This window comes from Bartonella sp. TT119HLJHH, from assembly GCF_042193385.1.
Classification (GTDB): domain Bacteria; phylum Pseudomonadota; class Alphaproteobacteria; order Rhizobiales; family Rhizobiaceae; genus Bartonella.
The window spans coordinates 1-57671 of sequence record NZ_JBHILS010000001.1 but is presented as its reverse complement, the minus strand read 5'-3'; the positions used below and the strand labels follow the sequence as shown (position 1 = coordinate 57671).

Annotated in this window: 24 protein-coding genes, 3 tRNA genes and 1 pseudogene; 13 read left to right on the top strand and 15 right to left on the bottom strand. The window is 36.8% G+C overall.

The genetic code is table 11. The annotated features are described in order from the left end of the window. Positions 1-19: 19 nt before the first annotated feature. Positions 20-1027, top strand: coding sequence for an NAD(P)H-dependent glycerol-3-phosphate dehydrogenase (gene gpsA, locus ACFIJL_RS00140; RefSeq protein WP_375621955.1), 1008 nt, complete (start codon positions 20-22; stop codon positions 1025-1027). A gap of 1763 nt (positions 1028-2790) precedes the next feature. Here gpsA and fabI read toward each other — a convergent pair. Genes fabI through fabA form a run of 3 tightly spaced genes read right to left on the bottom strand, consistent with a single transcriptional unit; the run spans position 2791 to position 5445 of the window. Further along, positions 2791-3609, bottom strand: a complete 819-nt coding sequence (gene fabI / locus ACFIJL_RS00135) for an enoyl-ACP reductase FabI (RefSeq protein ID WP_375621954.1) — start codon at positions 3607-3609, stop codon at positions 2791-2793. A gap of 48 nt (positions 3610-3657) precedes the next feature. Further along, positions 3658-4878 (bottom strand): beta-ketoacyl-ACP synthase I, encoded by a 1221-nt coding sequence (fabB, locus tag ACFIJL_RS00130; protein ID WP_375612835.1) that lies wholly within the window; start codon positions 4876-4878, stop codon positions 3658-3660. A 57-nt stretch (positions 4879-4935) separates the two neighbouring features. Next, entirely contained in the window at positions 4936-5445 is a 510-nt protein-coding gene (fabA, locus tag ACFIJL_RS00125) for a 3-hydroxyacyl-[acyl-carrier-protein] dehydratase FabA (RefSeq protein WP_273722474.1), read from the bottom strand. A gap of 231 nt (positions 5446-5676) precedes the next feature. On the opposite strand from fabA, the gene irrA reads away from it, so the two are divergent. Then, the gene (gene irrA, locus ACFIJL_RS00120; protein ID WP_375621953.1) at positions 5677-6189 is read left to right on the top strand and encodes an iron response transcriptional regulator IrrA; all 513 of its coding nucleotides are present in this window, start codon (positions 5677-5679) and stop codon (positions 6187-6189) included. A 46-nt stretch (positions 6190-6235) separates the two neighbouring features. On the opposite strand, the gene ACFIJL_RS00115 is transcribed toward irrA, so the two are convergent. From ACFIJL_RS00115 to ACFIJL_RS00100, 4 genes are all read right to left on the bottom strand, one after another. Then, on the bottom strand, positions 6236-6802 hold the full coding sequence (locus ACFIJL_RS00115) for an SH3 domain-containing protein (protein WP_375621952.1): 567 nt from the start codon (positions 6800-6802) through the stop codon (positions 6236-6238). 1611 nt (positions 6803-8413) lie between these two features. Then, on the bottom strand, positions 8414-8647 hold the full coding sequence (gene rpsU, locus ACFIJL_RS00110) for a 30S ribosomal protein S21 (protein WP_100128225.1): 234 nt from the start codon (positions 8645-8647) through the stop codon (positions 8414-8416). A gap of 186 nt (positions 8648-8833) precedes the next feature. Then, a complete protein-coding gene (locus ACFIJL_RS00105; RefSeq protein ID WP_375621951.1) occupies positions 8834-10507 on the bottom strand; it encodes a formate--tetrahydrofolate ligase in 1674 nt (557 codons plus the stop codon). A gap of 718 nt (positions 10508-11225) precedes the next feature. Continuing rightward, positions 11226-11302, bottom strand: a tRNA-Arg gene (locus ACFIJL_RS00100). Between the two features lie 367 nt (positions 11303-11669). Here ACFIJL_RS00100 and ACFIJL_RS00095 point away from each other — a divergent pair. From ACFIJL_RS00095 to pgi, 3 genes are all read left to right on the top strand, one after another. Continuing rightward, a complete protein-coding gene (locus ACFIJL_RS00095) occupies positions 11670-12809 on the top strand; it encodes an efflux RND transporter periplasmic adaptor subunit (RefSeq protein ID WP_375621950.1) in 1140 nt (379 codons plus the stop codon). Next, entirely contained in the window at positions 12806-15940 is a 3135-nt protein-coding gene (locus ACFIJL_RS00090) for an efflux RND transporter permease subunit (protein WP_375621949.1), read from the top strand. Before ACFIJL_RS00095 ends, ACFIJL_RS00090 begins: the two co-directional genes overlap by 4 nt. A gap of 190 nt (positions 15941-16130) precedes the next feature. Continuing rightward, positions 16131-17795 (top strand): glucose-6-phosphate isomerase, encoded by a 1665-nt coding sequence (gene pgi, locus ACFIJL_RS00085; protein WP_375621948.1) that lies wholly within the window; start codon positions 16131-16133, stop codon positions 17793-17795. 341 nt (positions 17796-18136) lie between these two features. Here pgi and ACFIJL_RS00080 read toward each other — a convergent pair. From ACFIJL_RS00080 to rplU, 4 genes are all read right to left on the bottom strand, one after another. Beyond that, positions 18137-18226 (bottom strand) — tRNA-Ser (locus ACFIJL_RS00080). A gap of 1621 nt (positions 18227-19847) precedes the next feature. After that, entirely contained in the window at positions 19848-22379 is a 2532-nt protein-coding gene (gene ptsP / locus ACFIJL_RS00075; RefSeq protein ID WP_375621947.1) for a phosphoenolpyruvate--protein phosphotransferase, read from the bottom strand. A gap of 1435 nt (positions 22380-23814) precedes the next feature. Beyond that, a complete protein-coding gene (rpmA, locus tag ACFIJL_RS00070; protein WP_375621946.1) occupies positions 23815-24084 on the bottom strand; it encodes a 50S ribosomal protein L27 in 270 nt (89 codons plus the stop codon). 12 nt (positions 24085-24096) lie between these two features. Beyond that, on the bottom strand, positions 24097-24573 hold the full coding sequence (gene rplU, locus ACFIJL_RS00065) for a 50S ribosomal protein L21 (protein ID WP_375621945.1): 477 nt from the start codon (positions 24571-24573) through the stop codon (positions 24097-24099). 285 nt (positions 24574-24858) lie between these two features. Between rplU and ACFIJL_RS00060 the strand changes: the two genes are divergently transcribed. Next, positions 24859-24948, top strand: a tRNA-Ser gene (locus tag ACFIJL_RS00060). A gap of 474 nt (positions 24949-25422) precedes the next feature. Here ACFIJL_RS00060 and ACFIJL_RS00055 read toward each other — a convergent pair. From ACFIJL_RS00055 to ACFIJL_RS00045, 3 genes are all read right to left on the bottom strand, one after another. Then, complete coding sequence (locus ACFIJL_RS00055) at positions 25423-26643, bottom strand: MFS transporter (RefSeq protein WP_375621944.1); 1221 nt, start codon at positions 26641-26643, stop codon at positions 25423-25425. A gap of 926 nt (positions 26644-27569) precedes the next feature. Continuing rightward, the gene (locus ACFIJL_RS00050; RefSeq protein WP_375621943.1) at positions 27570-28775 is read right to left on the bottom strand and encodes an ATP-grasp domain-containing protein; all 1206 of its coding nucleotides are present in this window, start codon (positions 28773-28775) and stop codon (positions 27570-27572) included. After that, entirely contained in the window at positions 28772-29962 is a 1191-nt protein-coding gene (locus tag ACFIJL_RS00045) for a hypothetical protein (RefSeq protein WP_375622133.1), read from the bottom strand. The genes ACFIJL_RS00050 and ACFIJL_RS00045 overlap by 4 nt, the downstream gene beginning before the upstream one ends. Positions 29963-31847: 1885 nt before the next feature. Between ACFIJL_RS00045 and ACFIJL_RS00040 the strand changes: the two genes are divergently transcribed. Then, complete coding sequence (locus ACFIJL_RS00040) at positions 31848-33059, top strand: MFS transporter (RefSeq protein WP_375621942.1); 1212 nt, start codon at positions 31848-31850, stop codon at positions 33057-33059. A gap of 320 nt (positions 33060-33379) precedes the next feature. On the opposite strand, the gene ACFIJL_RS00035 is transcribed toward ACFIJL_RS00040, so the two are convergent. Then, positions 33380-33649: a hypothetical protein gene (locus ACFIJL_RS00035; RefSeq protein ID WP_375621941.1), complete on the bottom strand. Its 270-nt coding sequence runs from the start codon at positions 33647-33649 to the stop codon at positions 33380-33382. 1285 nt (positions 33650-34934) lie between these two features. Here ACFIJL_RS00035 and ACFIJL_RS00030 point away from each other — a divergent pair. The 6 genes and pseudogenes from ACFIJL_RS00030 to ACFIJL_RS00005 all read left to right on the top strand — a co-directional run. Beyond that, positions 34935-40814 (top strand): Vomp family autotransporter, encoded by a 5880-nt coding sequence (locus ACFIJL_RS00030; RefSeq protein WP_375621940.1) that lies wholly within the window; start codon positions 34935-34937, stop codon positions 40812-40814. A gap of 630 nt (positions 40815-41444) precedes the next feature. Continuing rightward, positions 41445-47210, top strand: a complete 5766-nt coding sequence (locus tag ACFIJL_RS00025; RefSeq protein WP_375621939.1) for a YadA-like family protein — start codon at positions 41445-41447, stop codon at positions 47208-47210. Between the two features lie 415 nt (positions 47211-47625). After that, positions 47626-47868, top strand: a complete 243-nt coding sequence (locus ACFIJL_RS00020) for a hypothetical protein (RefSeq protein ID WP_375621938.1) — start codon at positions 47626-47628, stop codon at positions 47866-47868. A gap of 318 nt (positions 47869-48186) precedes the next feature. Further along, positions 48187-48558, top strand: coding sequence for a hypothetical protein (locus ACFIJL_RS00015; protein ID WP_375621937.1), 372 nt, complete (start codon positions 48187-48189; stop codon positions 48556-48558). 383 nt (positions 48559-48941) lie between these two features. Further along, entirely contained in the window at positions 48942-54050 is a 5109-nt protein-coding gene (locus ACFIJL_RS00010) for a Vomp family autotransporter (protein ID WP_375621936.1), read from the top strand. A gap of 823 nt (positions 54051-54873) precedes the next feature. Beyond that, a pseudogene (locus ACFIJL_RS00005) lies at positions 54874-57671 on the top strand (hypothetical protein); the annotation flags it as partial.

Sequence of the window (57671 nt, the reverse complement as noted above, 5' to 3'; positions counted from 1 at the left end):
AGAATAATCAGAAAATTTAATGAAAACCGTTGCAATGACAGTTATTGGTGCTGGTTCTTTTGGTACTGCATTAGCGATTGCTGTTGCCCGTAATGGTCATAGTGTTTTACTTTGGGGGTATGATCCTCAACATATCAAAGAATTACAGGAACAACGTTGTAATCAAGTATATTTACCCGATATTCGATTTCCTGAAAATTTATTACTTGAAGCTTCGCTTGAAACTGCAATAACAGCAAGTCACAATATATTAATTGCTGTTCCAAGTCATGTATTTCATCAAGTTTTGTATAATGTTCAACCTTATTTGGATCAGCATTCACGTGTTATTTGGGCAACGAAGGGTTTAGAACATGGTACAGGACGTTTCTTACAAGAAGTTGCTCGTGAGATTTTAGGTGAAAAAATTCCTTTAGCTGTTTTTTCTGGACCCACTTTTGCTAAAGAACTGGCTATAGGTTGGCCTACTGCAATGACGATAGCAGCGTCTGATGATGTATTTGGTAAAGAATTGCAGCAACTTTTTCATTGTGACAAAAGTTTTAGAGTTTATAAAAGCTCAGACATGATTGGTGTTCAATTAGGGGGAGCAGTCAAAAATATTATTGCTATTGGTGCAGGAATATCAGATGGCATGGGATTTGGGGCAAATGCCCGAATAGCTCTCATCACACGAGGATTAGCTGAAATCAGTCGTTTAGGGGGGGCTATGGGTGCTGAACTTTCTACATTTATGGGAATGACAGGCTTAGGTGATCTGGTTTTGACGTGTACTGATAATCAGTCGCGTAATCGCCGTTTTGGAATACTGCTTGGTAAAGGAATAGATATAAAAGAAGCGGAAAAACAAATTGGTCAGGTTGTGGAAGGATATTTAAATACCAAGGAAGTACATATGTTGGCGCAGCGTATTGGGGTAGAAATGCCCATTGTAGAACAAATTTATCAAATTCTCTATTGTGGTAAAAACATAACTGAAGCGGCAAACACATTATTAAACCGCACCCTCAAGGACGAAATACAATGATGTTCTGTTTTTTTAATAATTCCAATCGTAAAAAATAGAAACATGCTATGATAGACATATAAAATAGATTGTATTGATGGTTGTATAAGACAGTCATATTCCAGCAAGTTATAGATTCATATCATTCGATTCTTTATGAAACATGGCTGAAATATAAAAGTTTTGGTTTTTGTCTAAGAGCTATCTCTTTGAAGATAAATTATCGTTTCCACTTACACATGTTTATGTAATGTAATGAACAAGATATTTTTATTGTCTCTTAAATTCATCTCACAATGATATTTGCAAACAGAATAATACAAGACTCATTAGATAGAAGCATCTTATTTATGTAACGTATAAGCTAAGAATATCGGGGCAGGGATATTGTGTATCTCTGTTTTTGTAATTCTTTAAAACAAGAAGACAATCTATTTTGAGAAGAAGATGAAATTTTAAAGATGAAAACCAGTTCCCATTTCTACAATCATTTTTAAATTCAGTTTTACGCTATCTAAAGCAATATCTTTTAAATAATAGAGATTATCTCACACCTTTATTTTCTCATTTTCTAATGAAAGCATTTCTCTGATGTGTCAGGTAAAATAGAACGTCCAAAAAAACACGATTGCTGTTGTATATTCATGTTCTTGTTTTAAAGAGACCTCTCTCTTAAAACTCCCAAGTCCACTTCGCAACGGTGACCGTGAATAGTATAACGATAAAGCCATTGTGCACATCCCCATCTTTACGTTTATGAAGGAGGAAGACGAGCACCATTACCCCCAATGTTGTGAAACAGCTCTTGGCACTTGAAGCTGTTCAGTAGAGATATTTAAGCCTTTTATTTTTGTATTGAGTTAATTAAAAAATATGTGTTTTCTTGTCACAAGCGGGTTAGTATATGGATAAAAATTATTAAAAATACTTCTAATGAATCATCTCAAGTGTCAAGTGTTGTTTCAACACATGGCAAGTAAAATGACGGTGTCAGTTTGTCATCTGTATAAACATTAAAATGGTGATAAAAAAAGGATTTTATATACTTCACAGGGATTTTTTATACGTTTTACAGGTACCATTGTGAAATGGAATGGCGTGCATTGAGAGATATCTTTTAAAAAAATGCATGAAGGAGCAACAGCTATAGTGTTTTTGGGTGTTCTATTTTACCTGACATATCAGAGAAACGCTTTCATTAAAGAACGAGCAAAATAAAGGTGTGAGGTAAAGAGTAATCTCCATTATTAAAAAAACATTGATGTAGATGCTTTTAAAATCGTAAAATCTCATTAAAGAATAATAGTAAAATTAACGATTGATTTCTTTACGCCTTCATATTCTTCCTAAATTAGATTGTATTTGCGTTTCAAGAATAAATCAAACGGTAGAAATATTTTTTTCAATTTGCTACACAACAGCTGAAACTAAGGATTTTAATAATTCTCTAATCTCTGTTTCAAACTGCGGTGACATGAGGGTTGGATATTGATTTATAAGCAATGGCAAAAGCGTATACTTTAGTAAGGTAAATGACGTCATAAAACACAAACTTTATCAACCATGAATTGAAGAAATATTCCGGCTTTTTATAAAATATTTTGCGAAACAAGGCATCGTACATCTGGTTTTGTATTCACTTATTCTTACAAACACTTGTACACATGCCTTACGTCATATTATTATAAGTCAATACACTGTTATATAGCTGAGAAAGTACTCAATACCCGATTAAAGCACTATGCACATGATTGATTTTATTTTTTAGTGCAATGAAATAAAATTTATCCTTCTTGAGAATCGTCACTTTTTTTTAGTTCTTCAAGTATTGGCATAGACATGATGTTATAGCCTGAATCAACATAATGGATTTCACCTGTAACACCTGATGATAAGTCAGAGAGTAGATAAAGAGCAGATTTTCCAATTTCATGAATATTTACGGTACGACGTAATGGGGCATTACGGCGTTGATGTGAAAATATTGCACGTGCAGCTGCAATACCATTACCTGCTAAGGTTCTAACAGGACCAGCTGAAATTGCATTGACGCGGATATTTTGAGGACCAAAGTCCGCTGCTAAATAACGTACCATAGCTTCTAAAGCGGCCTTAGCAACGCCCATGATGTTATAATTAGGGACGACTTGCTGTGAAGCACCATAGGTAAGAGTTAGAAGTGTTCCTCCATTGGGCATAAGCTTACCGGCGCGCTGGGCAATTTCAGTAAAGGAATAAGCTGAAATCACCATCGTGCGTTTAAAGTTTTCACGTGTTGTAACATCAACGTAACGCCCTTTTAGCTGATTTTTATCTGAAAAACCAATGGCATGGACAATAAAATCAATTGTTTTCCATTCTTTTTCAAGTTGCTCAAAGACGTAGTCAACGTCTTCAATTTTTTCAACATCGCACTCTAACACTAATTTGCAGCCCAGTTTATCTGCTAGGGGATGAACACGTTTTCCAAAAGCATTTCCTTGATAAGTCAACGCTAATTCAGCTCCTGCTTGTGCGAGCTGACAGGCAACGCCCCAAGCAATTGAATGGTCATTCGCAATTCCCATAATAAGGCCGCGTTTGCCCTCCATCAAACCTTTCATATTATTCTCCGTAAGACCGTATTTTTTTCAATTACTAAGAACTTTTGTTTATACATAACGTTGGAAAACAAGCGTTGCATTGGTACCGCCAAAGCCAAAAGTATTTGACAATACGGTATTCAGTTGTTGATGATCACGTCGTTCACGAACGATAGGCATATCAGCAAAAGCTGGATCAAGTTCTTCAATATGGGCACTTTCACAAATAAAATTATGATTCATCATTAACAATGTATAGATTGCTTCGTGAACACCTGCTGCTCCCAAGGAATGTCCTGTTAGAGATTTGGTAGCTGAAATAGGGGGGCATTGATCACCTGCTCCAAAGACACGACGGATAGCTTCTATCTCAGGAGGATCACCAACAGGAGTTGCTGTCGCATGGGGATTGATATAATCAATTTTATTATTGACTGTTGCAAGGGCCATGCGCATGCACCGCTCCGCTCCCTCTCCTGATGGGGCAACCATATCATGTCCATCGGATGTTGCACCGTATCCAACGATTTCTCCGTAGATTTTTGCACCACGTGCTTTAGCAAGTTCTAAATCTTCAAGGACTAAAACGCCAGCCCCTCCAGCAATGACAAAACCATCACGATTAACATCATAAGCGCGTGAAGCTTTGTGAGGGGTGTCATTATATCTGCTGGACATAGCGCCCATGGCATCGAATAAAACAGAGAGTGTCCAATCCAAATCTTCGCAGCCACCGGCAAAGATGCGCTTCTGTTTACCATATTGAATCATTTCGTAAGCATTACCAATACAATGATTGGAGGTAGCACAAGCTGAAGAGATTGAATAATTGATCCCCTTTATTTTAAAGAAAGTTGCTAATGTTGCAGATGCTGTAGAACTCATCGCTTTAGGGACAACAAAAGGTCCAACACGTTTTGGACCTTTTTGGCGTGTAATGTCAGCAGCTTCTACGATTGAATGTGTTGAAGCACCTCCAGAACCCATAATAATACCCGTGTGTTCGTTCGATACTTCATGCGGTTCTAGACCCGCATCAGCAATTGCTTGATCCATAGCGATGTGATTCCATGCTGTTCCACGCCCATGAAAACGTAGAGCACGTCGATCTACGAGTTCTTCTATATTAATATCAGGTTTGCCATAAACTCTACTACGAAAGCCTAATTCGGCATATTGAGGTGCGTAAGAAATTCCGGATTTTGCTTCGCGTAAACTGGTTAAAACAGCTCCAGGGTTATTTCCAATCGCGGAGACAATTCCCATTCCGGTTACAACAACTCGACGCATTCATACCTCCTCGTTCCATATAGAATAGTGAAAAGTTCTTTCTGACGGAAATAACGTTCAATCTTCTTTGAATAAAGCAACGCGTAAATCATTCGCCTTATAAATAGTCTCTCCATCTGCTTTTAGCCACCCATCAGCTATTCCTAAGACTAAATTTCCACGTCGAATACGCTTAAAATCTATTTCATATTCAAGAATTTTAGTTTGTGGAGTTACCATCCCTGATAACTTTACTTCACCTGTTGATATCGCTCTTCCTTTTCCTGGTTCGCCTAGCCAACCAAGAAAAAAACCTGTTAATTGCCACATACCATCCAGTCCGAGACATCCTGGCATGACGGGATCGCCTATAAAGTGACAATTAAAGAACCACATGTCTGGTGTAATGTCAAATTCGGCGCGAACCATTCCTTTATCGTATTTACCATCAGTTTCACTAATTTGAGTGATTCGATGAATCATCAACATTGGCGGTGCTGGCAATTGCGCATTACCTCTACCAAACATTTCGCCGCGAGCGCAGCTTAGAAGCTCTTCATAAGTGTAGCGAGACTTTTGTTCAGCCATTGTTACTCCATTTATTTCCATATATCTTTATTTCTGCGCTTTTCCCAACCTACTTTTAGAGCAAATTTTAAAGAGAGGGAAATGATTTTATATCATTTTTAATGACAAAAGCCTTTTTTTATGTATTCTACATAGGTAATTATTTAAAAATGGAATACAAGATTACACCATACTATTCCCATTTTTTTGTATTTTGATCTTATTTAGCAGGAATATATTTGGGTTTGTAATATGTCAGTGAGTGCAGACAATTTAGATATGAATGAAGAGCAACAGTGCACAAAAGAGTGTGGAAAAATTGTGCAATATTATTCCATTTCTATGTTAGAAAAACGTTTGCGTCAAAATGGTCTGCGTCCAACACGTCAGCGGTTGGAACTTGCACATATGATTTTTTCTCAAGGAAATCGTCATATTACTGCTGAAGAGCTCTATGAGGAAGCGGTGAGGGCAGGTGTACCTGTATCTTTAGCAACGGTTTATAATACGCTTCATCAATTTACGGAAGCGGGATTATTACGGATTATTGCCGTAGAAGGCTCAAAAACTTGGTTTGATACCAATACCTCTGATCACTACCATTTTTATATAGAAGGTGAAAATCGTATTCTTGATATTCCTTACAATTTGGAAGAATCTCCCATTATTAGAAATTTGCCTAAGCCACCAGAAGGTATGGAAATTTCACATGTTGATTTAATCGTGCGATTGAAACCAAAAAATCGATCTTGTGATAGGCAGTGAGGATATTCAATGAGGAATAAAAATTAAACTTGTTGAGTTTGAGTATTCACCAGCCTTTTACTTTTACTTTTTCATCAGGATAGATTCCCCATAACTGTGGTTGTTGAAGCCATCCGCGCGTATTATTAATATTTAATTCGCACCATTGTCCATCACATTGGCGGATATTACCAATGACATTAGGTTCTACTTCTGCCACAAGTTCTGCGTTGTCGGTGGGATTTTTTCGTAGCATTAGTCTTTTAGTTTTATCTTTTTGCCATGGAATAGTTATAGCAGTTCGCTTTCCCGATAAAAGCGATTGATACACCCACCCCTCATCGCCTTCTGCATCACGAATTTTGCGCCATTGATCATATTCTTGAATGATTTCAATAGGTAAGCCCTTCTTTTTGTAGGTAAAAATGATAGAATAGTTGCTTCCTGGTCCGACGCGTACATTAACGCTGGTGGGTTTAATCGAAGCAAATCGCGGAAGTGGTAAACCACTGGGCCCTAAATTTTGATTAAATGTTTGTGCATGCAACAAATGAGGTGAAACGAATACAATGACTGTTGCTATTAAGATACATGATGCGAGTATTGAAACGCGAAACCAACGAGAATTTTGCACACCGAACTCCTTTATTTCATCATATATTGGAAATTTAAAATCTGAAAGATAAGACTGGAAACTGATAAAAAGTATGACACACTGCTCGTTAAAGAGATCTAAACGATTAGAAAATTGCTACAAAAATATCAAAATAAGGAAAACAAAAGCTTGTATTTCTTAGTGCATATCTTGTTTATGAGAAAATGACTGTAAATAAAATTGGATTTTTATGGAGCTATATGCATACGTGATAAAATAGTAAAGTATATTTGGGTCGTAGCAATTTTTGTGCAGTAGATTAGGGTTGAAGTGTTGTATCTCTTTTCTGGGTTTATTTTTCGAAATAAAAATATAGGTATACATATTATGAACAAAAAACTGTTCAGTGAAGGGGTTATTGTATAGCTTGAAAAGAAATTTTAAATGAACCAAATAATACGATGAATGAAACATTTAAGCGTAAAAATATGCGCAACATTATAGAGTAGATTGATATATGAAGGGCTAACAGGACACTTTTTCGTGATAATCCATTTTATAAAATTTGCTATAATCTTATGCCATGATAATGCTTATCCGTATTAGTAGATAAGCGGGCTTCATCGTTCTATTTACCAGCTTTCAATATTATGCAGTTCCTATTATTTATAGTGTTCATAAGAAGCATTTTTGTTTTTTCTTAAATAGCTTTTATTCTATTTGCATACGGATCCCGCTTATGATGTACCAGAAGATAATCTTGATTGATTCAATATGAGAAGGTGTTGAGAAATTTTATGTTATTAAGAATTATTACTTAATATGAAAAATGATTACTTATAATAACAAATCTCCGCATTAAAAACTTTAACTCGTTATTTAAATTTTAAAAATATTTCCATCAAAAATGGTAATAAAAGGCACATTCATCCATATTAAAAAACAGAGTTTTCTCTGTTTATTATCAATTTTCTTTTTCTCTAACTCAGTATAGAAGAAAGTTGAATGAAATAGAAAGGCTTATTCGATACATTTATGAGGGGAATTACATAAGTGATAGATAAAAGAAATTTATCAAGAAAAAATCTGTAGTGCAGTGGTTGAAATTCGTCATCCTTTAGAAGAGACAGAGTCAAGAGATATAAAAGTTATGGAATTATATCGTTTTGTTACATAACTGAAGGGAAAGAGGATTATGAATTTGATATCATATATCTTACACACAATTGCATATTGCGATAGTTATTTTTGTTTTGTAATCAGACCTAGGATGATCGAAAGATGTAGAATATTTAATGACAAAATTCATCATGAAACTTGTACATAAGAAGCAAGCTATTTAAGAGATATCCAGAAGGAAAAAAGTTATAGCAAAAAATGATAATAAAACACCTCATACTCAATTCACATAGAAAAAAGTCGCTTAAAGATCTAAAGTGTAGTTTGCTATCTATTTTTTAAAATATATAGAGTGAAATAAAAAACATCTCTATGATAGAAACTTTATTATTATTCAAATAACTAACATATTAGATAATATTGTACACAAAGCCCACACATAAGCACTTTATTACAATCGCCTATAAAGATAAAATTTTCTAGTAGCTTATTATCTATTGCTGATACAGTTACATAATATCATAAAGTGTATTACTTTACCGCAACAGCTCGTCCGTTACTAACAAAACCTTCTCTTTGCGCACGCTTACGAGCAAGCTTACGTGTACGACGAATAGCTTCAGCTTTTTCACGAGCACGCTTCTCAGACGGCTTCTCATAATAACTACGCATTTTCATTTCACGGAAGATACCTTCACGCTGCATCTTTTTTTTCAACGCACGGAGCGCTTGGTCAACATTATTATCACGAACGAGTACTTGCACTATCTATCCTGCTTTTTTCAGAGTCATAAATGATAGGAAAAACCTACGTCCTTTTAAAGGCATATCCAAAAGGACAACTACTTATATCATATAAATAAGACATTTGTCTATATCGCTTTTTAAAATTCTATTCTTTTTGCAATAAAATGCTTTTTATAATGAATGATAGAGTTTACGGTTATAAATTTATGAAAGCCCTTGTATTTGATCATTTTCGTCAAGATGAATTTTTTCAGCCGTGGGATAATGGGGTAGTCCCGGCATGGTCATAACATCTCCACAAATGACCACAATAAAGCCGGCTCCCGCACAGAGACGAACTTCTCGTATAGGAATTTCAAAATCAACAGGAGCACCATATTGCTTGGGATCAGAAGAAAAAGAATAAGGTGTTTTTGCCATACAAATAGGGTAGGCGCCAAAACCTTCTTTTTCCCAAGTTTCAAGTTGTTTGAGAATAGGGGCAGAGATGATGGCGCCACGTCCACCGTATAGCTTTGTTATAATACAATTAATTTTTTGAACGAGGGGAATATCATCTTGATAGAGAACTTTAAAATCAGAATCGTGCTTTTCAATCAAGGTAACGAGTTCTTGTGCAAGTTCTATAGCGCCTTTCCCACCTTGTTCCCAATGCTTACAGATAATAGCTTTGTGTCCAGTTGTTGCAACTATTTTTTGTAATGTTTTTATTTCAGCATCGCTATCGCTGTCAAAATGATTGATAGCTACAACACAAGGAATACCGTAGTGCTTCATATTTTTTATGTGTCGTAAAAGATTGGCTGCTCCTTTTTCTAAAGCGGTAATATTTTCTTCTGTCAGGTTATTTTTATCCAGACCACCATTCATTTTTAATGCACGAATAGTTGCGACGATCACTGTAGCATTTGGTACAATACCTGCTTGCCTACATTTAATATTGAAGAACTTTTCTGCTCCCAGATCTGCTCCAAACCCTGCTTCGGTGACAACATAATCAGCAAGTTTTAAAGCAGTTTTTGTTGCTATAACTGAATTGCAACCATGAGCAATGTTGGCAAAAGGTCCTCCATGAACGAGAACAGGATTATTTTCAATTGTCTGTACGAGATTGGGCTGTATAGCATCTTTAAGAAGAACGGCCATTGCACCTTCCGCATTGAGATCAGCAACGGTGATGGGCGTTTTATCATAACGATAAGCAACAATAATTTTTTTGAGTCTTTGTGTAAGGTTTTCTAAATTTTCAGAGAGACAAAGAAGCGCCATAATTTCTGATGCAACAGTAATATCAAAACCTGTTTGGCGTGGAAAACCATTTGTTATGCCCCCCAATGAAATAACAATATCGCGCAATGCACGGTCATTCATATCCAGCACGCGTTTCCAAACAATGCGACGTGGATCAATGTTTAGAGTATTTCCCCAATAAAGATGATTATCTATCATTGCGGCAAGAAGATTATGAGCAGCTGTAATAGCATGAAAATCACCGGTAAAATGTAAATTAAGGTCATCCATTGGAATGACTTGCGCATAACCACCACCAGCAGCACCACCTTTTACACCAAAACAGGGACCTAAAGACGGTTCTCTCAAGGTAGCTATTGTTTTTTTACCAATAAGATTAAGAGCATCACTGAGTCCAACTGTTGTTGTTGTTTTGCCTTCTCCAGCAGGTGTGGGATTGATAGCTGTGACAAGGATAAGTTTACCATCTGGATTTTTATTAAGCGATTTTATGTATTCAGAAGAAATTTTAGCTTTATCATGGCCATAGGGAATGAGATTTTCATGTGAGATACCAATTTTTTGTGCAATTTCAACAATATGTTGCTTTTTAGCAGTGCGAGCAATTTCAATATCTGTTTTAGGCATGGAAAAATTCTTTAACTTAGCTTTTATTAATGTTCGAGATCTGTACCTCATGGATTAATTAGAAAAATTCATAGAGAACAGAAAACATTAAGATATCATAGAAGTTGATGATATGCCATGCAAGAGATAATGCTAAAGAATCAACTTTGCTTTTAAGCAGTAAAAATACGTTTAATTCAATTAAAAATATTGCGAAAAGAAGCTGTGGTTTACAACAAAATGCTGATGATATTAATGGATACCATAAGTGTTTTATAGTGGTACGTTTGAGAAGTAGTTTATTTATTCTTTCCAATAACACATTAAAAAAGTTTTACATGGTGGTACACCGGAATTTATGGCGGCACATCTGAAGTCCCTTTTAAGATGGAACTGCTAGGAATAAAAATATTCAGAAATATCTAGTTATGGAACAATTAGAATAAGCACGTAAAAAATTACCTAACTGATTAGAGAGTATAATCCGGAAGAGATCAAAAATAAGCGCATAGATTGAAAAAAGAAAATAACAACACACGCTACTTATGCAATCGCTACGATTATTAGCTAATAAAAACGCCTTAAAGCTGAATTGAAGGACTCATAATATTTTATTCTAGCAAAAAAGACTCACAACAGAATGAAATAACAAAATACAAAAAAACAAATCACAAAATAAAGAATTTAAAAAGTTTGCTTTATAAGAAGATATTGTTGATTAAGAAGATATTGTTGATAATGGCGCACCCGAAGAGATTCGAACTCCTGACCCCCAGATTCGTAGTCTGGTGCTCTATCCAGCTGAGCTACGGGTGCATACATTTCAATTTTTTACATTGTCTAAGACAAAGGGTTCCTAATCGTTTCATTAAAGAAATGCAAGTGAAACTTGAGTCGTCATAAAAAAAATCTCTCTTTTTTATGATATATTTTAAAAAAGGATATAAGATATTATGGCTTCAGTTGGTTTTGATATGAACATTTTTTTGTCATGACCATACAAAGCAATATGAACGATAGTTAACTTGACGTTTTAATCTATGAAAGATAGTCAAGCAGAGATGAGATGTGTTTTTTGCGGTGGGGGTAAGATATACACACCCGCTGTTGGGTTTTTGTGTAAAACGCCGATATTACTGTTGAAAACTATTTCAGATGAACATGACACAGCAAGGGCGGATGTATGGCGTTATTAAAAAAGAGCTTTCCATTAGTGTTTTTAATCGTTGTTTTAACGGTTACTTATTGGGCTGGAAAAAAGAGTGCAGACCAACCCATTTCTATGGTGGATAAAACAAGAGTATCGGATAAAGATTCAAATGAAAAAATGGGAAGGCCACCGGTAAATGTGGTCGTTGATCTTGTAAAAGTTCAAGATCTTTATGAACAACTTAACGTTCTTGGGAGTGGAAAAGCTCTTGCAGAAGTCGAGCTTACCCCTTTATCCTCAGGTGTTATTGATAAGCTTTTTGTATCAGCGGGTACAAAAGTACAAGCCGATGATGTGATTGCAAAGCTTGATTCTAAAAAAGAAGAAATAGCGGCTGCAAAAGCAAAAGTGCAACGTGATAACAATGCGTTAACGCTTTCGCGCATTCTTAAATTACGCGCCAGCAATACAGCAACGGAAGTTCAAGAAATTATGGCGCGCTTAGAGTTGGATAACGCAAATTTAGTTTTGCGTAATGCTGAATTAGATCTCGATCGGCGAACAATTCGAGCACCGATTCCTGGAGTTGTTGGTATTTTGCCCGTTGATGCGGGGAATAACGTGACCCTTAATACTGTAATAGGCCGTATTGAGAATAGAGAACGTATTTTGGTCGATATATGGGCCCCTGAACGATATGTGTCGCGCATCCATAAAGGAGATGAGGTAACGGCAACGTTAATCGCGCAGCCAGATAGATCTTTTGTTGGTCATATTTATGCGATTGATAATATCGTTGATCCAGAAAGTCGCACACTTCATGCTCAGGTTGAAATCAATAATGAAAAAGATACGCTCATGTCTGGTATGTCTTTTTCTGTTGCCTTGCAATTTCATGGTGGTTCTTTTCCTGTCGTTAATCCTCTTGCAGTTCAATGGAATAGTAAAGGGTCATTCGTTTGGCGTGTGAGAGAAGGGAAAGTAGAGGCTATACCCGTATCAATTATTCAGCATAAAGCAGATCAAGTTTTCGTAAAAGCACCTCTAGAAAATGGTGATCAAGTTGTCATTCAAGGAGTACAAATGCTTTATCCAGGAAGTAAAGTAACGATTGATGATCCAAAGTCTCATCAACAGCAATTACCAGCAGTTTACGGAACGGATATACAATGAGCCAAGAATTGAGCACAAAACAGCCGATGTCACAGGCCGAGCAAGGTGGTCTCATTACCTTATTTATTCGCAGACCGGTTTTTACTTTTGTTTTAAATGCTATGATCATCATTGCAGGATTTGCAGCATGGTTAAATGTTGATGTAAGAGAATTACCCGATGTTGATACTCCCGTAACGACGGTTGTGACGGTGTTTTCTGGTGCGTCGGCAGAAACAATTGATCGTGAAGTTACAAAAGTTATAGAAGATGCCGTTTCTCGTGTTTCAGGTGTTAAGACGATTTCTTCAACGTCTTCTTTTGGGCGCTCCCGTGTACAGATTAATTTTAATGTTGGTGTTGATTTGAATGTTGCAGCATCTGATATTCGTGATGCTCTCTCCCGTATTACCTATTCTTTACCGAAAGATGCGGATTCGCCTTTGATTATTAAAGCAGATTCGAATGCTGCTGCCATGATGTATTTGGTTGTGACGTCACCAACAATGAGTGTTGATGATTTAACCACGATTGTAAACGATCAGATTGTTGATGCAATTTCTGCTGTTGATGGTGTTGGTGATGTACAGGTCGATAGTGCTCGCACAAAGATTTTTCAGATTGATATAGATCAAGCAAAACTTGCAAGTTATGGATTAACTGTAGCAGATATTTCACGTGTTCTTGCTGATATGACAACGGATGTGCCAGTAGGATCATTACGCAATTCTAAACAAACTTTAGTTGTGCGTGCTACTGCACGTTTAACAACACCAGAATCTTTTGAACAAGTTGTTTTAAAGCCTCATGTGCATCTTGGTGATGTAGCGCATGTTACTTTATCGCCGGATATAGAAACGGTTATTCTTCGTATTAATGGAAAGACAGGTATTGGATTAGGTATCGTGCGTAAAGCACAATCCAACACTCTTAATATTTCTGAAGGTGTGAGAGCCGTTGTTGATAATCTCAAAAGTATTGTTCCTTCTTCTGTACATATAGACGTTATTAATGACGATGCAGTTTTTATTAAAAGCGCTCTTCATGAGGTTGAAGTTGCGTTGGTCATTGCTATTTTGAGCGTTATCTTGGTCATTTTTCTTTTTCTCAGAGACATTCGTATAACGCTGATACCTGCTGTATCTCTTCCTGTTGCTTTGATTGGTACCATTGCAGCTATTTATCTTGTAGGATTTTCATTGAATATTCTCACATTTTTAGGACTTGTTTTAGCAACAGGGCTTGTTGTGGATGATGCCATTGTTGTTCTTGAGAATATTGTTCGGTGGCGCAACATGGGATTAGGTTCCAGAGCAGCAGCGGTGATAGGAACACGTGAAGTATTTTTTGCTGTTTTAGCAACAACACTGACATTAGTGGCTGTGTTTGTTCCTATTTCCTTTCTTCCTGGGCAAGTTGGAGGTCTTTTTAGAGAATTTGGTTTTGTTTTGGCAATTTCTATTTTGCTTTCTTCAGTTGTTGCCTTAACGCTTTGTCCCATGTTGGCTTCGCGTTTTCTCAAAGAACATATTGAGGAGAAAGAGGAAGAGTCCCATCATTTTGCTTTTTTATATAAATTAGGTACTTTTTTTCATAAGGCATATACTTACAGTTTGCATAAGTGTTTAGAAAAGCCTTGGGCTGTTGTTTTTGCTTCACTTATTTTTGCGGGTCTTTGTGTTGGAGGCTATACGAAGCTACAACAGGAATTAACGCCAGCAGAAGACAGAGCTGTGATCTTTTTGGTTATTAATGGACCACAAGGTATTTCAACACAATATTTGAACGAGCAAATAGAGCAAATTGAAGCAAGTCTACAGCCATTACGTGATGCAGGGGAGATTGCTAACAGTTACTCTATCGCGGGTGCTGGTGGTTCACCCAATACTGCTTTTTTGATTTTATTGCTTTCATCTTGGGATAAACGGTTACGTAGTCAGCAAGAAATCGTGAAAGATGTTAATGCAAAGGTTAAACAGTTTCCCGCAGTTTTTGTATTTGCTGCGCAGGGAAATTCTTTGGGTGTGAGAGGAACTGGGCAAGGATTACAATTTGCAATTCTTGGCAATGATTATGCAACATTACAACCTATTGCTGATAAGCTGGTGAGTACTTTACAAGATGATCCGCGTTTTATTCGCCCACGTCTTACTGTTGATGCAACACAACCGCAATTTTTTATTGAAATCAATCGAAAAAAAGCCTCCGATTTAGGGATTGATATCACCAATTTGGGCGATACATTACAAACAATGTTGGATGGTAAAAAGATTGGTTCCATTAACGTGGATGATCATTCTTACGATGTTAAATTGATATCGCGTACAAATTCTATGAAGAGTCCTAGCGATTTAGAAAATATTTTTTTAAAAACCAAAGACAATCGATATGTTCCTTTATCGGTTATTGCGCGTTTACATGAAAAAGCTATTGCTCCTCAATTAAAACGGGAAAAACGCATGAGTGCTGTTATTTTAAGCGCAAATCTTGCTCCAGATATCGCTTTAGGGGAAGCTTACCAAACTGTACAGAAAATTGCTTCTCCTTTGTTATCAAAAGGGACCTACTTGGTTCCCTTAGGGGAAGCCGAAACGCTTAATGAAACATCTTCCAATTTTATGATTGTTTTTGGCATTGCTTTTTTGATTATTTTATTGATTTTGGCTGCTCAGTTTGAAAGCTTTATTTCAGGATTCATTATCATGGCCACTGTCCCATTAGGGATTGGTTGTGCTGTAATTGCTATGCTATTAAGTGGTGTAAGTCTTAATATTTACAGCCAAATTGGATTAATTTTGTTAATTGGTGTTATGGCAAAAAATGGTATTCTCATTGTTGAATTTGCAGATCAATTACGCGATCAGGGAAGAAGTGTGCGTGAAGCCGTAGAAGAAGCAGCAAACATTCGCCTTCGTCCAGTTTGTATGACAATGATTTGTGCCATTTTAGGAGGTATTCCTTTGGTTTTGGCCAAAGGTGCTGGCGCAGAAGCTCGTATAGCTTTAGGTTGGGTTATTGTTGGTGGCTTAGGTTTAGCAACTATTTTTACGCTTTATGTTACACCGGTTGTTTATCTTTTTTTAGGGCGTTTTATAAGACCAAAAGCAGAAGAAGATTTACGTTTAACAAAAGAACTCAATCAAGTTAAATGATGTGTATGATAGAAAAGATTTGAAAGTTTATTCTTGTAAAAATATCATTTTCGGATCTTATCCTTTATATTTTGTATATTCCTTCATTTTTATGTGAGCAGTGAAAATAGCGAGCAATAAAGGAGATGCTTTCTGCTTTGTTATTGTTTGGGCATAGATTTCATTATCAATAACTGTATAGGATAACCTTATGGGAGATAGCTTTTCGATTCGAAATGAAAAGGCTTTTGAAGCCACATTAAAAGCTTTAAGAAACCATGCCGCAAAGGATGGGGTTTATGATATTCGTCGGCATTTTGTAGAAGATGAACAGCGTTTTTCCCATTTTTCCCTCAGACTTGATGATCTTCTTTTCGATTTTTCAAAATGTGGGGTGACATTTAAAACATTGCAACTTTTAGATGATTTAGCGGTCGCAGCAGATGTGTTAGGCCGGCGTGATGCAATGTTTTCTGGTAAGGCGATTAATACAACGGAAAAACGCTCAGTTCTTCATATTGCATTACGTTTACCTGCTGCTGAAATTTTCATGTTGGATGGTCATAATCTTATTCGTGATATTCAAGACGTCCTTGAAGATATGGAAAGATTTTCTGAAAAGGTGCGTGATGGCAGCTATAAGGGAAGCAGTGGCGAGAGAATAAGTGATATTGTCAATATTGGTATTGGTGGTTCTGATCTTGGTCCTGTAATGGTCACATACGCCTTAAAACCTTATCATGATGGTCCACAGTGTCATTTTGTTTCTAATGCTGACAGTGCGCATATTTCTGATATTCTCTCTGTTTTAAATCCAGCAACAACGCTGTTTATCATTTCTTCTAAAACTTTTACAACGGCTGAAACAATGGTAAATGCTCAAGTTGCACGTCAGTGGATTTGTTCACATTTAGGAGAAGAAGCCGTTTGTACGCATTTTGTTGCTGTTTCAAGTGCTCTTGATAAAGTGGCAGAATTCGGCATAGAATCCACAAGAGTTTTTAAATTTTGGGATTGGGTTGGAGGGCGTTATTCAATTTGGTCAGCTATCGGTCTTATTGTTATGTTAGCAATAGGAGGGCAGAATTTTCGCCAATTTCTGAAAGGCGCCTTGCAGATGGACCAACATTTTAAAATAGCGCCTTTGCATAAAAATATTCCTATTCGATTTGCTCTTTTAGGGTTTTGGCACCGTGTTATTTGTGGTTATTCATCACGTTCGATTATTCCTTATGCACAGCGTTTAATACATTTTCCAGCTTATTTACAACAGCTTGATATGGAATCAAATGGTAAGCAAGTCTCGCTGGATGGAAAACCATTAAGTTTTTCAAGTGGTCCAATTGTTTGGGGGGCTTCAGGAACAAATAGTCAACATGCTTTTTTTCAGCTTCTGCATCAAGGAACAGATATTATTCCTGTAGAATTTATTTTATTTATAAAAGGGCATGAGAAAAATTTACATTCTATGTATGAGATGTTGCTAGCAAACGGTTTGGCACAATCAAAAGCATTGATGAAGGGGCGTAGTATTGAAGATGCTCGGCATATCTTGATAAAAAATGGAGTTGATGAGGGTGAGGCAGATCATTTAGCACTTCATAGAAGTTTTAAAGGAAACCGTCCCAGTATTACGCTGGTTCAAGATTTATTAACACCTTTTGCACTCGGTCGTCTTATTGCGCTTTATGAACATCGTACTTTTGTTGAAGGGATTTTAATGAATATTAATTCATTTGATCAATGGGGTGTTGAACTTGGTAAAGAATTAGCAAACGAGTTACTACCAATTCTTCGTGGAGAAAGTAAAGCGGATAATCGTGATAGTTCAACATTAGGGTTGCTGGCACATATTCAGGCAAGACGTGCAAAATAAATATAATTTTACAGTAGTTTTTGTACTAACTAAGCAAAAGTAGAATGAGAAAGAAATATGAGATAATTCTTTAATTTTACTATGCGTTCTCTTATTATCTGGATTAGATTTATATAACAGAAAATCAAAAAAGTGTAAAAATTGTAAAAATGAGAATTTATTCGCAAAACGATAAAGACCTTTGAGTGGTCTTTGAAGACCCTTTGAGAACACCTTTAAAACTCTTTGAAAAAAAATAAATTGGTACAAAAACTAGTGTCAAATTATACAAAACCCGCTGGCAATCTACAACCGGCAAGCTACGATTAAAGACAGTTTTAATAATATCGCTTTATAAACTGTGGCGGAGAGAGAGGGATTCGAACCCTCGATATGGTTTCCCATATACACGCGTTCCAGGCGTGCGCCTTCAACCACTCGGCCACCTCTCCAGAAGTTTGCACTATACCCAGAAAGAAATAACGTGCAAGTCTAAACTACACATTCAAAACCCAAAAAACAAATTCATTTATTAAAGTAATAGCTTATATCTGTTGAATAACAAGCACATCCCTTCTTTTTAAGAAAAAACTTTTTTCGTGGATAGGTTTGTAGAATACAATAATGGGAATAAAAAAATTGTCACCAGTTATAAACTTTCATGCTCATTTACGCACTTTCTGCTTCACAAAAAAATACTTCTCTTAAAATTGGCATACAATCCATGGTTTTACATAACCAAATCATTAAATACCTCTCGCTTCACACCATTGATTACCCTAATAATAAATAGAATAATAACGATATAAACTTCTTATATCCCTAATATTAAAATTGTTTATTCAGATAATAAATTTCATTTCAATAAAATCATTTTCAACCTCCTTCTTGCCTCCAAGGATGAAAGTCTTTAATCACTATAATTTTGATTACAAACAACTCTTTCTTGAAATGAGATCTACCTGCTAATCACTTTTATGTTTAAGACAATATATAATATATTGACTTATAATGATAAATTATCGTTTACACATCATAAAAACCTCGAATATCGTAAATTTTTCTCATCAGACCCCCTTTCATATTGAATGAATTAAAATCACTTGCTTATGCGTCATAGGAAGGGATGGTATGTGGGGGAAGAACATTTTAAGAGAGGATAAGTGCCTCTTATGCATTTTTTTAAATAGCACGAATTTTTGCAACATTGAGAGTTGTAAAATAGTGTGATGGTGTCAGTCTTCTCTTTCATAGGATTACATAATAAGCTCTACTCTAAATCCTCTATTCAATGTCACACTTCTATATTTAGTTGATACTAAAGAAAATAAAATTCAGACAAAAAAACTTTGCATTTTTAATTTAATATGTATGAATATATCTTATTTTCTGAAATGAAAAAATAGTCTCATTTTGGTCAAATACAAAATCATAAAAATGCAAACCTGTTTTCATTTTTACCATATATTTTTAAATTCAGCTTTACAGTTTTCAAAATATCTAAAGTAGTCTCCATTATTTAAAAGAGAGTACGTATTACTTCATACTTTTGATTATCGCATTCTTTAAGTGGGATATGGTCTCATAACAAAACAGAATACTCTAAAAATATATTTTTTTCTCATCCACACGTTTGTTAAAAAACATCTCTTAAAGCTTGTCACATCTACCTCATACGGTGTCTATGAGTGGTATAAAATTTATTGGATAGCATCATCTTTTCTTAAATAAAAAGGAAAAGCCAAGTACGATCACGCTATTTATCCCCTAATGTTACAACATCCCCTGCTATTTAAGAGAATGCATAAAAGGCATTTATTCTTTCCTAAAGTGTTTTTATCCATACATTACTCCTCCTTGTAATGTATAAAAGAATAATTTTTATTAATTGAATATAGAGAAATTTAAAACGAACAAACCTTACGATATTTAGAGCTCTCATTATGTAAAACGATAAACTACCATTATAAATTAATATGTTGTTAATAATCGTCTTAAAGGATAATGTTTTACAGCACTAAAGATCTGATTACTGTGCAAAATGAGCTCGTTCTTTTCCCTTAATGTTCTTTATCACCTTATATCCTTGCTTAGAGCACGTACAGCTCGTGCAGTTTCACATTGTAATGCTTTTTGTGCTAAAATTTTCATATCTTCAAAACTATGAGTCTGTAAACACGCCTTTACTGGAGAAATATCGCAAGATATCATAGAAAGCTCATGAATTCCCAATCCAGTCAAAATCATTGCACCAAAAGGATCTCCAGCCATACCACCACATACACTAACCCAACACTTATGTTGTGCAGCTCCCTGAATAGTCTGATAAATCATACGCAAAACTGCTGGATCAAGGCTATCAGCTTCAGACACAAGGTACGGATTTTGCCGATCAACAGCCATTGTATACTGTGTTAGGTCATTGGTTCCAATTGAAAAAAAATCAACATAGGCGCTTAATACATCTGCCATAATAGCCGCTGCTGGAACTTCGATCATAATACCAAGTTTTAATTTTGGTGCATCAATATCGTTGCGGATTTCCTCTGCAATCTTTTTTATAGCGACAATCTCTGAAACAGACATGACCATCGGAAACACAATCCATAGATCTCCGCCCTCTTTTGCTGCTCGATATAAAGCACGTAATTGAGGAACCAAAAGATCACGTCGACGTAACAAAAGCCGCGTTCCTCGAACACCTAAAAAAGGATTGTCCTCTTTAGATAAATGTAAATGCGTAACCTGTTTATCTCCACCAATATCAAGCGCACGAATAATTAATGGCTTATCTCCTACAGCTGTAATCATCGCCCGATATATATTAAATTGTAGCTCTTCATCCGGAATATATGGATTCTCTAAAAACAAAAATTCCGTGCGCATGAGTCCAACACCTTCAGCCCCCAAATCAAGCGCAACAGGAACCTGATTTGCGTAGTTGACATTAGCCATGATACGAATTCTTTGACCATCTATCGTTTGCGCTGGTAATCTACACGCACTTATTTCACTGACACGTTTTTGCGCAACAGTATCAATATGCCTTTGAGCATCTTCAACGTCTTCAAGCGTAGGATCAAGGTAAATAAATCCGTTATCGCCATCAATAATAGCCTGAATATCAGACTGAATCGCTAAAATATCATCACCTGCAGCAACCACCATTGGAATACCAAGAGTACGCGCCAAAATAGCTGTATGAGATAATGGACCTCCCCATGCTGTTGCTAATCCTTTTACCCTTGTACAATCAAGTTGTGCTACATCAGAAGGAGAAAGGTCATTTGTAACCAGAATTACACCATGTGGAATATCATTTAAAAAGAACGATTTATAGGATGGATTGATTTCACCTAAAACACGTCGACCAACATCAACTAAATTAACAGCACGTGCTGCTAACAAAGGATTATCTACCTTAAAAAACATATCTGAAAATTGACGAACCGCTCTATCCCAAGACCAAGCGACACCATGACCTTCCGCTATAAAACGACAAGCTTGAGCTATTAAATTTTCATCTTCAAGCAAAACCATTTGCGCAGAAAAAATCGCAGCAGAATCTGCTCCCATACGCACTGTAATATCAGAAATCACAGATGCCATTTTATGTTTTGTTTTTGTAAGAGCATTTTCAAGACATGCTGCACCAGCTGCAAAATCAATTGGCTGATCTATTATGGAAATATCATTTTGCCTTAAAACAAAAATCTTACCAAATGCTAATCCTGAACTCGCTCCAACACCAGAAATGCCTTTTTGCATAGAGCGTGGATACCAACCATGAAAAGCCTTTGTTTGAGATTCCATTGCTCTCATCAGACATTTTTCACTAATACTCACTTTTTTCGCAATAGCAATGGCATCATTGAGAAGTTGTGTTCCTTCTGCAGCATCTGTAGAAAAAATCAGAACATCACCGTTTTTTGCTCCTAATTGCAATAAACCAACCAAATTTTTCATTTCAACGGTATATTGACCATGGCGAACTCTGATAGAATTTTGAGCCTTTTTTGCAAAATCAACCCAAAGAGAAGCTGGTCGTGCATGAAGACCACTTGGATAATCTAAAGTCCATTCCTGACACACCGAAAGGTCACCAATAAAAGTTTTTTCTATCTTCATATCTTGGTCAAACAAAGTTGTAACAATTTGCTGTTTGTCCATAGTTGTTGCAAGTACTTCAAGCTGTTTTTTATCAAATAAAAGAGACGTCAATTTCTTACAAATTTCTCTATAGCGATCTGGACACGCTGCAATGGCAATAACCAAATGTGCTTTTTTTCCATCATGCCACTCAACACCAGCAGGAACCTGTATAACAGCAACAGCATCCTTGATAATTAAATCACGATTTTCAGCCATACCATGAGGAATGGCTATACCATTTCCAAGCCAAGTATTGGTTGTTTCTTCACGTGCAAGCATGCTTGCCAGATAACACTTATCAACTGCACCAACCTGCACAAGCAATTCAGCAGCAGCATAAATTGCATCATTTTTATGATCAAAAGCAGCTGCAAGTTGTACAGATCTTATAGACAAGATTTCACCATCAGCAAAATCTACATTCATTGCTTCTGCTTTCTCATATCTCATCATGAATTCAAATTGCCTCACATTTGAGCACCAATATCTCTGACACATTCCTTTTCAAAGCTGCATTTCCCAAAATACAATCTATAAATACCACCACAGCTTTATTTATATTTTACGGAATATAGCTAAGTGAGGTGCTTAGATACCTCAATATAACCGATAAAACAATTGGATATTATTATCTAGCGAAGTGCTTAAAACCATTATAAGCAAATCTGCCTCTTACTCTTTTACTTTACAAAGACAAAACCCCATTTCCTACAGAACCAATCACCTGAAAAACTATGTTTTCAAAACACTCTCATTATCCTAAGTTATCCAACATAACTTTTCATTATTTTTCCTACAAGAAAGCATCCTTCCCAATCATCCGTAACTTCAGCTAATATTTTGATTGATTCCTCAAAGTTTATTTAACCTATTATCCCTCTTTATAAATTCATGACATAATTACAAATTGCTCCATGCAACTTATCATATTTAAAATTCCGTGCTGCCCATCTTATGATATCAAACCCTCGATATATAATATTTATATATTTTAAGCTACACCTTTACTTCAATCAACATCACAAATACACAATACCCTCTGTCGCACATTTGCAAAGTACGAACATCCCCCAAGCACCATCACCAACTACTAAAATCAAGAAAAACTCTACAAATCATCTTATTTTCTAGACATTTCGATAACTGAGATAAATAAAGTACAAAAATGAAAAGTAATTATTGCCTTAACCCTAGCTCTTATGCTTATTTATTTTCAACAATACACAATAATAGTGAAATCAGAAAAAATATTCTTGAAGGGCGCTGATTGCACGTTGGTTATTTTTATATCTTTAAACACCGTCATCCTTAAAAATATAATTTCACTCTCGATTTACCGAAAGCCCCTTAATGCACGTCACTTTCAAAGTAGTTTTGGCTGCCTTCTTATGGATTTTTTATCCCTATGTCTTTTTAAATGAATAGTCCCACCTATCCACACTACCACCTAAAAACAGTATGACAACTCATCAATACCACAATGCCGATAAAAAGCCCCATCTTTATCAAAATGATTACATAAAGAATGCTCTCATTAAATTTCTCATAATTTTCTGAAAACAAACTGCTTCTCTTATAAGAAATCACTAGACACTTCTTCATACATAAAAAGAAAGTCTCTCTCACTATTATTATACAGAAATTTATCAACAAATTCTATCATAATATCAATATGTTTAGTACTAAATACTAACATAACATCGCACAAACTTTTTCCTTCATTGAGAAAAGCCATTTCCTCAATTCTACCTTTTTCGTATATCTTCTACATTTATTATAGTACCAACGCAAAAAGGGAAAGATGAGACTCTATCTTTCCCTTTTAATACTTATAAAACCACAACTATAATTCAATGAAATCCTGTTGATTGCTAGAGAGTGTTACAGATTACTCTACTGCCTCCACCATAGGAATGACTGAAACGTAGGAACGATTACCCGCTTTGCGTTGAAAAGAAACCTTGCCATTTGATAATGCAAAAAGCGTATGATCTTTTCCAATGCCGACATTGTTGCCAGGATGCCAACGTGTACCACGCTGGCGAATAATAATATTTCCGGCAATAACGGTTTCACCACCAAATTTTTTAACGCCTAGACGTTTCGATTCTGAATCGCGACCATTACGCGAGGAACCACCAGCTTTTTTATGTGCCATAGACGCTCTCCTTTAATCTTTCTTACTCTTTGACGCTACAGACGCTTTCTTCTGCGACGTAGTCTTTTTTTCAGCCGTTTTTTTAACCGTCTTCTCAACAGCAGCTGCTCTTGTTTCTTTTAGGGCAGTTGCTTCTTCTTTTATCGGTTTCGCAGCTGCTTTTTTAGGTTTTGAACCACCCATTAAAATTTCTAAAACACGAAGCCTCGTAAATTCTTGACGATGGCCACGCGTGCGTTTAGAATTTTGACGACGGCGCTTCTTAAATGCGATAACCTTGCGCCCACGTGCCTGTTCTAAAATCTCAGCTGTCACCAATGCATCAGCAACGACAGGGGTACCAATAACTGCATTACCTTCTTGCCCAATCATTAATATGTCATTGAATTCAACAACATCACCCGCATTTCCACTAACTTTTTCAACTTTTACCACTTGATTAGCAACAATGCGGTATTGCTTACCACCAGTTTTAATGACTGCGAACATTTTTTATCCTTCCGTTCACTCCAGCTCTTATTTAATTTCTGCCTTAAAATAAGGGAAAATAGGCTGCTTTTTATCAGTCGTAATAGATCTTGAAGAAGGTTAAAACCTTCTTCAACACAAATATGCGCAGATTTCCCCACGCTTATATTTTGTATATATGAAGGAATTTCTATTCTCTGTCAATAAAGTCCCATAAAAAAGAAAAAAAGGTTGTACCAAAAACAATTGAAGGTTATCTACCCCTTATATACTCAAATAGTGCCGATTTTTGTTTCACTTTATTATGGAGAGATGGCTGAGTGGTTGAAAGCACCGCACTCGAAATGCGGCATAGGGGCAACTCTATCGGGGGTTCAAATCCCTCTCTCTCCGCCATTAATTTAAAACGAACTTTCATATGCTTGATATGACATAGTTTAAAAAGCTCAGCATTTGCAGGATTTTTTATTGTTTGAAATTGACTAGTTCGCGCCGAGCTATGCCTGTCATTATGTACACTTAGAAATTACTATTGAATTTCCATAAATTTTATAATTTCTAAGCTCCTCTTCTCTCGATCTTTAGATAACCTGATCTAGCATAAACGATCTCTTCAAATATCATTAAAGGATTTTTGCCATTATCACTAACTTCTGGTAGAGCTTTGAGAATTAATGGTGATCATAGTGCTATTTGCAATTTCGTTGCTTAACGGGCTAAATGCGTTTTATCCACATGAGAGGTAACGAACACCTCAGCTTTTCTCACGCAATGTGCTTATTGAAAATTAATGTCATGAATATTTGTACAAAATTTTTATCTATACGATAATCAAAAAAAGGCTGACGTAATATAATAATTGAATATCATTCATGCGGCGCTTTCTTTTATCTTTAAGCTTTGTATGTAAATAGATAGTCCGTGCAAAATAAATAAAGGGGCGCAAAAGCCTATAAATACACATAGGACGTATAATATAGAAAATGAAAAAAATTTTCCTGCATATAAAAGCACAATAGAGAATAAAGCTGTTATGATGCGTACACTGGCATCGCCTGCCAAAATCACCTCGGCTAAATTTTCACTAGGTGTGATAGCTTGTCCAATTGTTATTCCCGATATCCTAAAATAAAATTGCCCAATACCTAATAAAAACCCCATAATATAAAGGGAATATTGAGTAAAATTTAAATATAAAACAAAAGAGATTGCGATCACAGCAAAAGCCGGTGCCCCCCATACAAAAAAACGAATTAAAGATGGAAATTTCTGTAAATAATAAGATGAGATAAGACCATTGATCACAAAACCCAGTGCTGACAAAGCAAAAATAGAATTTTGAATAGCTGTAAATTTTATATTATCTGATGTTATAGAAGCAAGAACAAGTGGCAATAAAACAATAGGCCCCGTATAGAGAGAATTATTCAAAATACGATTAATCGTTAAAAACCGCAACGCAGAAATCCGCCAAAGGCATCTAAAACCAACTCCATAAGCTTTTTGAGATGGCTTTTTTAATAGCTCTTTTACTCTGTTTAGTTGTTGTATAGACTTTATACGAAACCATAAGCAGGCATTCAAAAGATAGATAAATACAATAAAGGCTATGGCTATTTTGTGCCCCAAATGCGCAATTATAAAATATATAAGCAATGGGGATATAATAACAAAAAACTGACAGCAACTAGTGTAAAATGCAAAAATTCCAGCTTTTTGTTTGGGAGCGGGAACCAGCTGATTCAAGGCACTATTGTTATTTGGGTTATCTGCCCCCATCAAGAGAGAAAGTAAAAAAAATACAAATAAAATAAGCACCGGATTGTTCATAAATAATAAGAAAGATAATAAACAAGCGCAAATAATTTGACTATAAAACCCAATTATAAAGCCTTGATAGTGCGCCAACACGTTTCCCAAACATAAGCCAGCAATTCCAATTGCGATTAAATTAACAACATTTAAAGTAGCAGACGCTTCTCCCGTTGTATCTTGGAATTGTAACAAAGAAAGGCCAATAGATAATACACCACTAGCACAAAAACTCGTCAAACAACCAATCACAATCATAAGAAAAACAGAATTACGCAATAACTTTCTCTCTCTCAAACAGGGATTCAAGCCATTTTATGATTTTCTCCATTGTCGAATATGGTTCAGTACTAAATTCGAGTTTTTCATAAAATTTGAGTTCAAATGCGTTGTAGGTATTTATTTTTGCAAGGCATCTATCAGCATGAATTCTATACTTTGTAGCATCATTATATATACTTTTGTTTAATTCTAGGAAACTTAGTCATTATTGTACTCCATTGTAAGATATGGGCAAGGTGGGGGGCAGTACTATTATCCTGTAAGAAATATTGCATCCATTCTTTATTCTTTGGATTGTCATATTCCCATAAAAAGGTGGATTTTATAATAATATCAAAAGGTTCAAGTTTTTTTCTACAATGGAGACATTTTTTTCTTTTTGTTCTGTACTGAGCAAATGAGAAAAAACCATCTGGGCTTGAAAGTCAAATAAATATAGAAATTTTTCTACTTATTCTGTTTATATGAGATAGTGTATTGCAAACTATGGATATAGGTTCGCCATGAAAGCAGAATTTTCATAGAGGGCTATCCATATTTTGAAGTATATACTTGGGCCTTTTCTGTTGTCAAGCGTTTGAAAATCTTTAAGTATGGACCCAAAATTCTCTCTATAAACTTCAACTTTTTTGTATGGGGGGATTCGAAAGTAATAAAAGATGTTTTTTCCAAAGCTCTTATAGTTATCGCAATAATTTATAAGGTTTTCTATAGTACTTTTTGCGGTCAACTTTTTGTGAGCCTAAATCTAAGCATGTTTTTTGGGTATTCATTTATCCCGAATAGACAAGGAAAAGGTCTGTTTTTGTTATTCATGGTTGCATTGAATTCTTTAAAAATGACTTGCTTCCATTTTTAATATTTGTCTATATTTTCAATTGATTGCGCTTCTGAATCCATGTTTTTCTCCCCCTTGCTGTATTTTATAAGAAATTGCTACGAATGATCCTCTCCAAAGCTGATAATTCATCATCACTGTGTCCCCAAATTGCTATAATAGCTGGACAGGTATTTAAATCGATGGTTAGGGGGAGGGGCTCGTTTTCTTTAAAAAAGAGCATAAAATGAACCACATTTTCCCAAGAATGAAGCTTTTGCCGCCATACATTAACATCTTTTATAATATGACTGTCGATCTCGTTGATAAGGAAGATAATACGCCCTTTTTTCTTAAAGCGACTTGGTGTTTGCGAAAACACGCCTGCAATAAGGTTAACGGAGCTTTCAAGTAAACCATCTTCATAGCAATGCGTGAACAAGGTGGGTGCAATTCCTCCGTGGAGGCGGGCTCCTACTTCAATCATCACTGGACCACGAGCTGTTTGCATGATTTCCATATGCGCAGGTCCATATTCAATTCCCAGCGCGCGAATGCATTGTTTTGCATAAGAGATAAGAGGGGCATAAGAGGGATCTTGAGCATCAAGCACATCAAGCGATTCATAAACAAAAGCACTTCCATTATGAATACCTTTTTTATATCGTGACAAACTACATATTTTTATAGCCTCTCCCTTTACAACGGCGTCAACGATGTATTCCTCTCCCTCCAATCTTTCTTGGAGCAAATAGGCCTCGTTAGGTGCGCCAAAAACATTTTTTTTCTTCCAGTCGATTTCAGAGGTCCACGTTAATACTTCCTCAAGATTAGAGAAAAACAAAACACCATCACTCCCTGCAGAATCATTTGGCTTTACCACATAGCCGCTGTGGCTTTCAAAACCATCGAGAGTACAATCGTTTTTTGTAAGAATTTTTGATCGGATGTAAGATAAACCATTTTCACAAAGACGTTTTTGCATCGCTGCTTTTTTCCGTCGCCAATCGGTAGTCAAGGGGTTATTCCCAAGACAACCATAATAAGCCGCCAATTGCTCTGCACAATAGATACCTCTTTCGGCACCCGCTATTACAGCCTCTATCGTGCCGATAGGAAAGCGTTTCTTTATCTCATCGACACTATGAAGCTTCGCTTCTGCCATGCCCTTTCCCTGATAAGAAAGCATAAAGTGTGAAAAAGGAGCTGCTTGAGAGACAACACCATAACAAGCATAGCCTAATTTTTTCAAAGCAGGGCCATAGAGGGCACCAGTGGAGAAAGGGTCGACAATAAGAATAGGTTTTCTCATACTTTGTTCCGCTGTGATAAAAGGAAAAGAACATAAATAAAGATTATTAGCCCTATAAGGGGTAGAAGATAAACAGCTGCTTGAGGTCCCATAAGGGCAGAGCTTGTAAGAAGACCAAGGATAACATAACCTGCCGACTGGGAGAGAGTATAAAGCATACCGCTATAGCTTCCCACCAGCTCTGCTTGAGCCTCTGTTTTGGTTGCTTCAATCGTATGTTTGCGGGCATTAATTCGCATGGTATTCATTGAAAAGCCAATAAAAAAGCAAAAGACCACAGCCAAATAGGGCGATTGTGTGGTGCTAAAAATAAGATCAGCCATGCTCAACATAAGGGCTGGGAGAATAAATTCAAAACGAGGGATTTTGATAAAAGCAGCCAAAAAAGCGCCCACGCCTGCAACCGCACTGCAAAGCCCATAATATTCAGAACCAAAATTTTTCACACTCTGAAAAAGAATAGTTGCCAGCGTATTATAAGCGCAAATATGAAAGCCAATAAGTCCTATGCAAACGCATAAAAGTTTAAGCTCACGGGAGAGCTCATCCGCTTGCGGTGTAGGTGCTGGCTTCTTACCAGTTGTAAGTGCTGTGGTATCTGTAGCGTTATATTCATCGCAAAAGATAATATATCCGGCTATAAGGCTTATAATGATGTCAAACACACAAAGTGTCACAATCAAACCATTATAACCGATTTCAGCTGCTGCCCCTCGAGGGCTGGTCGCTTCTAAGAGATAACCACTCAGTGCTGCTCCCAAAAATGCACCAATTTGCACCACTGTTTGCATAATGCGGGAAGCCTTTTGGGCGCTAATATAACCACTAAGTGCTAGTTTAGTATTATAAGTCTCGAGTGTGCTTAAGGTAATCAAAGAGAGATAGCCGATAGAGATAGAGACAGCAATAAAACCAAAGGGGGAATCAGCGTAATGGAAAAGAGCAATCAATAAAAGAAGGCTATAGATAATGATCCGCCTTTTGTATAAATCGACCAACCGCAGTGAGGCTTTAATGCGCACAAGTCCGCTTTTTTTCAAAAGATAGGGCATAAGAGTTCCCAAAGCCATGGTTACGCCTAGGAAAACCGATGAGGATGTTATGCGATAAGCATTCCAAAGATTACTTAAAAATAAAACCATATCAGAAAGATACAGCAGGACAACAAGCCCATAAAACCGAAACATCAGTTGTTTGTGCACATTATCCCCCCCATTTCAGAATCTCTTAAAAACACACAGTATTATAAATCAGCATACATGTTTACAAATAATAAATACACACACATATTACTGGGCACGTCAAGTTTTTTGGTAGGGAAAATTTGAACGCTGATGTCTATGGTAGTGATAGCTTATTATTCAGGAGAATGAATAGCGATAGAGGTTGGTATTTTTACTGCGTCTGTTGCGGGAGGCTTGCCAATAAGGGGAAAGCCAGATAACGAATATAACTATGTCCTAGAGATATATTTTGCGCTTTCAAGTTGATTTTGTTTATACTCAAGGTTGAGGTTTTTCTTTTGACCGTTGTTAGATGTTGTTGTGACAATAAACTTCGTTATTTGAAGGCTTATTATAATATTCTTAGTTTCAGTTTATGAATATACCGAAAGATATAGTGAAACATTTGATTCAAACGCTTTTGCAAGACATATTTCAATATCTCAGCGATGTTTTCTGAGAATTGCTCTGCTGCTTTTTGACGGGATTGGATATCAAATGCTTATAGTGAGGGCAGTGGTTTGAGAAAAGATAGAGTTGATTTCATTAAATTCCTATGGAGCGGCATCCAGTCTCAGCCCTTAGGGGCAATAATATATCTAGATCGAACTCATTTTTATACGCTTACACGACGCTATAGGAGTAATCCTCAGAAATTCTACTAGAATTCATTAGAAAATGGAAGGTTATGGAGTGTGATCAAAAAATATATTTTTTACAAATACTTAATCTCATTTTAAGTTGTCTAAAATATAATCTTATCTTAAAACTAAGTCTATATATCGCCATTTATCATAAAGTTAATAAGTTATACAAATGCGGGAGTATTGTGTTTTTCTGTTTAGAGACGAGTTAAAAAACACCTTATTGAACATTAAAAGATTTTAGACAAAAAACAATTTAACTTATGGAGAGTATATAGACAGAATGTATCTTGAAAAAAAGTTTATAACTCCATATGGTTCTTCAAAGAAATTTCTCGTCATTACTCAACAGAAAAACATATAATACAAATTTTTAACACAGTTCTTAGTATAGAAATAATCCATAAATTAGAGATATTTAGATAATGGAAAAGCAACTGATCCGTTGCTTTTAGCACTCTTAGCAAGACAGATAGACGCAAACATACGCTTGAAATTATTGAACCTTCCTTAGCTTCATTGCAAAATTTATTAATTAGCGATTGATCTGTTTATTCTAGTCTTGCTTATTTTTATGCTCGAGAGCTTTCTTTTGAAAGTGTCGTTAAATTAAATTCAATCTATTCCAAGACCCCATATTATATTTTATCTTCATTTATCGCCCACTACAGTACTGGAGCGGTTGCAGAAAAGGAATAGTTTAAACTTAAAATACGAAGAAAAACTCTCTTTTATTGAAAAAAATTATTTGGAAAACTAACTGTAATGGGTTTGTTTTAAAAGATTTGGAGAAGGGGAGTAGAAAAGTTATCAATATTTATCGTGAGGATAATAGTGTGTTTATTCTTTTAGAGCCAAAGTGTGGTGATAGAAGAACGACATGGAAGGATATACTCGAGCATATTTTAGTGCACGGAATAATAAGGACAATAATGTGAGTGAAGCTTCCATACCGTAAAATTGTTTTACATAATAAAGGTGTAGCTTCTGAATAAAATGCACATAAAATATTAATTTTGTTTTTGTCCATAAATGTTTTTTTCATAGAAGAATTAATTATACATCAGCGCGAAAATTGTAAAAGTCTCAAAAAAGAAATTTTGTTTTCTTAAATTTAATGATCTAAAATGAAAATTGTAAGAATGCATGTTTTTAAACAGGATGTATGATGCATATCAACTGGTATTTATTTTAAAGGATAGTTTATGTTCACTTCAAATTTGAAGGAACGCATTGCTTTATTTGAAAATAGAACTTTTCTCTATTTTACTTTGAGCGGCTTATTTGCTACATTTGGAAGTGGACTAAATTATATTACATTGTCATGGCTCGCTTACAATCAAACGGGCTCAATCCGTGGTGTAGCGTTGATGATGCTTTTTCTTTGGACGCCTGGCATTATTTTTGCGCCTATTTTTGGCATATTGGCAGATAAATATAATCGTAAAACGCAGATTATTATTTCAAATCTTGTGAGAGGTTTGGTAATCGTAAGCTGGGTAATGCTTTGGCATTTTGGTATAGAAATTGAATTGATGGTCTTATCTGCTCTTTTGGGTATTTTTATCCCTTTTTATATGCCATCAGCTATTTCTTTAATTCAAAGTATTGTGCTGAAGGAACAGCTCATCAATGCAAATGCAACCATCGATATGGTTTATGAACTTGGCACGATCGTAGGTATGGGCTTAAGTGGATTGATACTCGCCTATGCAGGAATAAAAGGAACTCTTCTAATAGGTGGTATATTCTTTATCATTGCTGGTTTATTTAATTTTGCAATGAAGGTACCTAAAAACCGAAGATCTAAAAATCAAAACCAGCAAAATTGGTGGGAAAATTATACAGCATCTCTTCATTATTTTAAGCAGAATCCGGCTCTTTTTGTACCTTATATAAGCCAGATGATTATTATGACTCTTTTGATGACCATTCCTGTTATTCTCGTTCCTTATATACAAGAGGTTTTACATGCGGATAGCAGGATCTTTGCAATACTGGAGGTGCTTTATTCTATGGGCGTATTGACAGGTGCGTTTTTTTCACCACTTCTTTGTAAAGTTTTATCTATCAGGAAAACATTAGCCATTTTATTAGCTTTTATGGCTATTGGCCTCGCTATTCTATCTGTTAATACACACAATTTTGTTGTTTTTCCTGTTTACTTTATGATTGGATTTGGACTTTCGAGTTGGGCTCTTTCGATTTCTTTATCACAACTCTCTTGTGATCCTGAATACCAAGGAAGATTGCAGGCAAGTTTTAATGGTATCTCTGGATGCTTGATCCTCGGAGTCTACCTCATTATGGCAAGCGATAACAGTAGCATATCACCTCAATCGATATATTTTTTTCAAAGCATTGTTGCGTTTGTTGGAATACTCATAGTGCTGTTTTATAAACATGAAAAACAATAAATTACGTTTAAGAGTGGTCAATATACGCTATTTTATAAAACATTTACGCTGCAGCACATTTCATATTTTGCTTTTAAAGGAGAGTTGAGAAAATGTAAAAGTTGGTGCTTAATGAACAAAGCATAAATTGATGTATAATAGAGAATACTCTCTATTTTTTGATAATGATCTAAAAGAATTGATGCGTTTCTTTAATTCATCTCACTATTGTTAAGAAGGCGAAAACGTAACACTTTAAATCTTCTTGAAAGTTTTTTGTTTAAGCGTAGTAGAAAGTAAAGCACTGAGGTAATATCGTATCATATGGGGAGAGTATTGTATTATTTTCGTTTTTCAAAATCCATATGAAAAATTGTATCAATTTCATCTTCATTGGAATGGGTATTTCTACGACGATGCAAGGTTTGCACAATCTCTTTTTTTAAAACAGCATCTGTTTCACTTAAACGATGAATACTGAGTTCCAATTCAAGAGATAACGCCAAATCCACGCACAATTTAAGCTCTTCTCCAATGTCGAAACCGCGTTGATAGTCGTCATAAAGACCAACCAGTGTGTCAGACAATTCTTTATCGCATAAAGAGGTCATGCTTAATTCCTCAACGTTGCGGGTTTCCATGCAGCTTTTTTAAGTATCACTCCACTATCATCACTTAGAATTGCCATGTATACGAACCTCATGGTTTTGTCAATTTTCTGCAAAATACGTGCTTTTAAATCAAAGCCTATTAAAGATTTTATTACTCCAAGATTTTGAAGCGCTCAATTGTAAATATGGGTGGCAATGTGTTTACTATAGAACTTATAGCATAAAATACATTTCCAAAAGGCTTTTAATGTGCGTAGAGGAGGATTATTCTGACGATAAACAAAACACCTTAAAATCTCTATTGCCAATTACAGCTAAATCAATGCCATTAATATATTAAAATAAGCAAACAGGGTTTGTAAACGTCTAACTTTTTAATAACGAATGATAATCTCATTTTTTGTAGAATACCAATTATTTTGCTTAACAAACAAATTGATTAAAAAAGAAGCTAATATAGTGTCATTTCTGAAATGTTTGTTGGTTGAGGGAAAAGATGTTGACAACAGTGCAAGTACAGTGGGTTATGTGGGAGAAAAGCTAAAAAACAGCTTCTTTTCGATTTGTGATATTTAAAAAATTTATACAACAGTGAAAATACAATGACGATGTTTTGTTCCTATAGAAGGGTAACAGACATATACGCGAGAAGAACGAAAGATCATTTATAGCACTTTTGTCTTTTTATGAAGAGGACAAGATGAGCACGTTGGAACTTTTTATAGAGCGTGCATCATTATATTAAGAAAGATTTCTTTCAAAGATATGCAATTATATATTGAAACAGATTATCTCGCAACAAAGAGTGAGATTATCATGATAATCGTTATCTATTACATTGTGCTATAAGTTAAAAAAATCATAAATTTGTGTTTATAAGAACTGCTATTTTATTGAGAAGTATTTTTACAAATTTATAAAAAATTATTTTTTACACTCTTGCCATTTTGCTGATGCGCTTTATTTGAAAAGTAGAATTGCTCTTTAGTGAAACTATTTTGTTAAGAGATAAATTGCAGTATTTTTAAATGGAGATTATGGTATATTTTCAAAGTCTTGTGTTTTTATTGATTTTTTAGCTTGAATCCCTCTAGCTAAAAGGGTTGGGGACTTTTCTAGATTTGATGTTGTTGCAGAGATTTTAGGGCGATGCCGTAAAGATAGCGGTATCGTAGGGGGAGAGTTTTGTCTTGATTTATTGGTTTTTGAAGTGCGCAAACAAGGGTTTTGCCGTGTGTGTTTTCACGCGTTGTGATGATGTTGAACTCTGTTGGAGGAGGTTCTTATGAAAAAAAAATATTCCACACCAAATTTAATTAAAGTTGTCTCTCTTAGTACGGTAATGGCGACACTCTTATCGAGTGTTTCTCCTGTTTTTGCTGCGAATCTCTCAATAACAGGAGAGACAGTTAGAAGCACAAATGGTGGTAATGTCATGTATCCACATGGTAGTCATGGCAGTGTTGTTCTATCTGGTGATGATGACTACTGTGGTGTAGATAACGTTATTGATCGTGGCGGCAAACAACAACAAGGAATTGCTGATAGTCAGCGAATAACCGCACAAGAACAATATGATAGATTTGTTGGTGAGAAAGTTTTTGGAAATCGTAGTCCTTATGGTACGACCACTGGAAAGGTTATTTGGGCGGGTGATGGATACACGACTAGCACTGATGGTAGAGTTTTAGGTGGTTATATGGGGGGAATTACTGGTGGTTTTATGAATGCTCTGCCTGAAGCTTATGGTGTTTATTCTTTTGCTACCGGTTGTGGATCTGCAGCGACGGGTAATTATTCAACCGTATTTGGTGCAGGCGCGACAGCAAAGGCAGGGGGAGCACAAGCTTTTGGTGTTTCTGCACTTGCAAGTGGTATAGCAAGTGTTGCTATGGGTGTAGGTTCAGAAGCATCGGGGAAATCTGCAGTTGCTATTGGAGGACTTGCAACTGCTTCTGGTAAAAATAGCGTTTCTATAGGTGTGCGTTCTCAAGCTACGTTGGACGATGCGATTGCGTTTGGTTCAGATGCAACCGCGAGCGGTATAAATAGTGTTGCTATTGGTAAGGTGGCATCTGCGTCTGGTTACGATAGTATTGCATTAGGATTAAAAACCAAAGCAGCTGACGAGTACGCGGTTGCTATAGGCACGAAGGCTGAAGCTCAAGCTCTTGGTTCTATTGCAATAGGTGGTGGGGAACCTGCAGAAAGCGGGGAGGAAAGAAAAGTAATAGCGAAGGGTAAAAATTCGATTGCCATAGGTACTCATACCTATGCTGAGACGGCTCATTCAGTTGCAATTGGTATAAATGCACAAGTACGTGTTATAGATGGTGTTGCTGTGGGGGGAGGATCTGTTTCTCGTGTTAATGGGGAAGTTTTGGGGTATGATCCTGTAACAAATACTACAACAACAAAGAATGATCTTGCATGGAAAAGCACTGCAGGTGATTTTAGTGTTGGTAATACTAACCAGAAATTAACGCGACAGATTACAAATGTTGCAGCAGGGAGTGAAGACACTGATGCAGTGAATGTTGCCCAGTTGAAAGCTATGAGAGATGTCATAGCAGGGGGAGGTACTTGGCAAATTTCTGCTAACGATACAGATCCGACAGATGTGAATTCAGACAATACCGTAGATTTTTCAGTGAAAAATGGTGTAGTAGGAAAAGATAACTTAAAAATTGCAAAAAAAACTGAAGGTACTAAGCATAAAATTGAATTTACTTTGAGTGATATGCTTAAATTGACGAGTGTCACTACAGGACGAAGTTCTATGAGTGACGATGGTTTTATAATCACTAATGGGGCAAAAATAACTATAGACGGTATTGATGCTGGCAATAAACAGATTACAAAGGTGGCAGATGCGACTGCAGATGATGAGGCAGTGAATTATAAACAGCTGAAAGAAGTAAAAGATGGTTTCAAAACAAGTTGGCAACTTTCTGTTAATGGTGCAGATGCTACGCATATTGGTCCAAACGGTGTGGTAAATTTGCAATCAGCTGGTCGCGAAAGTAACCCGAATATCAAAATTACCAAAAACGGTGACAATACTGTAGAATTTGGTTTGTCTGATGATATTAATGTAATGACTGTCACAGCAGGAGAGAGCGTTATGGATGCTGCTGGCTTTAGATTTAACAATGGCGAGGGGCCGAGCATAACTGTTAAGGGCATTCATGCTGGTGGTAAAACGATTAAAGGAGTAGCTAATGCAGAAGACGATACCGATGCTGTCAATTTTTCACAGCTTAAAAAAATAGAAGGAATGATATCAGAGGCAGGAGGCTGGAAGCTTTCTGTTAACAGTGGAGATGCTACAGATGTTAAGGCTGGTAGCATAGTAGATTTTGTAGGTGTTAATGCAGAGGATGGTAATGAAGAAAGTAAGAATATCAAAATTACCAAAAACGGTGACAATACTGTAAAGTTTGATTTGAATGATATTGTCAGAGTTAAACGTGTAATAGCAGGCAAGGCGAATTTAAGCGATAATGGCTTCGTGATTACTGGTGGTCCTAATATGACTACTGGGGGTATTTATGCTGGTAATAAAAAGATTACGGGAGTAGCAGATGGCGCTGATGAACATGATGCAGTCAATTATTCACAATTGAACGAAATCAAAAATGAAATAGCAGGAAATAGTCTTGTTAAATGGGACGAAGGGAAGAAATTTATCACCATTGGTAAGGAAAAAGATGGCACGACAATTGACATTACAGGCAGTGAAGGAGACAGAACTATCTCGGGTGTAAAAGCAGCAGTGGAGGATAATGATGCCGTTAATAAAAAGCAACTCGAAGAAACTATAAGAGAGACAGCTGAAAGTATTAAACTTAACATTCTGGTGAAACAAGATGGGGAGAATGCTCCTATTACTGTGGGTAAAGAAAGAGGTGGCACAACAATTAATATTGCAAATAAATCGGGTGATGCTCGGATAATTTCTGGTGTAAAAGCAGCGGTAAACCCTGATGAAGCTGTTAATAAAGAACAACTTGATGGTCAGATTGCAGATATTACTGATATTGTTAACAATATTAAGATAGACAGTGCTTTTGCAGTTCGTTATGATAAGAATGAAGATGGCAGTATTAATTATAACAGTGTGACTTTGGGTGGCGATAAGAGTGATGGTTCCGTTGCTCTTTTGAATGTCAAAGATGGTAAAATTGCTAAAAATTCGCATGATGCAATCAACGGTAGCCAAATTAATGAGATCTCTCAAGATGTAGCAAAATTTTTTGGTGGAGATGCAGCGTTTGAAGATGGTGCTTTTAAAGGACCAAAATATAGTTTATCTGTTATTTTTGAAGATGGTACGATAGGAAATATTAATTATCGTGATGTTGGTTCTGCATTGAAAGGACTTGATGGGAATGTCAAAAGTGTGAATAATCGTTTGACGAATGTTACTAATGAATTTACTCAGAGATTTGATACTCTCTCTCAAGATGCGTTACTTTGGAGTGAAGAAGAACAAGCGTTTGTTGCGCGGCATGGTGGAGAGGGTAATAAAACAAAAAGTAAGATTAGCTATCTTATGAATGGGGAAATTCACGAAGAATCAACAGATGCAATTAATGGCAGCCAAATTAATAAAATATCTGGAGATATCGCGAGTTTCTTTGGTGGTGGTACTTCATTTGAAAATGGTGTTTTTGTTGGACCACAGTATAATTTATCTACTGTTTCTGCAGATGGTAAGGTAGAACAGAAAATTTTTGAAAATGTTGGTGATGCTTTGACAGGAATTGATGCAAATGTCAAAAATGTGAATAGTCGACTAACATATGTAGACAATAAATTTGATAAATTTTCTCAGGATGCCTTATTGTGGGATGAAGGTAAGAAAGCGTTTGTTGCACTTCATGAAAAAAATGGAGAAAAAACAGAAAGTAAGCTTACCTACCTTTTGAATGGTGATATTACTGAAGATTCAACTGATGCTATAAATGGTTCCCAAGTTCATTCTATGGGCAGCGAAATTGCTACTTATTTTGGTGGCAATGCCTCTTTCACAAATGGAGTCTTTAGAAAACCGAGATATAATTTAACTACTATTGATGAAAATGGCCAGGAAAAACAGACGGAACATAATGATGTTGGATCGGCTTTGTCAGGGCTTAATATGAACATCAGGCATGTTAATCAGCATTTGCTCTATGCAATAAATGATGTTGCTAAATATTTTGGTGGTGGAGCAGGATATGATGAAAATAGAGAATGGCACGCTCCTACTTTCAAAGTTTATCAGATCAACGATAATGGTACTGTCTCTAAGAAGCCTTATGACAATGTGGCGGAAGCTTTTGAAGGTGTAAACAATACTTTCACAAATATTCACAATCAAATCTCTGATATAACAAAAAATAGCCTTGTGAAGCAGGAGGAAGAAAACGGTCTTATTACTGTTGGTAAAGAAACTGGTGGGACTAAAATCAGTATTGTAAATAAAGGTGGTATGGAGCGTATACTTTCCGGTGTGAAAGATGGGACAATTTCTGAAACATCAAAAGAAGCAGTAAATGGTTCACAACTCTTCAAGGTTTCTCAAAATACATCAAAATATTTTGGTGGCAGTACAGATGTATTTGCCGGTATAGAACCAACATTCCTTATTCAGGGGGAAACACATCATAATGTTTTTGACGCATTTACTGCTGTTAATACTTCTATCACAAATATTGATAATAAGATTTCTGATGTGGTAAAAAATAGTCTTGTTAAGCAAGACGGAGTTTCTGCTCCTATCACTATTGGTAAGGATACAGCTGGTACTGAGATCAATATTGCAGGATATGGTAAGGTTGCACGTTCCATTTCTGGTGTTAAGGCAGCAGAAAAGGGCGATGAAGCTGTTAACAAAGACCAACTTGATAAAAGCATAAAGGATATTACGAAAGATATTGAGACAGCAAGTGCTGCTGCGGTTCTCTACGATAAGAATGACGATGGTAATGTTAATTACGGTAGTGTAACTTTGGGCGGCGATAAGAACAACGGACCAGTTGCTCTCCTTAATGTTAAAGATGGCAGAATTGCTGCGAATTCAACCGATGCCATTACCGGTAACCAGCTTTATCTCATGAGCAACCAATTGGCTGCGTATTTTGGTGGTGGTGCTAAATATGAGAATGGCAAATGGACAAATCCTACTTTTAAGATTGTTCAAGTCAATGCTAATGGTACGACTGTTGAGAAAGAGCACCATAATGTCGCTGATGCTTTTGGTGATATTAATGATGGGATGTCAAATATTAACAACCGTATTGATGATGTCATCAACAAGGTCGATTCAGATGCTTTAAAGTGGAATGATAAAGAAAAAGCCTATGATGCTAATCGTGATGGCAAGCCGAATAAAATTATCAATGTAGCAGATGGTAAAATTGTAAAAGGTTCGAAAGATGCGGTCAATGGTGGACAACTTTGGGAAACTAATGAACGTGTCACGGGTGTCGAAAAAGATGTGAAGCATCTTACCAACAGAGTTGATAACATTTCAAATACGATTGCTGATATTGGTGATGTAGTTCTCAATATTGATACCAAAGTTGATAACATCAATAATAGAGTTGACGGTATTGAGGAGGACGCTGTTCGTTATGACAGAGATGAAAACGGCAAAAAGACGAATAAAATCACATTAGCGGGTGCTGATGCTAGTGAACCTGTTATGATTGATAATGTAGCTGATGGTAAAATTGAAAAAGGTTCGAAAGAAGCTGTAAATGGTAGTCAACTCCATGACTATACTAAAGAACAGATGAAGATTATTCTTGATGAATCCAAGCACTACACAGATCAACGGGTTAATAATATTGTGATTGATGCGATTGATGATGCTGTTGATCAGTCTAAACAATATACAGATATGAAGTTTAACGTTTTAAACTACAGTATTGAGAGTGTGAAAAAAGAGGCAAGACAAGCAGCGGCTATTGGTCTTGCGGTGTCTAACTTACGCTACAATGATACACCTGGAAAATTAAGCGTTGGATTTGGTACTGGTTTATGGCGTAGTCAGTCTGCATTTGCCTTTGGTGCAGGTTACACCTCAGAAAATGGGAAATACCGCTCTAATATATCCGCAACGACTTCTGGAGGTCATTGGGGTGTAGGTGCGGGATTCAATATGACATTGAACTGATAATAAACAAAATACATAAAAATTCCTTTTCACCCCTGTCTCATGAGGCAGGGGTGAATTGTTGTTACGTATGTAAAAATTATATATATAAATTGATAAGCGCTATAACGACAAATACAGGTTTAAAAAACAGAAAAAACCTATACACTTTCAACAAAATGAACTTCTTATTTCAAAATAAGATAATAAGTTTTTTCATAAATTATAAGTTCATTATTTTCTTCTTTAATTTTTAAATCTGAAAAATCTGTAGCACTCTACAGATAGAAAAAACCCTTTTGCTCTCTACAAATCTATTAAAAAGTTTTCTACTAAGATAAAAGTACACATTCAAATGTATTTCAATTTTACTGGAAGAAGTTATAAAACAATATACTAAATTAACTCTATCCCTTGCAAAAAACAACCAATAAGCTTAAAAGTTAAAAAAACAAATCACCACAAAAAAATTTACTTTCTTAGGAAATGTAAAAGAGCAAAACGCATTAACCTTAAAAACAACTTCTTTATCTTTTCAGTCAGGTACTAAATTTTTGAATACATTTAGAAAAAACAGCTTTAAAAGGCTCTATAGCGTTTAAATGTGTCTTTTTTGTGTTTATAGTTATTTCTTTCATTGGGGAGTTCATTATGAAAAAATTATATACAAAATTAGCAGGGAGCGATTTAAAATTTTCTCGTTTTCCTTTTATTAAAGTCCTATCCTTGACTTCGATAGCGGCACTTTTAGCCAGTATTTCCCCTGTTTTTTCGAATAATTTGGATTCTTCTAGTTCATCACAGGAAAATTATTTAACAGCGCTGAATGTTGCTTTGACATCCAAGGTAAGTGTTGCTGATGACTATGAAAATTTTTTAACCAAAACTCTTACTGGTGTAAGCGATTATAGTCCTATAGTGAATGTTTTGGCAGAAACCAGCGATTCGATACGTTCAATTGATATGAATGTTGGAAGTAAAAAAATAACAAGAGCAGCTTTAACTCCAAGAGTTGTAAAGGGAGACCAGATAACTAGGGATGAGAATTTGGGTAATCCTCTCGTCTATGGTGAACGAGCTCAGGGAGAAGCTCATGATGCTATTGTTTACGGGCAGGTAGCGCAGACGAAGGCTGACCAAGGGATTGCTATCGGCTTAACTGCTTTAGCTGGTAGTAGTAGAAATACTAAAAATAGCATTGCAATCGGCTCTTCTCTAACCGATAGTTATGATGAAAAAGAGAGAACAGCTTCATTAGGTGATTTTTCAATAGCCTTCGGTAGTAAAGCACATAGTTATGCAAATGAAGCGATTGCTATGGGGTACAATGCATATGCACAGGAGCAGGCGCCGCAGGGAATTGCTATAGGCGCTAGCTCTAATGTGACGGTTGCGGAAGGTGTTGCTCTAGGAAGCAATTCTATATCCGATAGGGCTGCTGGTGAGTTTGGCTACACTCCTTTGTTGCAGGGTCCTGCAACAAACATCGAGACACAATGGAAAAGTACGCGGGGCTCAGTTAGTGTTGGTGATGATAGTAAGGGTATAACCAGACAAATTACAGGCGTAGCTGCTGGTTCTAATGTTACCGATGCAGTGAACCTTAGACAGTTGCAGGACTTAGAACAAGTTGTAAGACAAAACGGTTGGAAATTCTCTGTTGGAGATAAAAATGCAACAACTGTTCTTATGGATAGCGCGGTAGATTTTTCCGCTGGAAGTAGCAACCTAAATATTACAAAGGGCGAAGATGACAATAAAGTAAAATTTGATCTGGCTCAAGACATTACGTTAACAAGCTTAAAAGCAGGTACAAATACCTTCGATGCCACGGGCTTAGTAGTTACTGATGGTCCGAAAATAACCACCGGTGGTATTGATGCTGGAAATAAAAAGGTAACGGGTGTTACATCTGGTGATCTTAGTGCAGATTCACAAGAGGCGGTAAATGGTAGTCAGTTGAATGTTGTAGCTACCCATATAGCTGGATATTTAGGCGGTGGTGTTAAATTTACGAATGGTCAATGGGATAATCCAGAGTTCAAAATTAAAACTTTAAATCCTGAGACGAGTGAGATTGAAGAAGAAAGTTTTCCAAATGTAGCAAAAGCCTTTGAGGGTGTGGGTAAGTCTTATGTAAATCTTCACAATGAGATTAAAAAAGCCGCTGATGATAGTGTTTTTAAATGGCATGCCGAAACGGAGAGCATTACAATTGCTGCCAGTGAGGGAAAAGGTGGGCAAGAAAGTATTGCTATAGGTAAGCTTTCAAGTGCAACTGCCGACAATGGTATTGCATTAGGTGGTTCTGCAAATGTATCTGGTGAAAATAGTATCGCATTAGGTGGTTTTGCAAATGCATCTGGTGAAAATAGTATTGCATTAGGTGGACTTTCAGCCGCAACAGCTAAAAATAGTATGGCATTAGGTTCAAATGTACAAGTACTTCCTGAGGGTGGTGTTGCTGTGGGTTATAAATCTGTTTCTCGTAACTCAGTGTCCGCAGTTGGCTATGATCCTTCCATAGGGAGCCAGTCAACGGATGATGGTGTGATATGGAAGAGCACTCAAGGAGCTTTTAGTGTTGGTGATACTCCGAATAAGATAACACGACAGCTTACAGGTGTAGCAGCGGGTTATGCAGACACTGATGCCGTCAACATTGCACAGCTGAAAAAATTAAGAGAATTTGTAGCACAAGGGTGGACACTTTCTCTTAATGATAAGGCTGTTTCAAACTTTCAGCCGGGTGATATATTAAATTTGGTTTCTGGAAGCAAAAACTTTGAGATTAAAAATAGTGATACAACAGACAATAAAGACAAAAAAATAACATTTGATTTGGCACAAGATGTCACATTGAACAGTGTAAAATTAAAAGGCGTCACTTTAGATAAAACGGGATTAACCATTGAAAATGGTCCCAAAGTAATAGCGGATGGTATTGATGCTGCAGGTAAAAAAATAACAGGTCTTGCGGGTGGAGATCTTAGCACAAATTCGACAGATGCCGTTAATGGTGGTCAGCTTCATACAATCACTGGAGATTTATCAAGAATTTTAGGTGGAGATGTATCCTTTGATGGAAAAAACTTTAAAGTACCAGGGTATAAATTATCGAATATTGATAAAAAAGGTGAAGTAACAGATAAATCTCATACCGATGTTGGTTCTGCCTTTAAAGGACTTGATGATAATATCAAGAATGTGAATGCTCGTATAAAGGAATTTGAAAATGACCTCTCTTCGAATAGTTTAAATTGGGATGGCAGTGTAGGTGATGGTGGTGCCTACAATGCTGCTCATGGTGAGAAGGGTGCGAGCAAGATTGTTAATGTCGCTGATGGTAAGGTAGAGAAAGATTCGCACGAAACTATAACAGGTTCCCAGCTTTATGCACTGGGCAACAAAGTTGCAGAATATTTTGGCGGCGATGCTACGTATGAGAATGGCGTATTGAACAAACCAACCTTCAAACTCAAAGTTTTCAACTCAGAGAGCAATGAAATTGAAGTTGAAGAAAAAACCTACAATAATGTAGCGGAAGCCTTTGACGGAATTGATAAGAATTTCCAGACTGTGAATAAGAATGTGCAGAACATCGTTAATGATTTTAATGACAAAGTCACGAATATCAAAGAATCTGTCCAAGGCGATGCTCTGTTGTGGGATGGTAAAGCACAATCCTTTGTAGCCAAGCATGGGGAAAAAGATGGAGAAAAGGAAAACAGCAAGATCACATCGCTTGCCGCAGGTTCTATAATATCAGCTTCGAGTGATGCGATTAATGGCGATCAGCTTCATACAATCACTGAGGATTTATCAAAAATTTTAGGTGGAGGTGTATCCTTTGATGGCAAAAACTTTAAAGTACCAGAGTATAAATTATCGAATATTGATGAAAAAGGTGTTGTAACAGATAAACCGCATACCGATGTTGGTTCTGCCTTTAAAGGACTTGATGACAATATCAAGAATGTGAATGCTCGCATTAAGGAAGTCTCAGAAGGAGTTGCACAAGATTCTTTATCTTGGAGCGATGCTGACAAAGCTTTTGTTGCCCAGCATGGGGAAGGTGATGACAGAAAGGCAAGTAAAATCACATCGCTTGCTGTAGGAGATATTACGAAAGAATCGATGGATGCCGTAAATGGTTCTCAACTTTATTTACTGGGCGATAAGGTTGCAAAATATTTTTCTGATGACGCTGAATATAAGGATGGGGAATTGAAAGTTCCTGATTTTAAGCTAAAAATTATCAATGATGATGGCACTGAAGCTGAATCAAGCTATAAGAATGTATCAGATGCATTTTCAGGTGTGGGTAAACTTTTCACAAAGGTTCAAACTGCGATCAGCGATGTAATCAGTAATTTGCTTGTTACGAAAAATGAAGATGTTATCAACATTGGTAAAGGAGTAGAAGGTAGTGAAATCAATATCGCAAACAAGGGTGGTAAGGATCGAACTCTTTCTGGTGTAAAGGCAGCAGAAAAAGCCAATGAAGCTGTGAACAAAGAACAATTTGATAAAGGTTTGAAGGATCTTTCTGATACCCTTCTGTCGGATAGTTCTTCTGTTGTTCTTTACGATAAAACAACAGATAATCAAACTGATTATACAAATGTAACTTTTGGGAAAGGGAAGGATGCTACACCTGTTGCGCTCCATAATGTAGCCGCCGGATCGATTGCGGAAAACTCAACGGATGTTATCAATGGAGGGCAGGTTCACATCCTTTCAATGGATATAGCGAAATTGTTGGGTGGAGATGCTGAATTTAAGGATGGTGCTTTTAAAGGGCCAACTTATAATTTATCCAGTATTGATAAAGGTGGCGAAGTAACAGATAAACCGCATACCGATGTTGGTTCTGCCTTTAAAGGGCTTGATGACAATATCAAGAATGTGAACGCTCGCATTAAGGAGGTCTCAGAGGGAGTTGCACAAGATTCTTTATCTTGGAGCGATGGTGACAAAGCTTTTGTCGCTCTGCATGGGAAAGGTGATGACAGAAAAGCAAGCAAGATCACATCACTTGCGGCTGGCTCTATAGTATCAGGCTCGAGTGATGCGGTTAATGGCGGACAGATTTATGATCTGAATCAGTCGCTAGCAAAGTATTTTGGTGGTGATGCTAAATATGATGGTGATGGCTGGGCGCTTCCAGGTTTCAAGATAATGACTTTCCAAGAAGATGGAAGCTTTGAAGAGGAGAATTATGATAGCATTGCAGCCGCGTTTGCCGGTGTAAATAAGGTTTTCAAGAATCTTCATAATGAGATTTCAGACAACATTGAGCAAAATGCGTTGTTGTGGAGTGATGATGCAGGTGCGTTTGTAGCACAGCATGAGAAAGAAGGTAACAAGGAAAACAGCAAGATCACGTTCCTTGCGAAAGGAAAGATATCAGAAGATTCGACGGATGCGATTAATGGTGGTCAGATTTATACACTTCAACAGACATTTGCCTCATATTTTGGTGGAGGAGCTGGTTATGATAAGGAAGGAAACTGGCAAGGCCCCAAATTCCACGTTCAGGTCTTTAATAAGGATGGTACGAAAGGTGATAAAGAGGAGCGTAATAATGTCTCTGAAGCATTTGATGTTGTTAATGACAGCATGAGCACTATCAATGATCGTATAAAAGAAGTTGAAAAGGGTACCTCTTTGAATAGTCTGAATTGGAATGAAGAAAAAGGAAGTTATGATGCATCTCATGTGGATTCTCAGGGTGTTAAGAGTCCAAGTAAGATTATCAATGTAGCGAATGGTAAGGTAGACAGAGATTCAAAAGAAGCAGTGAATGGAGGACAGCTTTGGGAAACTCAGCAGATGATTACAGATCAGGTCAAGGATATTGAAAATAGAGTTACGGAGGGATCTGTACAATACGATAAAGATAAAGAAACGGGAAAAAAGACCAATAAAGTTAGCTTAGTTGGTGGAGATGAAAGTTCTCCAGTATTAATAGCCAATGTAGCCGATGGAAAGATAGAAAAGGATTCGAAAGAAGCGGTTAATGGCGGTCAATTAAAAGATAAGATGGATTTTGTGCTTGAAAGTGCCAATAAGTATACGGATGAGCAAATTTCTCATCTTGTAAAAGATGGAGTTAGTGGGGCTAATTCGTATACGGATATGAAGTTTTCGACATTAAGTTATGCTGTTGAGGATGTTCGAAAAGAGGCAAGACAAGCAGCAGCTGTTGGTTTAGCGGTAGCTGGTTTACGCTATAGTGATATTCCTGGAAAATTAACAATCGCATTTGGTAGTGGTTTATGGCGTAGTCAATCTGCTTTTGCTTTTGGTGCAGGTTATACTTCAGAGAACGGTGATATTGGTTCCAACTTGTCAATTACCACTTCTGGAGGTCACTGGGGTATAAGTACAGGGGTTAATGTGATACTCAACTAATAAACGACTAAATCCATAAAATTGATTTGCCTTTTTCTTATTTAAGAAAAGGGCAAATTTTTTACTTTCTTCCAGAACTCTCTAAAGCTATTCTAAATGTATAAAACTCCCGTAATTATATAAAATCCGAATATAAAAAGCCTATGACAACTTTTGTTGAGAATAAAAGACCTTAATGGTAAAGATTTAAAAAATTGATTGCTATTATTTTGATTTATTAAAATGCTTCAAGAAATGTAAATACGAATATACCCTTTATTAAAAGAAGACAGTTTTAGCTTTTATTTTCGTATAGTTTTAAACGTATGCTTTATAATGCAACGCTCTACAGATATGCAACGTACTCCAAACACAAGTATTGCTTTAGGGTAGTGGAGCGCAAACGGAAAAAGAATGGAGCGTTGCTGTAGGCAATATGGCTCATGTTTTAGAGAAAAGCAGTGTCGCAGTAGGTGGTGAATATAATAAGAAGAGCGAACACGGGGAAAATGATTATACTCTTTCGAAGAGTGATTATTCAACAGTAGTAGGAGCTGTTTCTAAAGCTTTAGAATATGGTTCGATTGCTCTTGGTCACTCCGTGCATATGCATTTGCTCAAGAAGCTATTTCTATGGGCTTCTATTCAAAAGCAAAAGGGGGTGGAAGTATCGCTTTAGATTCCTATTCTAAAGAAAGTGATGGTTGATGGGGGGCTAATGGGGACAACTCTGTGTCTGGTAGGACTGCTGGCGTTTTTGGGGATACGTCTGTTCTGCAAGGACTGGCTAAAAACACCTAATCTCAATGGAAAAGTACGAAATTTGCAGTAAGTATTGGTATTCCTAGTAAGAACATAACGCGACAAATTATAGGCGTAGCAGCTGATAGCAAATCTGCCGATGCAGTGAACCTGAGACAGTTGCAAGATTTAGAAGAAGTCATAAGAAAAAAAGGGTGGAAACTGTCTATTTCTGGTGAGGCAGCTAAAGATATGGGTGCTAGATAGTACAATGAATTTTTCATCGGGAGGAAGTAACTTCAGGGTTAAAAGAGATAAGGACGATGAAAATAATCTCATATTTGGTTTTGCGAATGATATAGCATTGAAAAGCATAACATTAGGAGAGAAAACAACAGTCGATGCAACAGACTTAGTAATTACTGATGGTTTGCAAATAACCACCGGTAGTATTAATGCGGCAAGTAAAAAAGTAACAAATATTGCAGAAGGAACTAGTAATACTGATGCAGTAAATTTTTCACAACTGAAGGGAATAAAAGAACAAGTAGCAGTGAGTATTTTTGTAAAACAGGATACAGCAACGAGACACATTACTATTAGTAAGGATATAGATGGGGCATTTTAGTAAAAAGCTTTCATAAATCCTCTTATGAAATAAAAAAATCTTATTCACGAAAAATAAACTGATGCCTAAGCGGATAATCAATAGGCACAAAAAATTATACCTTTTTCAAAGAGATCAAAGCTAAAAACGACACAAAACCTTTGATAGAAAAACGAAATCCATTCTAATATTAAGTATTTTTTTACCTTCCTCAAATTGACTTTCACGAACCCGCCCCTAGTTACCCTCTAAAGACACTGTAGAAACAACAGTTTATGTCTTAATTTTATTTATGTCCTAAAACACGCTGTAAAAGCAGGAACACGCAAAGAAAATAAGAAAGCTTTAGAGTTCTAGAGCATACCTTTTTTGTGTTTTTAATCTATTATTATGAAGGGGGTATTATGAAAAAATTATATACTACACAAAATCTGCGTGATTTGAGTTTTTCTCGCTCACATCGTCGATCATCATTGTTTAAAGTAGCTTCGTTGGGAACTGCGGTTGCCTTGTTTTTATCGAATGCTGCTCCTGTTTTTTCAGCAAATCTCGATTTAACAAAGGCATTTCTTGAAAATGTGAAGAATGCCGCTGTAGTTTATCCGCAAAGTACTATTTCTGCGTATGATGATTATAACAGTGGTATAGATGGTTATAATTCTGTAATAAATGTTTTAACAGCCGACGGAAAATTTGCATGGGAAGATGCGCAAAACATCTTCACAGCGAATGGCACGCTCGTTTCTGATTCAAAAAGGGATAAGAGGGCTAAAAAAGCTGTTGTTTTAGATCCAGAGAAATATACGGCAAAAGAGAAAAGTTTTACTATAAACTCTATGGCTCGCGCTTCAGGGCTAGACGGTATTGCGATAGGTTCCGTATATGATAATCAAGATAGCATTGAGGAATATACATTCGCGAATGGTTACTCTTCAAAAGTGAGGGTTGATGGTAATGGAGCTATTGTTATAGATAAGAATGCTGAAACGCGTGCGGCTGAAACGCGGGCGTATGGCAATGTTGTTCTTGGGGACGGTTCTTCGACTACATCGCTTGCTGGCGCTAGCAGTTACAGTCCTATCGAGCTAAGCGAAAAAAATAAAAACAGTGAGGTATGGAAAAGTACTGCGCATGCAGCGACTATTGGTGATTATAAAAATAAGGTAACACGCCAGCTTGAAGGAGTGGCTGCTGGTAGTTATTCTACCGATGCCGTTAATGTTGCACAGCTAAAAGCGTTAAAAACTTACGTAGATCAAGGTTGGAACCTATCCGTTGGGGGTGAAAATGCTAAAGCCGTTGGTATAAAAGATACTGTAGATTTGTCAGCGGCAAGTGGCAACCTTACGATTATAAAAGGTGAGGAAGACAATAATGTAAAATTTGATCTAGCTAAGAATATTAAAGTGGAACGAGTTACCGCTGGAAGAAGCTCTATAAGTGATGATGGCATTCTGTTTGCTAATGGGGCTGGTATAACTGTGGATGGTATTAATGCTGGCAATAAGCAGATTACAGGAGTGGCAGCTGGGGAAGAACCTGATGATGCAGTGAATTTTGCGCAGCTACAAGAGATAAAAAATCAAATAGCAGCAAATAGTCTTGTTAAGCAAGATGGTGGAGAAGAAGGTCGTATCACCATTGGTATAGAAACAGGTGGTTCTGAAATCAATGTTGCAAACAAATCGGGTGAAGATAGGATAATTTCCGGTGTGAAGGCTGCTGTAAACAATAACGACGCTGTTAATAAACAACAGCTCGATGGTCAGATTGCAGATGTTGTTGACACTATAAAAAGCAATAGCCTTGTTAAGCGAGAAGAAGAGACAAATCGTATCATCATCGGTAAGGAAATAGAAGGCACAGAGATTAATATTGCAAACAAATCAGGTGATGCTCGTGCAATTTCCGGTGTGAAAGAAGCAGTTAAGGATGATGAAGCCGTTAATAAAAAACAACTTGATGGTGAAATTGCAGATATCACGGACAGTATTAAGGTCATTAAAGAAGCAAATAACTTTGCGGTTCTTTATGATAAAAATGCAGATGGCACCATTAATTATAATAGCGTGACTTTGGGTGGTGATAAGACTACGGCACCGGTTGCTCTCCATAATGTTAAAGATGGCATGATTGCGCAAGGATCGCATGATGCAATTAATGGTAGCCAGATTGAAAAAATATCCCGAGATGTAGCAGTCATTTTTGGTGGTGATGCGGACTTTCACGACGGTATCTTGTTTGGTCCGCACTATCATTTATCGCACATTTCTGAAGATGGTGCAGCAGTAACTAAGGACCATAATAATGTTGGTACAGCTTTGACAGGGCTTGATGACAATATCAACAATGTGAATAGCCGCTTAACACATGTAGCTAATGAGTTTACTCAGAAAATTGATGGTGTCTCTAAAGATTCTCTGTTGTGGAGTAATAATGAGCAGGCATTTGTAGCGCAGCATGGAGCAGACAAAGAAAATAGCAAAATTAAATTTCTTGCCAATGGAGACATTTCTGCTAATTCAACCGATGCGGTAAATGGTTCACAACTTTTTGTTACTAATCAGAATGTTACCACTGTTACAAATAATCTGACAACAATTGCTAAAAATATATCAAAGTATTTTGGTGGTGGTGCAGACGTATCTAACGGTAAGGCTCCCACTTACACTATTCAGGGTAAGCCACATAATGATTTTGAATCTGCTTTTAGTACTGTTGATAATTCTATCACGAATATACAAAATCAGATTACGAATGCGACAAAAAACAGCCTCGTTAAACAAGAAGAGAATGAAGGTACTATCACCATAGGTAAGGCAACAGGTGGTATAGAAATCAATGTTGCAAATAATGCAGGCAACGATAGGACGATTTCTGGTGTGAAGGCAGCTGTAAATGCTAATGACGCTGTTAACAAAGCCCAGCTTGATAAAAGTATAGAGATGATTTCTAATGATATTAATCTCACAAGTGCTGCTGCAGTTCTCTACGATAAAGAAAACGGTGCCATTAATTATGGTAGCGTAACTTTAGGTGGGGTAGATAACCAAGACCCTGTTGCTCTCCATAATGTTAAAGATGGCATAATTGCGCAAGGATCGCATGATGCAATCAATGGGAACCAAATTAATAAAATATCTGGAGATATAGCAAATTATTTTGGTGGTGGTGCGTCATTCAAGAATAGTGCCTTTAAAGGACCAAAATATAGTTTATCTGTTATTGATACAGATGGTCAGATGGCAAAAGCCAACTATTATGACGTTGGGTCAGCTTTGACAGGTCTTGATGCAAATGTGAAGAGTGTGAATACGCATCTGACGAATGTGGTAAACGATGTTAATGAAAGAATCACGAATATTACTCAAGAAGTTAAAGGGGACGCCTTGTTGTGGAACGGTGATGAGCAGGCATTTGTAGCACAGCATGGAGAGGGAAGAACCAATAGCAAAATTAAGTTTCTTGCCAATGGAGACATTTCTGCTAATTCAACCGATGCGGTAAATGGTTCACAACTTTTTGTTACTAATCAGAATGTTACCACTGTTACGAATAATCTAGCAAAAATTTCTCAAAATACATCTCAATATTTTGGTGGTGGTGCAGATGTATCTAACGGTAAGGCTCCCACTTACACTATTCAGGGTAAGCCACATAATGGTTTTGAATCTACTTTTAATGCTGTTGATGCTTCTATCACGAATATTCAAAATCAGATTACGAATGCAACAAAAAATAGCCTCGTTAAGCAGGAAGAGAATGAAGGTGCTATCACCATTGGTGAGTCAACAGGTGGTATAGAAATCAATGTTGCAAACGAATCTGGTGATGCTCGTACAATTTCCGGTGTAAAAGCTGCAGAGTGGAGTGATGAAGCTGTTAACAAAGCCCAGCTTGATAAAAGTATAGAGATGATTTCTAATGATATTAATCTCACAAGAGCTGCTGCAGTTCTCTACGATAAAGAAAACGGTGCCATTAATTATGGTAGCGTAACTTTAGGTGGGGTAGATAACCAAGACCCTGTTGCTCTCCATAATGTTAAAGATGGCATAATTGCGCAAGGATCGCATGATGCAATCAATGGGAACCAAATTAATAAAATATCTGGAGATATAGCAAATTATTTTGGTGGTGATGCCTCATTCGAAAATGGTGCCTTTAAAGGACCAAAATATAGTTTATCTGTTATTGTTGAAGATGGTCAGATGGCAAAAGCCAACTATTATGACGTTGGCTCAGCTTTGACAGGTCTTGATGCAAATGTGAAGAGTGTGAATACGCATCTGACGAATGTGGTAAACGATGTCAATGAAAAAATCACGAATATTACTCAAGAAGTTAAAGGGGACGCCTTGTTGTGGAACGGTGATGAGCAGGCATTTGTAGCACAGCATGGAGAGGGAAGAACCAATAGCAAAATTAAGTTTCTTGCCAATGGAGATATTACTGAAAATTCAACCGATGCTATAAATGGTTCGCAACTTTATCTTATGAGCAACCAATTGGCTGCGTATTTTGGTGGTGGCGCTGGCTATAATAATGGAGAATGGACTGCTCCTACTTTTAAGATAGTACAATTCAAGGCTGACGGGAGCTCTGGTGAAAAGAAGAATTATCATAACGTTGCCAGTGCTTTTGACGGCGTAAGTGAGAGTATGTCTAAGATAAACGACCGCATTCAAAATGTTGAAAACAATGTCTCGTCCAATGGTTTAAATTGGAATGAACAGAAAGGAATGTATGACGCTAGTCATAAAGGTAAAGCGAGCAAGATTGATAATGTATCTGATGGTAAAGTTGAAAAAGGCTCAAAAGAAGTTGTAAATGGAGGACAGCTATGGGAGACGAACAAGAAGGTCACAGAAGTTGAAAACAGGGTAGACACAATTGAAAACAGAGTAGATAATATCCATCAACATATACAAGATATTGAAATTTCAGTCGCAGATGGTGCGGTTAACTATGATAAAGATGGAGAAGGAAACAAAACTAATAGGATCACTTTAGAGGGTGGAGATTCCAGTGAACCTGTTTTAATTGATAATGTTGCGGATGGCCGTATTGAGAAGGACTCGAAAGAAGCGGTGAATGGTGGTCAACTGCATGATTACACTCAGCAACAGATGAAAATTGTTCTCGATGATGCAAAAAAATATACGGATAGTCGGGTGGATAATATTGTTATTAATGCCATTGATGATGCTGTTGATCGGTCTGACCGATATACAGATATGAAGTTTAATATTTTAAGTTATGATATTAAGAGCGTACGGAAAGAGGCAAGGCAAGCAGCCGCCGTTGGTCTAGCAGTATCCAACCTACGTTACTTCGACGAGCCAGGATCTTTGAGTGTCTCATTTGGTAGCGGCACATGGCGTGGACAATCCGCATTTGCCCTTGGTGCTGGTTATACATCTGAAAACGGAAAAATTCGCTCTAATCTCTCTGCCACGAGTGCTGGTGGTCATTGGGGCATAGGTGGTGCAATTACTCTGAAAATAAAATAATACGAATAACGAAAACAGAACAAAACATTCCCCCTTATTTATTGAAATAAGGGGGAATATTTTTTTACAGACGCACAGTATTTATCTAGAGATAAGCATAATATTTGATGAGGCTATAAACTGTGAGGTTTTATAGAAGATTTTTCTATATTTTGTTGAAAAAAGATCACAGTAGAATCCATATTGCTAAAAAGTTATATTTTTATGTTGCTATTTTCATGAACAGCCTATAGCAATATGGGAGTGTATATTAGTAAGACTCATTTTGATAAAATAATTCAAAGGGGGAAAAGTAGTGCGTAAAGATAAAAGGTACACCACAGGACCGCGCATATATCATTATATGATATATTAAAAAGAAAAAATCCAACTAAAAAGCCAGTTATCCAAAGAAAACTATATTCCGGACATATTACAATTTCTTTTTACTTTACTTATTATTAATAAAACCATGCTTTCTAATAAAAATAAAGTCTATAGTTAGGAAAATACATACTAAAACCTAGTACAAAGGATTTTATAGTAACCACTACCAAGTAAAATGTAATATTAAATATAAAGACCCCTTTTTAGTTAGAAAAAACAGCACACTAAAAAACTTAGACTCTAAATGTGTCATCTTTATGTCCACAAAACATAATCAAAAAGACAAACATTTAGGTCCCAATACAGAGAGCACAAACAAAACAAGACTAAAGACTCAAAATGTTCACACTCTAAGCAATGATCGTCTACTCTGAATTCCAAAGAGATCAATAATGCTAAAATGTGTCTTTTTTATGTTTTGGAGGTGTTTTTAAGTTTTTTCATTGGAGAGTTTGTTATGAAAAAATTATATGCCCCACAAGCTGCGAGTGAATTAAAACGTTCTCGTTTTTCTTTTGTTAAAGTTCTTTCGTTGGCTACAGCGGCTACATTCTTATCGAATGTTACGCCTGTTTTTTCAGCAAATCCTGATTTTAGAAACACGTTTCTTGAAGGTGTAAAAAGTGCCGGTGTGTCTTATCCACAAAGCCTTCTCTCTGTTGCTGGTTTGAATGCTTCTGATGATTACGCAAATTTTTTAACCAAAACCCTTTCTGGTAAGAGAGATAAGAGTCCTATCGTAAATGTTTTGACAGAAGGTAGCCGTTCTGCGCGAGTTGGAAATGTTGGTGATAAGAAAGTGCCACAGCTTACAAGAATAGCGGTTAACGATAAAAGCATGAGTGCGGATAATATTGCTGTGCGAAAATTGCCAAAAACATTTGTTAAAAAAGGGTGGATGCTGCCTGTTGAGGACGATAATAGTGATGATATTTTGCTGTCTGGCGTTAATCGTTTAGCAAGGAGGGTGAGTACGTATGCAGCTAATGAGGATATAAAAATAGGAAACAGTCCGAATGCGCATGGCGTGAGGATTATTGCTATTGGTAGCAACATACAGGTACATTCAGGACGCGACGATTATGAATCTGTTATTAATATCGGCAACAGTTCGCAAACCTCCGCTCCTGCTACCACCGTTATTGGTGGAAGGGCACGTGCGGAAAAGTGGACCGGTGTTGCGCTAGGTTACAATTCTGTGGCCGATAGGGCTAGTGGTGTTTTGGGCTATTCTCCTAATAAGAAAGCGAATGCAACAGGTGCTGACGCTCAATGGAAGAGTGTTTATGGTGCCATGAGTGTTGGTAATCTCAGCGAGAAGGGAACGCGACAAATTATAGGGGTAGCAGCTGGTTCTGAACTGACTGATGCAGTAAATGTTGCGCAGATAAAGTCATTACAAAATTACGTAGATAAAGGTTGGCAGCTGTCTGTTGGTGGTGCAGATGCTACAACTATTGGTATAGAGAGCAAGATCGATTTATCAGCGGCAAGTGAAAATCTTCAAATTAGCAAAGGCAAAGATGACAATAATATAAAATTTGATCTAGCTAAGGAAATCGCAGTCAATAAAGTAAATGTAGGAAGCAGTACCTTAGACGCAACGGGCTTAGTGATTGCCAATGGTCCGAAAATAACCACCGGAGGTATTGATGCTGGAGGTAACAAGATAACTGGAGTGGCAACGGGTACTGAAAGCACCGATGCGGTGAATTTTGCACAGCTAAAAGCAGCACAAGAAGCAGCGGTTATAAAAGGTTTAAAAATTAACACTACTGGCAAAGATTTTGCAGATCCTATAGCTGATGCAGAAAATTCAGTCGCTCTTGGTGCTGGCGCAAAAGCTGATGGCGAATCTGCGTTGGCTCTTGGTTACGGCGCGAAGAATTACGCAGAAAAGGGGATTGTTCTTGGTTACAATGCATCTGCAGCAAAGGAGGCGCTGTATAGTATTGCTATAGGTAGTGAGGCAAAAACGTTTAATCAGCATTCGATAGCTATAGGTACTGAGGCACAGGTAGAGCAGGGGGGGAGCCGTGGTATTGCTATAGGTTATCAAGCGCGGGTATCAAAGGAAGTGGATAGCATTGCTATAGGCTACATGGCTCATGCTTTAGGCAAAGACAGTATCGCGATAGGTTCCGAATATAATGAATCGATTGCGCCAGACGATCATACAATTGCAAAGGCTGATTATTCAACGGCTGTTGGTTCTGTTTCTAAAGCTTTGGAATATGCTACGACTGCTATAGGACATCGTGCAAAGTCAGCCGCAAAGAATGCTACTGCTTTGGGTTTTTATTCAAAAGCAACGGCAGAAGGAAGTGTTGCTCTAGGAAGCGATTCTGTATCTGATAGGGCTGCCTCTGCTTTGGGTTACACTTCTTTGTTGCAGGGTCCTTCACAAAGCGCCGAGGCGCAATGGAAAAGTACGCAGGGCGCAGTTAGTGTTGGTAATTTGGATAAGGGTATAACGCGACAAATTACAGGCGTAGCAGCTGGGAGTGAATCTACCGATGCAGTTAATCTTGGACAGTTAAAAGATTTGGAAGAAGTCGTAAGAAAAAACGGTTGGAAATTGTCTGTTGGCGGTGAAAATGGCGAGACCGTTCTTATAGACGATGAAGTAGATTTTTCTGCTGGAAGTACAAATCTCACGGTTACAAAGGGCGATAAAGACAATAATATAAAATTTGATCTCGCTAGGAGTGTCATAGTCGATAAAATACAAACAGGAAACAATATCTTAGACGCAACAGGCTTAGTGATTTCTGGTGGACCGAAAATAATCATTTCTGGGATAGACGCTGGGGGTAAAAAGATTACAGGAGTGTCGGATGGCACTGGAGCGAATGATGCAGTTAATTTTTCACAGTTAAGCAAAACCAATGAGAGTCTTTCGTCCACAGCGAGAAATCTGGAAACGGCTATGGTGAATACATCAAAATATTTTGGTGGAGGTGCAGGAGTTGCTGGTTCTGACATGACGGGACCAACTTATGACTTATCTAAGATTGATACAAAGGGTAATATAACAGAGGGCTCTTTTAAAGATGTTGGGAGTGCATTTACTGGTCTTGATGCAAATATCAAGAATGTGAATGCGCGGATTAAAGAAGTTTCTGAAGGAGTAGCGCAGGATTCTTTGTTATGGAATGATGAAGCAAATGCCTTTGTAGCGCGTCATGAAAAGAGAAAAGAAGAAAAAGGCAGGGCTGTAAGAACACAAGAAAACAGTAGAATTACGTTTCTAGA

Excerpts from the sequence above, each read along its gene's own strand:
- gpsA (WP_375621955.1), top strand. The coding sequence starts at position 20 with ATGAAAACCGTTGCAATGACAGTTATTGGTGCTGGTTCTTTTGGTACT.
- fabI (WP_375621954.1), bottom strand. The coding sequence starts at position 3,609 with ATGAAAGGTTTGATGGAGGGCAAACGCGGCCTTATTATGGGAATTGCG.
- fabB (WP_375612835.1), bottom strand. The coding sequence starts at position 4,878 with ATGCGTCGAGTTGTTGTAACCGGAATGGGAATTGTCTCCGCGATTGGA.
- fabA (WP_273722474.1), bottom strand. The coding sequence starts at position 5,445 with ATGGCTGAACAAAAGTCTCGCTACACTTATGAAGAGCTTCTAAGCTGC.
- irrA (WP_375621953.1), top strand. The coding sequence starts at position 5,677 with ATGTCAGTGAGTGCAGACAATTTAGATATGAATGAAGAGCAACAGTGC.
- ACFIJL_RS00105 (WP_375621951.1), bottom strand. The coding sequence starts at position 10,507 with ATGCCTAAAACAGATATTGAAATTGCTCGCACTGCTAAAAAGCAACAT.
- ACFIJL_RS00095 (WP_375621950.1), top strand. The coding sequence starts at position 11,670 with ATGGCGTTATTAAAAAAGAGCTTTCCATTAGTGTTTTTAATCGTTGTT.
- ACFIJL_RS00090 (WP_375621949.1), top strand. The coding sequence starts at position 12,806 with ATGAGCCAAGAATTGAGCACAAAACAGCCGATGTCACAGGCCGAGCAA.
- pgi (WP_375621948.1), top strand. The coding sequence starts at position 16,131 with ATGGGAGATAGCTTTTCGATTCGAAATGAAAAGGCTTTTGAAGCCACA.
- ptsP (WP_375621947.1), bottom strand. The coding sequence starts at position 22,379 with ATGATGAGATATGAGAAAGCAGAAGCAATGAATGTAGATTTTGCTGAT.
- rpmA (WP_375621946.1), bottom strand. The coding sequence starts at position 24,084 with ATGGCACATAAAAAAGCTGGTGGTTCCTCGCGTAATGGTCGCGATTCA.
- rplU (WP_375621945.1), bottom strand. The coding sequence starts at position 24,573 with ATGTTCGCAGTCATTAAAACTGGTGGTAAGCAATACCGCATTGTTGCT.
- ACFIJL_RS00050 (WP_375621943.1), bottom strand. The coding sequence starts at position 28,775 with ATGAGAAAACCTATTCTTATTGTCGACCCTTTCTCCACTGGTGCCCTC.
- ACFIJL_RS00045 (WP_375622133.1), bottom strand. The coding sequence starts at position 29,962 with ATGTTTCGGTTTTATGGGCTTGTTGTCCTGCTGTATCTTTCTGATATG.
- ACFIJL_RS00040 (WP_375621942.1), top strand. The coding sequence starts at position 31,848 with ATGTTCACTTCAAATTTGAAGGAACGCATTGCTTTATTTGAAAATAGA.
- ACFIJL_RS00035 (WP_375621941.1), bottom strand. The coding sequence starts at position 33,649 with ATGACCTCTTTATGCGATAAAGAATTGTCTGACACACTGGTTGGTCTT.
- ACFIJL_RS00030 (WP_375621940.1), top strand. The coding sequence starts at position 34,935 with ATGAAAAAAAAATATTCCACACCAAATTTAATTAAAGTTGTCTCTCTT.
- ACFIJL_RS00025 (WP_375621939.1), top strand. The coding sequence starts at position 41,445 with ATGAAAAAATTATATACAAAATTAGCAGGGAGCGATTTAAAATTTTCT.
- ACFIJL_RS00020 (WP_375621938.1), top strand. The coding sequence starts at position 47,626 with ATGGCTCATGTTTTAGAGAAAAGCAGTGTCGCAGTAGGTGGTGAATAT.
- ACFIJL_RS00010 (WP_375621936.1), top strand. The coding sequence starts at position 48,942 with ATGAAAAAATTATATACTACACAAAATCTGCGTGATTTGAGTTTTTCT.